Genomic DNA, 57,671 nt, shown 5'->3' with positions numbered 1-57,671 from the left:
ACACGGCAACGAGCGGGCTCTACTGGGTGGGGATGATCGTTCTCGCCGTCGTGCTCGGACTCGTATTCTTCCGTCGCTTCTTTCAAAAGAAGCAGGCGCCCCTTGTAGAGGAGTCGTCGCTCGGAGAGCGCATCCTTGCGCGCGAGCAGGGCGGGGCAGGGCATAACGTCGATCGTGCACCGCAGATGGGAGAGCACGACGATCTCCTCGCGGCGGCGGAGCGCACACGCCGTGCACGTAATACGCACGGCGAGATCCTGCCCGAGTTCACGGGGCTGACGGCGGGCGAGGCACTTGCGCGTCTGACGAAGGAGGACGCGAAGGCGTCTCCAACACCGCCGAGGAAACCTGCAGCAGAGCCCCCGCGCCCCGTGCATCCGCACGTGACGGCGACGGAGACACCGCCCCCGCCTCCTCCCGTACAGAAAACACCGGTGAAAAAACAGGAGAAGCAGGACGACGCAGAGGAGAAACCGCGCTTCGAGGTGCGTGTATAATAAATACCGCGCTCTCAAAGCCTTCACCGTCGGTACGGGGGAAGGGGACTGCGAAGCGCTGGAAGGGGCGTTTGTTGTGTTTTGCTCGTATACACGAACGAGCAGCTAAAACATATTGACAAATGCGCATGCGTGGGTGATAATAAAGGAGTTTTCCGTATTGAGAAATTCGCTTGTGACGCGGCGGGGAGGAGTTTTTTCATATGAAACATGTGCTGTCCGTCTTTGTTGAGAACCAGACGGGGGTTCTGGTGCGCGTTGTCAGCATGTTTTCTCGGAGGGAATTCAACATTGACAGCCTGTCTGTCGGTGTGACGGAGTCACCGGATTTCTCGCGCATCACGGTTGTGATGCAGGGGGACGGGAATCTCGTCGAGCAGATGATCAAGCAGCTGGAAAAGATGCCCGTTGTGCGGGCGGTTCAGCGGCTGGACGAAAAGAATGCGGCGTGCCGCGGCATGACGCTCATCAAGGTGCGGGCGGACGATGATAATCGCCTCGATGTGCTCAAGATGGGCGAGCTGTTCCGTGCACACGTTGTCGATGTGGAGTCCGCCTCGATCATCTTTGAGATCACGGGCAGCGATGACAAGGTGACGGCGTTTCTGAAGGTAATCAAACCCTACGGCATCGTCGAAGTCATCCGCACGGGGCTCATTGCGCTCGAGCGAGGGGAACACACAATTTATGAGCATTGTGAGGAGCGGGAGTACTATGGCAAAAACTTACTATGATCAGGATGTCGACTGGAGCGTGCTCGAGGGCAAGACGGTTGCCATCATCGGCTACGGTAGTCAGGGGCATGCACACGCGCTGAACCTCAAGGAGAGCGGCGTCAATGTCGTCGTCGGTCTCTATGTGGGATCGCAGTCCAAGGCAAAGGCAGAGGCACACGGACTGAAGGTTGCGACGGTTGCCGAGGCGGTCAAGCAGGCGGACATCACGATGGTGCTCATCCCCGACGAGAAGCAGGCGGATGTCTACAAAGAGGAGATCGGCCCGAACCTCAAGAAGGGCAGTGCTCTTGCCTTCGCTCATGGTTTTAACATTCACTTCAAGCAGATTATCCCGCCGGAGGGTGTCGATGTGTTCATGGTCGCGCCGAAGGGGCCCGGTCACCTCGTTCGCCGCACATTCACGGAGGGGTCGGGCGTTCCGGCCGTTTTTGCCGTCGAGAAGGATGAGACGGGCAAGTGTTTCGATATTGCTCTCGCCTATGCGCGCGGTGTCGGTTCAACGCGTTCCGGCGTTCTCCAGACGACCTTCCGCGATGAGACGGAGGAGGATCTCTTCGGTGAGCAGTGCGTGCTCATGGGCGGTGTATGCCAGCTGATGCAGACGGGCTTTGAGGTCCTTGTTGAGGCGGGCTATCCGCCTGAGATGGCATATTTTGAGTGCTTCCATGAGATGAAGCTCATTGTCGACCTCTGCTACGAGGGCGGTATGACGAAGATGCGCCAGTCCTGCTCCGATACGGCAGAGTATGGCGACTATATGATCGGACCGCGCATCATCACGGAAGAGACGAAGAAAGAAATGAAGAGGGTTCTGAAGGAGATTCAGGACGGCACGTTTGCCCGCAACTGGCTGCTGGAAAACCGCGCCGCCGGTCGCGCGAACTTCCTCGCACAGCGCCGCCTCCATCGCGAGCACCAGATCGAAAAGGTCGGCGCACAGCTGCGCAACATGATGCCGTGGCTGCGCGATAAGAAAGAACTCGAATTCTAATTTAGGCGGATACGCATACGAGTCTGTCAAGAAGTCTTTCCATGCGGGGAGACTTCTTTTTTCAAATGATTTTAGGAGGGCATATGGGCATGAATATGAGCGAGAAGATTCTCGCACGCCATGCGGGTCTGGATCACGTCGAGCCGGGGCAGCTCGTGACGTGTCAGCTCGACATGGTACTCGCAAACGATGTGACGGGACCGCCGTCGATCAAGGAATTTGAAAAGACGGGCCGCCCTGTCTTCGACCGTACGAAGATTGCACTGATTCCCGACCATTTCCAGCCGGCAAAGGATATCAAATCGTCCGAACTGGCGAAGATCATGCGCGACTTTGCACGCAAGCACAACATCCTGCACTACTATGAGCAGGGACGTGTCGGCATCGAGCATGTCATTCTGCCGGAGAAGGGCATCGTCGGCCCGGGGATGCTCACGATTGGCGCGGACTCGCATACCTGCACGTACGGCGCGGTGAACGGCTTCTCCACGGGCGTCGGCACGACCGATCTCGCGGTCGGCATGGCGACGGGTGAGGCGTGGTTCAAGGTACCCGAGGCGATCAATGTGCATCTCACGGGCAAAAAGCCCGCCGATATCAGCGGCAAGGATGTCATTCTGACACTCATCGGCATGATCGGCGTGGACGGCGCGCTCTATCAGAGCCTTGAGTTCACGGGCGAGGGCGTCGCGGATCTCACGATGACCGACCGTCTGACGATTGCCAACATGGCGATCGAGGCGGGCGGCAAGAACGGCATCTTCCCGTATGATGATGTCTGCAAAGAGTACGTCGAGGGACGCATGACGGGCGCGTTTGAGTCCGTGAATCCCGATCCCGATGCACAGTATGCGCGCACGGTGGAGATCAACCTCAGTGAGCTGCGTCCCGTCGTTTCGTTCCCGCATCTGCCGGAGAATACGAAGCGCGTCATGGACATCCCCGAACCGATCGAGATCGATCAGGTTGTGATCGGCTCGTGCACGAACGGGCGGCTTGAGGACATGGAGATTGCGGCGGAGATCCTCAAGGGGCATACGGTACATGAGCGCGTGCGCTGCATCATCATCCCGGGCTCGCCGTGGGTGTATCGGGAGTCGATGCGGCGCGGTTATCTCGAGATCTTCATGGATGCGGGCGCGGCGGTCTCGACGCCCACCTGCGGGCCGTGTCTCGGCGGCTATATGGGCATCCTCGCGGCGGGCGAGCGGTGCGTTTCGACGACGAACCGCAATTTCCGCGGGCGCATGGGGCACGTTGACAGCGAGGTCTATCTCGCAGGACCGCACGTCGCGGCGGCGAGCGCGATATTGGGGCGGATTGCGACCCCCGAGGAGGTGGCATGATGTTCGAGGGAAAAGTCTGGCGCTACGGCGATAACATCGACACGGATGTCATCATCCCTGCGCGCTATCTCAATACGTTTGAGCCGAAGGCGCTTGCAGAGCACTGCATGGAGGATATCGATACGACCTTTGCAAAGGAAGTTGTCGCGGGCGATATCATGGTCGGCGGGAAAAACTTTGGCTGCGGCTCCTCGCGCGAGCACGCACCGATTGCGATTGCCGCGTCAGGCGTGCCCGTGGTGATTGCGGCGAGCTTTGCGCGCATCTTCTACCGCAACGGCATCAACATCGGACTGCCGCTGCTCGAGATTGGCGATGATGTGGAGAAGATCAGCGCGGGCGATCGTCTGCGCGTCGATACGGCGACGGGAGCGATTGAGAACCTCACGACGGGCGATACATTCCATGCACATCCGCTGCCGGGCTTCGTGCAGGACATTGCACGCGCGGGAGGCCTCTTAAACTACATCCGTGAGAATGGAGGGTTCCGTCATGGCGTATAGGATCGCAGTTGTGCCCGGCGACGGCATCGGGCAGGAGATCACGAGCGAGGCTGTGCGCGTGCTGCGTGCTGTTGACGAAAAATTTTCGCTTGGACTTACATACGAGACGCGCGATGCGGGCGGCACGGCGTACGATAAGTTCGGCACGCCGCTGCCCGAGGACACGCTCAGCGTCTGTAAGGCATCCGACGGCGTGCTGTTCGGTGCCGTCGGCGGAACGAAGTGGGACAGTGTTGAGCCGTCCATGCGTCCCGAGCGTGCGATTTTGGGGCTCCGCAAGGGACTCGGTCTCTATGCGAATCTGCGCCCCGTGAAGGTCGCGGATGCGCTGATCGAACACTCACCGCTCAAACCCGCGCTCGTGCGCGGTGTCGATCTCGTCATCGTGCGCGAGCTGATCGGCGGCATCTACTTCGGCGAGAAATGCGAGTCAGAACAGGTGGACGGCGCGGAGCGCGCATGGGACATGGAGAACTACTCCGTGTCCGAGGTAGAACGTATCGCACGCCTTGCGTTCGAGACGGCACGTCTGCGCCGCGGCAAGGTCACGTCCGTGGACAAGGCGAATGTGCTCGCAACCTCGCGGCTCTGGCGGCGCACGGTGACGGCACTCGCGCCCGAATACGGCGATGTGGCGCTCGATCATCTCTACGTGGACAACTGCGCCATGCAGCTTGCCGTGCGCCCGACGCAGTTCGATGTGATTGTGACGGGCAACCTCTTCGGCGACATCCTCTCGGATGAGGCGGCGGTGATCGGTGGCTCGATCGGGCTGATGCCATCCGCATCGATCGGTACGGGCACGAGCCTCTTTGAGCCGATTCACGGCAGTGCGCCCGACATCGCGGGGCAGGGGATTGCAAATCCGCTCGGCACGATCCTTTCGGCGGCGATGCTCCTGCGCTACGCCCTCCATGAGGAGGCGGCGGCGGACGCGGTCGAGGCTGCGGTGGATGCGGCACTTGCGGACGGCAAGCGCACGGCAGACATCTACATCGAGGGAAGCGGCTGCACGAAGGTCGGCATAACGGAAATGACCGATGTTGTGCTTGCTCATTTGTAGAGACAAAATTTTCATTTGTTCTCAATGAAAAAGACGGCTTCTTTGCCGGCATGCGTACGCTTGACAATATCTTTTCCATTCCATAATATGATAGTATCAAAGAAAAAAGAGGTGAATCAATGAGTATGATTAAGCAAGAAGCGCGTGTCGAATATCTTGCGATGATCCAAAAGCTGCGTCTCATTGATGATACGTTTTTCAATGTCTGTTTCGACAACAATATCGAGGGGATGCAGCTCCTGCTGCGTATATTTCTGGCGCGTGATGACCTGACGGTAAAATGTGTCGTTACGCAGCAAAGTGCAGACAATCTCTATGGGCGTGGTGTGCGCTTTGATGTGTTGGCGGAGGACAGCGAAGGAAAGCTTTACGACTGTGAAGTTCAGCGTGCGAACGAAGGCGCGATTGCACGTCGGGCACGGTATAACAGCGCAATGCTGGACGCGCGTAAGCTGCCTAAAGGCGCGGAGTTTTCCGATCTGTCTGAGACGTGGGTTATCTTTATCACGGAGAATGATATTTACGGGGCAGGGCATCCGCTCTATCATGTGGAACGGATTGTTCAGGAGATGCGACGACCCTTTGAGGACGGGGCTCATATCCTCTATGTGAACGGGGCAAATCGTGCAGATACGCCGCTTGGACGATTGATGCAGGATTTCTTTTGTGAGATACCGGAGCGTATGAATTATAAGGAACTTGCCGATAGAGCGGACTATTTCAAGGCAAAAACAGAGGGGGTTAATGCCATGTGTGAACTGATGGAAAAATTCGGCGAGAAGAAAATGGAAGAAGGGCGTATGGAATCGGCACGTGCAACGGCAGCGGCTTTGATTGCTTTGGGCAAGCTGACAGTTGCACAGATTGCTGCGGCAACACGGCTCCCGGTGGAAGAGGTCAAGCGACTGGCGGGCGTGGGCGGCACGTAATAGTCCATGCTATGCGTACGTCTTGATTCCTCCATCGGATGATCGATACCTATTCGGTGGATTTTCTCGGCGTTTCTCTTGACAACGAAAATGCGGTACGGAGATGCTTTGTCTTCGTACCGCATTTTTACATTTCTGTGCCTCTTTTGTGTATATACCTCCACCACACAAAGAGCGCGAGGACGAGCAGGAGACCGCCCACTGTGGGGAAGAGATAGTGCATGCCGAGATAGGTCGCGACCGCGCCGCCGAGCAGCGGCCCTGTGAAGCCGCCGACTTGCTGTGCGGCGAAAAGCATGCCAAACACGCTGCCCTTCAGCCGTGCGGGGGTATGCTGCGCAATCACGGCGTTCAGCGAGGGCTGTACGCCGGCGAGGAAGAGTCCTACGCCGAACTGCATGACAGCGAACGGTACAAGTGTATCGGGAATCCCCTGCAGTGTAAGCATTATGCCGGCGCAGGACATCGCGAGACACATTGCCGTAAAGTAGCTGCGCCGCGTCCCGAGGATGCCCCAGAATGGTGCCGCGATCGCGCCCGCAATCCCGCCGAGCGAGAACACAAGTCCCGCAACAAACACGATGTTCTCCATATCGCCCGCGAGATACTTGATGTACGTCGTGATGACGGGCATCAGGACGAAGTTTACCATCTGCGCGAGCGTGCTCACGACCATCATCGTGCGCAGGATGGGAATGTGCCAGAGGTGCCATGGATTTTGCTCCTCCGCCGTGAGCGGCGTGGCATCTGTCGGCATCGGCGGCTCCTTGATGATGAAGGTGAACGCGAGGAAATTGATGAAGAGCGCGAGTCCACCGATGTAGAAGCTGGCGCGCATCCCGAACGCCTCCGCGAGCACGCCGCCGAGCAGAGGACCGACGACGCCGCCCGCCGTCAGTGTGCCCTGCAGTATGCCGAGGGAGAAGCCGAGGCGCTCGCGCGGCGCGTAGAGTGTCATGATCGCGAGATCCATCGGCCAGAGCCCCGAGGCAAAGCCTTGAAAGAGGCGGACAATCACAAGTTGCTCGGGCGAGGTGACGATGCCGCCGAGGAGATAGCTGATCGAGATCAGGAGACTTGCGCGCATCGCCATGAGCCGCTTTCCCTTACGGTCGGCGATGCGTCCCCAGATCGGCGCCATCACCGCTGAGATGAGGAAGGTCACGGAGAACGCCAGCCCCGCCCAGAGATTGACCGAGGAATCGTCCACGCCGAGTTCGATGGTCAGATACATCGGCAGGAACGGAATGATCATCGTATAGCTCGCTGACATGAAGAGTACATTGCACGTGAGCAGAGCGAGTATTACTTTCCAATTCATGCGCAGACCCCTTTCCCATATTCTGTATTCTATCACGTTTTTGAGAAAAGAAACAGAAAAAGATATGGGACAAAATACCTAGACGTTGATTTTCTGAAAATTTTATGCTATGATGTGTGCAACACAAGACGTTTCCTGTCCGAAACACGCGCCAATCGGCGGCGCCATAGAACACTGCAACACTGTCTGCCATGCGTCATTTACGGCAGATTTTTTCGAAAGTAAGGATTGCTCATGAAACACATCGTCGTAGACTTGGAGATGAACCCTGTCGCGAAGGAACACAGGGACATCCGCAGAAAACTCAACGGGGAGATCATTGAGATCGGTGCTGTGCGTCTGAATGAGGACTTTGAGCAGGAGGACGAATTTCAGTGTTACGTTTGTCCCGAGTACGGTATGGTCAAGAAGCACATCACCGAGCTCACGGGCATCACGCAGGAGAAAGTCGCGGGGCGTCCCGTGTTCTCTGAGAGTTTTCATGCGTTTGTCGATTGGATCGGCGCGGCAGAGACGAAGATCTACTCGTGGAGCATGTCCGACATCAAGCAGCTGCGCAAGGAGTGCCGTCTGAAACTCCCCGCGTTCGACGTGAGCTGGCTCGATACGCGCTGGGTCGACCTGCAGCAGGCGTTCGACGATCGCCTAGGTCTCCACAACAGCCTCGCGCTGAAGCACGCGCTCGGCGCGATGGGGCGCAGCTTCGAGGGCAGTCAGCACTCCGCACTCGCCGACGCCATCAACACGAGCGCCGTCCTCGCACTCATGCAGGACGATGCGAAGTTTCGCGAGACCATGCGCCCCGTCCTTGAGATCCTAGAGCCGAGCGAGAGGCTCTCCGACTCCATCGGTGAACTCTTCCCCGATCTTGAAAAGCTGAAAAAGAACCTGTAATCTATGTGTACTGCCAAGGGGGGGGAGTGTCTTGTCCCCTCCACTTAATTTTTTTATAAACTTTTCGATACATATATATGGAATAATCTTGGGTGGAGTGTGGTAGGCGTGATGACAAGGAACGAGCAGCGCAATCTTTTGGAGGTGCTTGCGAATCTTTCGGAGATTCTGCCGGGCATCGCACTGGCAGAAGAAGAACCTCGTCAGCTTTTCGTTGATTGTCTTGTATCTGCAGACACGCTCTGCAACAGTAAACTCTCCGTAGGTCGTGCCACATACTACCATGATGTTTTTGGCGGCATGATAGACGCTGTCTCTGTAGTGGGCTGGAATGAGATGACAGCGGATACGGAGCGGCAGATTCGGCAGCTCCTTACAGACATTTTGGCAGCAGCCATACGCGCCTTGCAGGAGGAACGGGAAGTCAAGAAGATCTTTGTCTTTCTTCCCTATAAGGCATCCATGTGGGACAGCCTTGAGAGCATATGGAAAGCTGCGGCGGAGGACAGCGAGCGTACCGAGTCGTACGTCGTCCCGATTCCCTATGCCGATCGCAATCCCGACGGCAGTCCTGCCGCGTGGCACTGCGAGGCTGAGGACTTCCCCTCCTACGTTCCCATACAGTCATGGACAACCTTTACCCTCGAAAAGCTCAAAGAACTGCGCCCGGATGCCATCTTTATCCACAATCCCTATGATGACTATAACCGCGTCACATCGGTTCATCCGCAGTATTACAGCAGATCTTTGAAGGAGTGTACGGACTGCCTAGTATACGTGCCATATTTTGTATCGGGCACGACGGTTACTGAAGTTCTTACGATAGCGCCCGGTGTGCAGAATGCAGACTATGTTATTGTGGAGAACGAGCGTATCCGGGCACAGTATGCAGCCTATGCGAAAAAGGCGGGGATCGACGAGCAAAAAATCCTTCCGCTGGGCTCTCCGAAGATCGATGCGGTACTTGCTGCACGCAGAGAAGATCATGCGCTGCCGGAAGAATGGGAGCGCATTGTGCGAGGGAAGAAGGTTGTGCTGTTTGGCACAACCCTTACGCCAATCCTTGAAAACACCGAACACTTTTGCGAGAAAACAAAGGAAATCCTCGCTTTTTTTGAGGCACAACCGGATATTGCCCTGTGGTGGCGTCCGCACCCGCTCCTGCGGTCCACCTTGAAAGCCATGCGTGAAAGCAGCGTATATGAAGCATATTGTCAGATCGAGGACGAATACCGGAAGGCGGCATGGGGAATCTTCGATACCAGTGCGAATGTGGAACGGGCAATCGCTTGGGCAGATGCCTATTATGGGGACGCCAGTTCGGTGTGTACCCTTTTTGAAGAAACGGGAAAACCCGTTGTCCTGCAGTGTTATGACCCCGCGTTTCCAAAGACGCATACGTGGGATATTGATGTGGAAAACGATGAGATGTTCTTTCTGGATTCCTTCCGTGGGATTTTCTATACGTTGGACATGGAGACTGGAAGACGGACATCTGCGATTCCGATCCCGCGTGCGTATTGGCAGGCGCTTTTCGAGTTCGGGACATTTGGGCGCAGCGGCGATCAGGTTGTGCTCTTTCCGTTTGCAGGGCAGCGTATCTGCACCTTTGATCTGCATACGCGCCAAATGCAGGAGATTGGCAGGGTCAATAATACCTATGTGGCAGACGGATCGGGGACTACGTTTCGCGTTGTTCGATATAGGAACTCTGTATACGGCTTTGGTATACGGAGCAATGAAATCTTGAAGTATGATTTCAGCACACGGACATTGACCCGTTTGACGGAGTGGTTTTCGCCTCTTCAAAAGTATCTTGGCGTAGCGCACAGTCATGATGCAGAATGGGACATGTTTGTTGCACTTACGGTTCATGACAACATCCTCATGGCTGTCATAGCGCGTTCGAATCTTGTCTTCGAACTTGATATGGAGACGGACACATGGCGCTTTCATGCGGTCGGAGGAGCGGATCAGTTATGGCAGGATATTGATTTTGACGGACGCTTTTACTATCTCATGGGACGAACGCATGCGCCTGTCATTCGTTGGGACAGGGAAACGGGGGAATTGCGTGAATATGATGCGCACCTGCCTCTGATGAGTGGATTGCCGGACTTTGTTCCTTTTTACTTTCTTGAATGTATCGGAGAAGAGCTTCGTCTGCTGGGTGCAAACACCGGCTCTTCGGTTTCCATTCACAAAGAAACCGGAGAAGCACATTTACTTACAGATGAACCCGGAATAACGTACTATAAGCAAAAGATTGGATCGAATCAATATCTGCGTCATGTTGTGGAAGATGATATAGATTCTATTGTATTGGACCTGCCGGAAGAGAGACGCGTCTATCCTTTGACAGATGAATTTCTGCATGACGAAGTTCCGGTGATGTGTGAGGGAACAGAAAATCATACGTTCGTGAATGTTCTTCCTCTTTCCATGATGCCGTCGCTTCTGGAAACAGTCTGTACCAACAGCGTTCATGTGGGGGGCGAGACAGCAGGAACACGTATTTATCGGTGGGCAAGGGATGGGCGGTTATGAAAGGAAAGGAATCCAACCAGATGAGGGAGCATTGCTGTAGATTTTGTAAGTCGCGCTTGGACGACACGATGATCGACTTAGGGATGTCGCCTCTTGCAAACTCCTATATCTCCAAAGAAAATGAAGATATGGGACAAATGACGTATCCGCTTCACGTTCGTGTATGCAAACAGTGTTTTCTCGTGCAGCTTGATGAATTCGAATCTCCACAGGATATCTTTGAGGAGTACGCCTATTTTAGTTCCTATTCGCAGGGTTGGCTTGCTCACGCCAAGAAATACACAGAACACATGATGGAGCACTATGGCATAGGGGCAGATACGCGTGTTATCGAAATCGCGAGCAATGATGGATACCTCCTGCAATACTTCAAGGAGAAGGGGGTCCCTGTACTGGGCATTGAGCCCGCTGCGAATGTAGCGAAAATTGCCGTTGGAAAAGGGATTGAGACCGTCGTCGATTTTTTCGGCACGCGCCTTGCGGAACAGCTCGTGAAAGAGGAAAAAAAGGCAGATCTGCTTCTGGGTAATAATGTGTTGGCACACGTTCCGGACATCAATGATTTTGTGGAAGGAATGCGTATTATTCTCGCGGATGATGGGATTCTTACAATGGAATTTCCGCATGTCCTTCATCTCATTGAAAAAGCCGAGTTCGACACCATTTACCACGAGCATTTTTCTTATCTCTCGCTGTACACGGTGCGACAGATTTTCGCGGCACATGGACTGCGTATTTTTCATGTCAAAACGCTTCCAACGCATGGAGGTTCGCTTCGTGTCTATGCTTGCCGCGAGACAAGCAGTCGGCATGCCTTATGTCCTTCGGTTGACGCGATCCTTGCGGAGGAAGAGGCACACGGATTGCAGAAGCTTGGAACGTATACTTCGTTTGATGAGAAGGCGAAGAAAATCAAATATGACCTTTTGGAGCTGCTGATAGAGTGCAAACGCGCAGGGAAGTGCATTGTCGGTTATGGTGCAGCGGCAAAGGGAAATACACTCCTGAACTTCTGTGGGATTGGGACAGAGTTCTTGGATTTTATTGTGGATAAAAATCCCTACAAGCAAAATACGCTGCTTCCCGGTTCCAGGATTCCCGTGCTTGCGCCAAGTGAGATAGAGAAAGTGAAAGCGGATTACGTTCTCATACTCCCGTGGAATCTTACCGATGAAATCGTAGAGGAAATGGCGTGCATCAGAGAGTGGGGGGGCAAGTTTATTGTTTCGATCCCCTCTGTGAAGGTTCTATAAGGAAAATGCGATGATCTTTCAGGAATTGGAAATCGCAGGAGTATATCTTATTACGCCTGTGAAAAACGAAGACGAGCGCGGTTTTTTTGCACGTACATTTTGCGAACGGGAATTCCGGGAGATTGGACTATGCACGTCCTTCGTACAGTGTAATCTTTCCTATAATGTGAAAAAAGGAACGCTTCGCGGCATGCATTATCAGGCAGAGCCGTATGAGGAAGTGAAGATTGTTTCCTGTCCGAAGGGCGCGATTTACGATGTCGCACTTGATATTCGGAGCAATTCACCAACGTTTGGCAGATGGATTTCTCGTGAGCTGAATGAAGACAATAACGAGATGCTTTATCTTCCCAAAGGCATTGCGCATGGATTTCAAACCCTTGAGGATGATACACTTGTGTATTATCAGATTGGAGCATATTACGAACCGAAGGCAGCGCGAGGCATTCGATACGACGACCCCCGCTATGCCATTCAATGGCCTTTCGAGGAGAAAATACTCTCGAATAGAGACAAAGAGCATCCGGTGGGAGTTTTGGTATGAAAAGCCTTCTTATCACAGGCGGAACCGGGTTTGTTGGGCGTCATGTCTTAAAATACCTTCCACACGATATACAGATCAGCATACTTACACGCAAGAAGCTGTTATCGGATGAACGCGTTACATATCTTTTTGGAGATATAGCAAATGCGAGAGATGTTGAACGCGCTATGAAAATGTCAAGACCGGATATGCTTTTACATCTTGCGTGGAACGTGAAGGAAGAGCGGTATGCCCATTCGGGGGAAAACCGCCTGTGGGTTGATTGGACAAGGCATCTTGCACAAACGTTCTTTCAGCAGGGCGGGCGTGTTTTTGTCGGAAGCGGCACCTGCTTTGAATACGATCTTGCATATCGTGAAGATCATGTGGAGGACGAAGTCTGTCATCCTTTGACCCCTTATGGGGAATGCAAACTCGAAACAATGCGAATTGTTTCGGAATTATCCGAGCGACATGATGCCCGTTTTGTCTGGGGAAGAATTTTTTACCCCTATGGACGCGGGGAGGAGTCGCGTAAACTTTTCTCATCAGCACTTACGACGTGGCGAAAAGGAGAAACATTTGTCTGTAAATCGCCGGACAGCGTCTTGGACTATATTCACGTCGAAGATGTAGCACGGTACTTTACGACTTTTTTGCAAAATGAGCAGATACAGGGCATTGTTAATGTATCTACCGGCAAAGGAGAGTCTGTCCGTACGATGCTGGAAATGCTTGCACAGGCATCCGGCTACGAGAAAATGCTCTCGTTCTCCGGTGGGGGCGGGGACATACGAATCGTTGGAAGTGCGAAAAAAGCAAGGCAATATGGGATTTTCTGCCAACATACGTTAGTTTCCGGAATATGTGATATGTTGGATGTGAAATGAGGTAAGACATTGTGAATTATATAGATAAGATAAAAGAGGAATTTGAGGGAAGAGAGATCTATATCTGTGATATATCCGGTACGGATGGAAAACGGATCAACTTCGATCTGGGAAATGTATCTCTTTGCCACGAATATGTTGCTTGGAAACCGCAAGAGGTAAAATCTCTTGCTTCATGGGATACGATTGGGTCGGAGACCTATTACGAGCGCATTTATGATTTGATGAAAAAGATGCAGTCCCCCGATTTCCCCTGCAGAAAATGCGAGGCATGCCGGAAGAAAATATTTCATTTTACACCAATACCACATGTCATACTCGGGCTTTCTATGTATTGTAACAGTCGCTGTATTTATTGTGCAGCACATACGGATGAGTATGGTGAAGATCACGATATCGTCCCCGTCTTGCAGCGGTGTGACAGGGAGGGGATGTTTGCGAAAGATGCTTGGTTTGACTGGGGGGGCGGAGAACCGACGCAGCATACTCATTATGAAGATGCCGTACGGTATTTGATGGAGAAGGGGTACCGGCAGCGTGTGAATACGAATGCCATTGTTTTATCGCAGGCAACGATGGAAATGCTGGAGAACGGCATGGGGACGGTTCGCGTTTCACCGGATTCCGGAACGCCTGCCGTTTTTCGGCGTATGAAGGGGAATGACAGCTTCCATGCGGTATGGGCGAATATCAAGAGCTATTGCGAAGCAAATCCCGAAGAGGTAGAAATCAAGTATAATATATGCAACTATAACTCTGACCAAGAAGAGATGGATGCATTTCTTGACATGTGTAAAAAATCCGGTGTACTTCGTGTCAGCGTAGAAGGCGAGGCAAATTCCTACCAAAAGGAAAAAAATGTGGGACCGTTTTATTTCAGAAAAAAAGAATTCGAGGCGGCACATTATTTGTACAATAAGGCAAGAGAACTTGGCTTTCACACAACGGTAAGCGAATACGCGTTTCTTTGGCATGCGGAGTATGACGAAAATCATGTATTACAACTACCGAGTGTATATCGCGACAACATAGATGCGGCATGCTTTTCTCATGGAATGTATGTGGAGGTATTCCCAACGACGGATATGCTGCTCGACGCCATCAGGGAACTCGCATATCCCGTTGTGATATGCGGCGCGGGCAAGAATGGGCAGAAAGCCATTAAGATGCTTCGCCATGAGAACATACCAAGTGTTTGCATTGATAACAATACATCTTTGCGCGGAACAATCATAGATGGTGTAGAAGTTCAATATGCCGTTGACTATCTTGCGGAATCTCATGCGCCGAGCATCTATCTTCTCACTCCCGATGATGTACAGCCGGATATGGTGAAGCAGCTCAATGATGCCGGCGTTGAGGGGAAACTATACTACGTTAACATTGCTGCATATAATCACTATATGAATACATTGGAAAAAATAGAGAGGAGGGAAGAGCAAGCTTTATGAGATGCCCTTTATGCAACGGCACAGAGATGCATTTGATTGCTGTGAGAGAGAATGTGCCGATTCTTCAAAATGTCATTTGTGAGACGGATGCAAAAGCAAAAGCCTTTCCCGTAGGAAAAATTCAGCTTTTCCAATGCGCATCCTGTAAATTCGTAACAAATGCAGTATTTGATCAAGTTGCCTACGGTGAGGATTACGAGAACTATCAGGGGTGCTCTCGCTCGTTCTCAGAATATATGGATACACGAGCCAAACGCATTGCGGATTGTGCTGATACGTTGTCGGGCAGCACCCTCATCGTAGAAATCGGCTGCGGACAGGGCACGTTTCTGCAGCGTATTCTGCATTACATGAAAAAAGAGTGCGATGGGCTGGGCTTTGACCCCGCATATCGTGGCACTGCGACGGATGGATGCGTACGATATGTTTCAGAATATTTTGCGGGGGGGGTAATAAGGTCCTATATCAATCATCCCTATCAACATATTCTGCTTGTTTCACGTCATACCATAGAACATATAGCGGATCCGCATATGCTCGTGCGGGAGTGCGCTGCTGTCGATGCCGAGGACGTCCGATTGTTTTTGGAGACGCCAAATGTCCACTGGATTCTTGAGAATGTCGCATTTGAGGATATCGTCTACGAACATTGCAGCTTTTTTTCGCCGGAAGCCATCGTTGAACTTTTGAAGGAACATGACTTTACACCGACCTATTTCACGAATACGTTTGGTGGTCAGTATATGTGTATCGAGGCGAAGAAAATACGCTCTGTCCAGGTCAGTACTGAGTGGTATGCACAGCAGGAAAATCGGTTCAGTGTGGAGTGGCAGGAGCGTCTGCGGGCGTGGAATCGACAGGAGCGATCCGTTTTTGTCTGGGGAGCCGGTGCAAAAGGAGTTGCTTTTTTGAATTTGCTTGACCCTTCGGCTCATCTTGTTAAGGCTGTTATTGACATCAATCCACAGAAACAAGGACACTTTCTTGTCGGAACCGGTCATCGGATTGTATCCCCGGAAGTTCTGCAAACATGTCCCGAAGAAGTTGTCGTTATTGTTATGAACGAACAATATCGACAAGAAATCGAGAGGCAATGCGAGAGTATTTGTACGAAAGGAACGATTGTATTTCACACGTTGCACGCGTAATGTATAAATTGGGAGACACGACTGATGAAACGTCCATTTTTTTCGATTGTCATACCGACGAAGGCAAGGCTGCGTCTGGTGTGGATGACGATTCACTCTCTGCTCGCGCAGAGCTTTCGCGATTTTGAAATTATTGTGAGCGATAATGATTCCGTGCTCGATTGCAAAAAGTGTGTGCAAGCATTTTCGGATGAGCGGATTCGATATTATCATACCCCCAAAGACTTGTCTATGGCTGATAATTGGCGGTATGGAATATCGTTTGCGCGGGGAGAATATGTTGGATTCATACAGGATAAGATGTATTATTACACAGACTCCCTGCAAATTTTTTATGACCAAATCAAAGCGCATCATTTTCCCGCGACGGTGTTTTCAGGCGCGGATTTTGCGTATTTGTGTCATCAATCAGATCAGTATGAGGGAAGCGGTTTTATTCTTCGGCGGAAGGAGAGAACCGGGCGGACGCGCATCTTTTCCTCGGACGAAATGGTTGATTTTATTTTACGCTGGGGTGCCTGCGGGAATGAGCTTCTTTGGACTGCCTATGCCTCTATTATGGGAGGTGTTGTACATCGTAACGTCATTGATTCCATTGAGGATAAATATGGCACGTTTTTTCTTTCCGATGTCCCCGATTTCGGTCAGAATCTCATCATAGCAGCAATCGGGGAGAAGCATGTTGCTCTTTATGACAACCTGTCTGTCATGCACGCGGTTTCTCCCGAAAAGTCAAACGGAGCAAACTGCGCGCAAAAATACTCCTGTATGCGTGACTTCACCTCAGTTATGGCGCATGACTGCTGGAAACATGCAGTTTTGCCGGGGTATCATGCGACCAATCTGAATTTGGTTACGGGGGAGCATGGGTATCTGATCGACCGATGCGAGGAACTCCGTGGAAAGCGTACCAATCGATTAAATGCCCTGATTGGAATCAGTTTGCAAAAAACATTGTATGATCTGAATGATGCCCCCACAGAGCAAGAAGAGCAGATTTTCAAGGACGCCATTGAGGCACTTTCTGTAGAAGAAAAAAGGATTTACGAATCAAAACGGAAAGAGTACGCATCTCCTTATATGGAAAAAGGGGAACCATCGCTCAATATATTTAAAGAGAAGGCGGTGTGTCAATGTCACTATTATACCGATATGAAAAAATCTGTTTCGTGGAAATGGATTGCGTCGGTGGACACTTCTGTCAAGGAGTTTTGTCACGGAAAAAAAGTTTACTGCTATGGTGCGGGGGAATATGGAGAGAAGGTCTTTTTGTATTTGCAGCATCTCGGCATAGAAATTGAGGGCTTCCTTGTGTCAACGACGCCGGAAATATCGTCCCTGCATGACCGGTCGGTGCTTCCTGTCTGCCGCATAGAGGATTGGAGCGATACGTCTGTCATTTTGGGATTGGACTACGTACATCATGAAAGTGTGCGACAGTTATTGGAAGAGCATGGCTGCCGTAGCATATTTGGAGATCTTTATTATCCTGAACTGTTCAGAAGCTAAAGACGATGAAGGATGCTTATTCGTCCTAGAGATTCGTGAATCATGACCATAAGGGAATAACAAAGAGTAGGAACGAATGTTTAGGAGGGATACCATGAAACAGATTTTTACGCATCTTGATCAGACGGAATACACACGGACAGGAGGCGAAGGTGCATCGTATGCTGCGCTTTTGGAGCAGTTCTTTCTGGTAAAACGTGAGCGACGCATGGTGTATTTTATTGGCAATGGCGGCAGTGCCGGCATTGCTACGCATATGTCCGCAGATTTTCTCAAAAATGGTGGGATGCGGACACATAGTATGCTCGAACCGACAACCCTTACCTGTCTTGGAAATGATTTCGGCTATGATTTCGTCTTTAGCAGACAGCTCGAAATTATTGCGGACGAAGGCGATCTGCTCGTTGCCATATCCAGCTCCGGCAACTCCCCCAATATCGTAAATGCAACGCAGGTGGCGCGGGAAAAGGGATGCCAGATTGTGACATTTACGGGGTTCAAGGGCGACAACAAACTACGCGGCATGGGCGATATCAACGTATACGTTCCGTGCATGGAGTATGGTCCGGTCGAATCCATCCACAACATGATACTGCAACAGCTTGTTGACGACATCGTGGCGCGGGATGGCATGGGAATGAAGTGAGAAATGCTATGAAATCAATCGTAACGGGAGGGTGCGGCTTTATCGGGTCGCACATGGTAGACAGGCTTCTTGCGGAGGGGCATGAGGTCGTTGTCATTGATAACTGTTCGACGGGGCGGCGTGAGAACCTTGCACATCACGAGGGAGATGCACGACTTACCGTGATTGAGGCGGATATTTGCGATTCTGCGCGAATCATGCCGCTTTTTTCCGGTGCGGACTGGGTCTTCCATTTTGCGGCACTCGCTGACATCGTTCCATCCATTCAGCGACCGGAGGACTATTTTCATGCCAATGTGGACGGCACATTTGCCGTCCTGCAGGCGGCGAAGGCGGCAAATGTCAAGCGGTTTCTCTATACGGCATCCTCTTCGTGCTATGGCATCCCCGACCATTTCCCCACGGATGAGCAGGCGGAGATCCGCCCCGAATATCCGTATGCACTGACGAAGCGTCTCGGCGAAGAACTTGCCCTTCATTGGGCAAAGGTGTATCAACTGCCCGTCGTTTCTCTTTGCCTCTTCAATGTCTATGGACCGCGCTCACGCACATCGGGTACATATGGCGCGGTGTTTGGCGTGTTCCTCGGGCAGAAACTTGCCGGAAAGCCTTACACGGTCGTTGGGACGGGGGAGCAGACGCGCGATTTTACCTACGTGACGGACATTGTCGATGCGTTCTACACGGCGGCGCAGTCCGATATTGTCGGAGAGCGGTTTAACGTCGGAAGTGAGCACACCTACTCTGTGAATCGGTTGGTGGAACTCCTCGGCGGAAAAGAGGCAGAGGTTGTCCATATCCCGAAACGTCCCGGAGAACCGGATTGTACATGGGCAGATACGACAAAGATCGCCAAGATGCTCGACTGGCATCCGAAGGTTGCGTTGGAAGAGGGCGTCAAGCACATTTTAGCGAATATTGACTATTGGCGAGAGGCGCCTGTTTGGACAACGGAAACGATCGAAACGGCGACGAAGGACTGGTTCCGCTATCTTGGCAAGACATGATGACTACAGCAAAGGAGGGAAGTATGACGGCGGGTAAGATCGTGACGAGTGAAACCTTTGCCAAAGTACGTGAGACGCTGCGCGCACAAGGAAAGACGGTTGTCCTCTGCCATGGTGTGTTCGATCTTCTTCACTATGGTCACGTTGAACATTTGGAAGATGCTAAGCGTCAGGGCGATGTCCTTGTGGTATCGGTAACTGCCGGACGTTTTGTCAACAAGGGACCCGGACGCCCATATTTCAGTGATGCACAGCGAATGGCGTTCCTTGCAAGTCTTGCGGTCGTGGACTATGTACTGCTCTCCGAGAGCGTGACGGTGCATGACATTGTTCACTGCGTTCAGCCGGATGTCTATGCCAAGGGACAGGAATATGCGACAGCTGCGAACGATGTTACCGGGAACATCGGCTCCGAGCAGGAAATTGTCGAGCGCTATGGCGGACGGATTTACTTTACACAGGGCGCTGTCTACAGTTCGACAAAGCTTTTGAATACCTTTTTTTCTACGATGCCGGAGGAGGCACGAGAGGCAGCACTTGCGATAAAGTCACGCTATGGGGAAGATGTTTATGGGCAGATGCGTCAAATCGTTGAATCTTTTCGCGATGTGCGCGTGCTTGTGGTTGGGGATGTAATACTGGACAATTATATTTTCTGCAATGTGCAAGGCGTGACGATGAAAGATGCGACGCTTTCCGCTTTTTGTGACGGCGAAGAGATGTATGCGGGCGGCAGCCTTGCCATTGCGCGTCACCTTGCAAACTTTTCCGACCGTGTTACACTTCTTTCCATGATGGGAGAAGAGGCGGGGTATCGTGACTTTATCGCGGAAAAAATGCAGGGAGTTCATTTGGAGCTTCTTGAGGATGCTCATTTTGTTACGCCTTTGAAGCGACGGTATTTGAAGCATAACGCCGTTCGACAGGAATTTACCAAACTTTTCGCTGTGAATTATTTGCTGAAGCGCGGTCAGAGGAAGCGTTTTGACTATAGGGCTTTTCATGCAAGACTGGAACAGGAAGCAGGCAAATATGATGTTGTCGTCGTCTGCGATTACGGTCATGGCCTTTTGGATGAAACGTCGATTCGGATTTTGGAACGCAACGCGAAATTCCTCACAGTCAACTGTCAGACGAACAGCTCGAATTATGGAACGAATATCATCACAAAATATCAGCGTGCGGATGCCTTTGTTGTCGATGAACGAGAATTGCGTCTCGCATTCGGTCAGGCACTTACCCCAAGACATCATCTCCTGAAAAAACTGAGGGAACGTCTGCATTCTGCGATGGCGTGGGGAACGATCGGTGCGGACGGTGCCATCGGGCAGAAGGACGAGGAGGAAGTGCGTATCCCTGCACTTGTGCATAAGGTTAAGGACACCATCGGCGCAGGCGATGCTTTTTACGCACTGGCCGCGCTTTCTGCGGTCAAAAATGTGCCGATTGATATGGCAACTTTGCTGGCAAATACGTCGGGAGCCCTAAAGACAAACGTTGTCGGAAACAAAGAAGCAGTGCAGAAGGTGGATTTGTTAAAGTTCTTAGGGACAGTGCTCAACGTGTGAGGTGTCTACAAAGAGGGGGATGCTTATGTGTCAGAAGTATTTACAGGCAACATATGCCTTTCCGTATCATTTGATTCCAAGGGGTGCTTCTGTTATCCTGTATGGTTTTGGTGAGGTTGGACAGTCATACTATTCGCAGATTCGATCGGAGAAGTATTGCACCCTACATCAAGTGGTCGATGCGGGGACTCCGTTGTCTACCTTCTATAATGGTATCGTGAAGATTGACAAGAGGGAGTCTATTGATTTTACAGGAAGTGAGTATGTCGTTGTTGCGGTGGTAAACGACGCAATCCGTCAAGAAATTGTCCTGTGGCTCGAAGAGAAAGGGATACCCTCTGCGCAGATTATACATGAAAAACCGGAGAAATCTTCCATCCTTGGTACGTACCACATCTATCATCAGTATAAAACAGGGGATGCGTTTGATGCACATGAAAAGGAACTCATCAAAACTCTGCATCGGGCGATGCATGTGACAAATACAGACGGATCTGATTTTATTCGTGTCGGCGCGGATGGTGATGGCGGATACATCATGAAGAATATCTTTCGAAATCCAATTGCATATTCTTTCGGCATATGCGATGATGTTTCGTGGGACGCGGCGATGGCAGATAAAGGCTTTCAGGTATTCCAGTACGACCATACGATTCAAGACCTGCCCTATTATCGCGATGAATTTCATTATTTCAAATTAGGTGTGGCTGACGGCGCGACAGATACGGAAGAATTAAAGACTCTTGCGACGCTTATCCATCAAAATGGACATGAAGAAGAACAGCATATGATTCTAAAGATGGATGTAGAAGGTGCTGAGTGGGGGGTACTAGAATATACCAATAGACACACGCTGGAACAGTTCGACCAAATCGTCCTCGAATTTCATGAGATGGTGGATTTTGCATCCATGCCTCGCTATATAGCTTGCTTGAAGAGATTGCAGGAAACACACGCACTTGTTCATCTGCATGGTAATAATTTTGGTAATGTACTGTTCATCAACCAAAAGCCGTTCCCGGAAACGATGGAAGCACTTTTTATAAAGAAAGATTTGGTGAAAGAATCAGAAAAGGTGTTGCACCTCCCGCTGTTGGCAGATATGCCGAATGACCTGTCTTTAACCGAAATCGTATTGGGAGATTGGAATGAACCGAATTACTATGGGTTGTAGTATGGCGATGGGCTGCGGAGTGCGGGAAAGAGACGATAAATAGTACACATAGAATATCCATGGAGGGAATCGACATTGGGGAGTAATCCGTACAGTTCGCTGAAGATTTTTCACCACATGAAGGAGTTGGAGGCGATTGGTCGGGGCGAGCACATTGCCCCTTTTTATATACGATTAAAGCCAACCAATATCTGTAATCAGCACTGCGCCTATTGTACGTATGGTTCCGGTGATACAGAAGAGAAGACGGAAAATCGCGACGACATCAACCATCTGGATGTCATTCCTTGGGAGAAGATGCAGGAAATTATACAGGATATGGGGCAGATGGGTGTACGCGCAGTTACGTTCTCAGGCGGCGGAGAACCGCTTTTCTATCCGTATATTGCAGAAGCGGCGCAGATGATTCTGGATCAAGGCATGGATTTGTCCCTGATATCGAATGGCAGCCTTTTGCGGGGCGATACCGCAAAAGTGTTTTCTCATGCGAAGTGGGTACGTATCTCTTTCGATTCGCCGTATGAGGAGACCTACTGCAAGCTGCGCGGCGTCAACCCCGCCATGTTCCGGCGCGTCATCGAGAACATTCGGGACTTTGCGCGTATGAAGGATGCGGATTGCGTATTGGGCGTGAATTTTGTCATCAGCAAGACGAACGCTACACAGGTGTACGATGCTGCAAAACTTTTGAAAGAGCTTGGCGCAGACAATATCAAGTTTGCGGCGGTCATCGGAGTCGAGGGGGAGGATCATATTGCGATCAAGGACGATGTGATTGCACAGATTCACCGTGCGAAGACCGATTTTGAAGACGAGGGATTTCGGATCATCAACAATTATGAACAGGATTGGAGCAAAAAGAACAATGAGGGGCAATCATTCCCCGTTTGCTACACCTGCCGTCTGGTGACTGTCATCGCTGCGGATCAAAGAGTATATCTCTGCCACACAAGAGCGTATGATTCGAACGCCGTTGTCGGCAGTCTGAAGGAGCAGAGCTTCCGTACGATGTGGTTTTCCAAGGAGACTGCGGCACGATTGGTTGCACTGCGACCACAGGTGGATTGCAGGAACAGCTGTGTATATCAGGACCGCAACGAGGCAATTCGGTCGTATTTCGATGTCGATATGCGGCATGTGAACTTTATTTGACGAGGGGGGCATCATGGCATCTGTAAAGGAACTGGAGCGTATCGCGCATGAGATACGGATTGACATTCTAAAGATGTACTATCGTGCCGGCTGGGGTCATATGACGCCGGCGCTGTCCTGTGTCGAGATTTTCACGGCGCTTTATTTCGGCGGCGTCATGCGTATGGAACGGCGCTTTGAACATGATCATGACTGGGTCATTATGAGTAAGGGGCATGGGTGTGCGACGTGGTATTCCTGTCTTTCGCGGACAGGCTATTTCCCCCATGAAGATCTCAATGGGTTTTATCAGGCAGGGTCAAAGCTGGTTGGACTCGCAAGCTCCGGCGTGAATGGCGTTCCTTTGCCGACGGGCTCTTTGGGACACGGTATATGTTTTGCCACAGGAACGGCACTGGCAGCAAAACGCAAGGAGAATGCAGCGCGCACCTATGTCCTGCTCGGCGATGGGGAGTCGCAGGAGGGCTCTGTATGGGAGGCTGCCATGTTTGCCGGAGCGCATGGGCTGGATAACCTCTGCGTCATATTGGATCGCAACGGTCTGCAGGCGAGTGACCGGGTAGAAAACATCACACAGGATACGCCCATAAGAGAACGCTGGGAGGCGTTCGGATGGCATGTAGAGGAGTGTGAAGGTCATGATTTCCCTGCGCTTTTGCGATCCTTTTCTGCTGCAAAAGAGTATGCGGGAAGGCCGTCGCTTATCATTGCGCATACGACAAAGGGAAAGGGGATTTCCTTTGCCGAGGCGAAGGAGGACTGGCACAGCCGCGCGCCAAGGGGCGAGGAGTGGACACGTGCCTGTGAGGAACTGGGCATACGTGTAGAGGAGCTGGAGCGGATATGAGAGAGGCGAGTACGAATCTTGTCTATGAATTTGTCAAGAACGACGCGCGCGTCATGGCGCTCACCGCAGACGGCAGAAATGGTGTTTATGAGCGAATCCGGGCTGAGTTTCCTGCGCAATACATGGATTATGGCATTGCGGAGGCAAATATGGTTTCTTCTGCCGCGGGGCTTGCTGCCGGCGGCATGATTCCCTTTCTGTTTGGTACAACGAATTTCATTGCCATGCGTGCATTCGAATTCATCCGCAATGATGTGGCAATTCCGAATTACAACGTGAAGTTCCTCGGCATTTTCTCAGGACTTTCTCGTGGCGGCTGGGGGGCGACGCATCAGGGAACGGAAGAGGTCGCTCTTTTGCGCTGTCTGCCCAATCTCGTCGTCATCACACCCGCGACCCCCATCGAGGCGCGTGAGGCGACACGGTTCGCCTATGAGCACGACGGCCCCGTATACATCCGACTGGAAGCATCGGGAGAGCCGGAGTACCTGCCGGAGAACTATATGTTTGCAGTGGGCAAGGGACAGGAGATTCGTGCGGGGCATGATGTTACGCTGATCACGATGGGCGCGATTCTCGATGCGGCAATACAGGCGGCAGAGGAAGCAAAGCAAAGAGGGCTGTCGGTTCGTGTCCTCAATATGCCCACGCTGAAGCCGATCGATGCAAAACTCATCAAATCTGCTGCCAAAGAGACAAAAGGGGTATTGACGATGGAAGAACATGCCGTCGAAGGCGGACTTGGGAGTGCGGTTGCCGAAGTCTTGGCGGAAGCGGGGATAGCAACGCGGTTTTGCCGCTTGGGACTGCACGGCTGCGCGACGGGGTGCGGCAATCGGGATGAAATACGGGCGCTCAATCATATCAGCAAGGAAGATGTGATGCGCCGGATATGGAACATGATGGAGCAGTAGGAATGAAGCATTTACTGGTCGTCGGCGCATCGAGTTTTATCGGTGGAGAGATCTATCGTCAGGCAGAGGAGCAGGGGATTCACGTCATTGGCACGGCGACCAGACCGCAGAATCCCGCATGGTTTCCCTTTGATCTGGCAGAAGATGATATCACCGATGTCATTGCCGTCAGTGGACTGATGGATGCGCTGAGGCGCGGGGAAGAGGTACAGGCTGTCGTTACCGCATTCTACTGCGGCAATGAACGGACGGTGACGAACCTCCCGCTGGCGGAACGCATCAATCTTTGGGGCACACAGCGCATGCTGGATCGTTTTCATGCGCTTGGCATCCATACGCTGTGGTTTTCGACGGAGCACATCTTCAGCGGAAGAGACGGGCTCGCCCCCTATACGGAGGAAGCCTTATCGTGCCCCGTCTTCGCCTATGGCAGACACAAGGCGGAAATCGAGTGCTACATCAGGGAAAATATGCCGGAGATGCTCATCTATCGCCTCAGTCAGAACATAGATGTTCACCCTGTCGGCATCCAGATTCTCTCCGAGGTATATGAACGGCAGAAGACGGAGCGTCATTTCCGTTCCATCAAGGGACAGATCATCTCGCCAACGTATATCGGGGATACCGCAAAATGGGCGTTGGAAGGGCTGCGACGTCATCTCTCCGGCATCTATCACTGTGCAAATCCCGAGTATATGGAGCGCGCGGACTTTGTTCGTCGGTTCCTGAAGGCACTCGGCTCAGAGGCAACGGTCGAAGCAGTACCTGTGGAATACTTCAACTTCAAGGAAGGCAGACCGCTCGACACGCGCATGTCGATCGCGAAACTGCAAAAAGCGATTCCGGAGCTGTCCTTTCATTCGGTAGACTGGGTATTCGAAGAATTTATCAAGAGAGAGCAAAAAGTCGTATGATGGAATGTATGGAGAAAGAGGGATGAGGAAGAGCTTCTTTGAGATACCTTGCTCGTAGGATACGATTGTTCGGGAAGGGGGATGGATTATTTGGAACGGTTGAAGTCTATCGCGGCGTTTTGTATGCAGCATGATCGGATCTTTATCTATGGAGCCGGTGAATATGCACAGTGGCTGGCATGGTACCTTGGAGAAGAAAAACAATCCATCGCAGGCTATATTGTTTCTGACGGGGAATACATAGGGAAGCCGTCTATTGATGGTGTGGCTGTCTGTCATCTATCGGAGGTAGAGTTTTCTGATGGAGATGGAATATTCGTAGCTCTTTCCGAAAAATGGCAGAGGAAGGTTTGCGATTCCCTTTTGGCAAAAGGCATACATTCAACCGACTTATATTGCATTGGTGATCCGCTTTTTGTTGTACTTCAGACTTGGTGTGCTGTGGTTTGCAATCGTAGAGAAGAAAGGTTTTCTGAGTCGGAAACCTCCTGTTATGAAGCAAAATTTCATGCGATTTTGGGTGGACATCAGCATATCGAAGTCAAAAGAGGGTTCGGCTACAGTATCGGTGGAGCACTCTTGGAGCTGTTTTGTCAAAAAAAATATGATATGGCGGAGCATGCGTATACCTTATATGTTATTGCTACTAAAGAAGATCCGAGGAAAAACTATTTTTTACAGCCGAACGCATACTTTTATAACGTCTTTGATGATAAAAACTTCTGTTGTGTGCGGGAAGATAATCTGAAATTTTGGAAGTACATTTTTTTACACCATCCGGAAAAGCTCGCAGTCCATACGGACTATGGCTATGTTACGGATGTTATGGAGAAATCCATTGAGCGGATGCATCAAGGGGAGTTTCGCAATACGGAAGATGGTCTTATCCGCCTTGATAAGGATGAAAAAAGCGGTCGTGCAGCATTAGAAAAAATGGGTGTACATGGTGATTTTATCGCAATTTATGCGCGCGATGACGGGTATTATAAAAAGACTTGGTGTGCGCCGATGGACGAACCTCTCAGGATTATGGATCTTTATCGGAATTCGGATATTCGCACGTTTCTCTCTGCAGCAGAGTTCCTAAAAGACAGGGGCATTGCCTCTGTCCGTGTCGGTTCTTTTCCCGCATCTACCTTGCAGGTAGATGCTATTGTCGATTATGCGAAGGATTTTCATAGTGACTTTATGGATTTTTATCTGGCGAAGCATTGTAAATTCTTCCTCGGTGACCACAGCGGTGTAATATTCTTTCAGGTATTCTGGTCGAAACCTATGGTGATGATTAATTTGCCGAATATTACCGGCTATGCAGATGGCAGTTTTCCCTTTGTTCGGGAAAGAGATTTGGCGATTTATCATAAATTCTGGTCAAAAGAAAAGAACCGATTGCTGAACCTCAGTGAAATTCTTGAAATTGAGGATCTATCCGATCAGCCCTATGCTTATAGCGGAAATGTGCGTGTTATGGAGGAATACGATAAGTGTGGTATTGTTCCTATTCCCAATACGCCGGAGGAAATTCGAGCCGTCACGCAGGAAATGCTGGAGCGTCTTGACGGAAAACTCTCCTATACGGAGGAGGACGAGATGCTTCAGAGCAAATTCTGGGCAATATTGGAGCCGTATCTGAAGACCCGCCCGCGTGTGCTTTGGTATGATGCCAGAGTGGGGCGCGATTTTTTACGGGAAAATCCATGGATGACCTGTTGATCAGAAGATGGAAAGGGACGTGCCGATATGGATGCCTTTTGGGATCATTATACATGCATAGCAGTCTACGGCACGGGGACCTACGCAAAAGATTTTTTTCAGAATTACAGTGGAAACTCTCTTGCAGCGGTCTTTGATCGCGTGCGGAAGAATGGAGAATTTTGCGGATATCCGATTCGGGATATCAAGGATATCTCATCCATCGGCGTGGAGCTTGTCATCATTGCGGCGCCTCAGACCGTTGAAGAGATTATTTTTCGACGGATTGAGAGGCTTTGCGCACAAAATAATGTAGATGTTTTTGATGTCATGGGAAGAAATCTGAGGCAAACTACATTTGGTGTTGAATACAATGACAAGGCCTCGGCAACCTTTAATGATATTATCGCAGCAATTGACGCACATGATGTGATCAGCTTTGACATCTTTGATACGCTTATCATGCGGAAAACGTTATATCCGGAAGATGTATTCGAACTTGTGGCGTCACGAGGGGGGCGGAGTGGCATCAGCGTGGAGGAGTTTAAGGCAAATCGTGTCATGGCAGAGCTTTCCGTGCTGGATGAGGGCTGTCACACGCTGGATGCGATCTATGACAAGCTGCAGAAAACATATGGATTTACCGATGAGACACGAGCGTATTTGTTGAATACCGAGCTGGAAGCAGAGCGGGATGTCATTGTTGCGCGCAGCGCGGTGGTACGTGCATTTCGATATGCGATTCAGAAAAAGAAACTTGTATATTTGACGACAGATATGTATTTGCCGGAAGAATTTCTAAGAGCACTGCTATGCCATCATGGGATCGAAGGCTATGAAAAAATTATTATATCGGGATATGAAGGAACGACAAAGAGTCAAAATCTATTCGGAGTCTTACAAAACATTGCGTCGAGCGGAAAGATTCTACATGTTGGCGATAATAAACAAGTTGACTGTTTGACTGCACATCTTTATGGTATCGATACGTTCTGGGTGCCGTCAGCACTTGAGATATGGAGGATGAGAGACCCTTCTATAGGGCTTGAGATGTTCTTGACGGTCAATGACAGAACACTTCTTGGGACATATCTATCAAGATGTTTTCAAAATCCGTTTGCAAACGCAATGGAGGAAGCGGAAGAGGAATGGGGGATATATGACTTTGCATTTTCGTTTGCGGGACCGCTGTTGACGTGCTATATCCTTTGGCTGGTGCAAAAAGTACGCAATAAAGATTATGAGAAGTTGCTTTTTGTTGCAAGGGATGGATACCTTCCTATGAAGCTGTATCAGTGGTTCTGCAACAATACCGATAGGACGGAGGACTTACCTCCGGGGTGCTATTTCTATACCTCTCGAAGGGCGGCAATACGAGCGGGACTTTGCAAGCAGGATATCAAAAAGATAGCAAAACAGATGCCGGAAGGAGCTATCTTCTTTGAGGATGGGTGCATAGACAGCAATCGCTCTTTACAGGAATCCGAGGAACAATATCAAAATTTTGCTCTCTACCTAAAGCGGGAAGATATTAAGCAGAATGGGAAATACGCACTTGTTGATATTCTCTCATCAGGAACAAGCCAGTATTTTTTGCAAAATATCTTTGCGTGGAATATAGAGGGGTTAAATATGATATACTACATAGGTGAGATAGGAAAGATCAGAGAACCGCTTCGTATTTCTGCAATGTATCTTTTCCCTAAAAATCAATTAACAGCATTGCTTACCCCTGATAATAATAAGATTATGGAAACCATTTGTACCTCTTATGACGCAAGTGTTTCCGGCTATGGGGGGAATGGCGAGGTTGTGTTCACTGCGCTTGAAAAAGAAGATAGTGAAAAAATATGGCTAAAAAAAGCACAACAAGGGGTAATGGATTATTTTTCTGAGTTTATCGGAAAATACTATGTTCCGGAGCAGGGCTTTAATGTAAATATAGGAGCAGTTCTCTTTTTTCAACATGAAAGATTAAGCCAAGATGCTAAAAATCGCATCTTTGAAGGAAGCCGTTTCTATAATGATATTCTTTTGACGTCCTCTGCCGTGTTCTCGCATGATAGAGAAGAAGGAGTTCAAGCAAAGTGAAAAGCAGCAAAGAGATTTTTGAAATCATATATCCCGTTCGGCAGGAATTACTCGATTTTTGTCACGCACATAAGCGAATCTTTCTTTATGGTGCGGGAGAATGGGCAGAGCGTGTGTATGCGTACTTGGAGCATGAGGGAATTACACTGTCCGGTGTGGTCGCAACAGTTGCACAGGAAAGCAAATTCCATGGGTTTTCTATTATGCCGATTGCAAAGATGTCATTCGAAGAGGGAGATGGCGTACTGCTTGCCATGAAAGACTCTTATTGTCGTGAAGTGCTGCCTGTTTTGGAAAAAATGGGGATGGGGCAGGATGTCTTTTGTGCCGGCACGACGCGAAGTGTACCAAACGCCGCAGACTATCTTGACGGAACCACTGGAATGACGTTGAAATCCGGAAAATATTTCGCGTCGTTTGATGAGTTGGAAAAAATTGGTGCGGAAACGAAGACGGATAAAGCGGAAGTGCATCACGATTATCTGCGAAAATATGAGTTTTTCCTCCAGACATTCCGTGAACGCAAGATGATTTTGGTGGAGATGGGTGTTCTAAAAGGTAGCAGTCTGTCCATGTGGGGGAAGTATTTTCCTCAAGCTGAGGTTTATGGTATAGACATCGACCCCGCTTGCAAACAATATCAAGGCGAGAATCGTACGGTATGGATTCGAGATTTATCACTGGATACGACATTGCAGGAGATTGCGGAATTGCACCCGACGATTATCGTGGATGATGCGTCGCATTACTGGAGTCATCAGATACTGGCACTCTTTCGTCTGTTTCCTGCGCTTACTGCAGGTGGGGTGTATATTGTGGAGGATATTGAAACAAGCTTTTCTGCGTATGCGGGGATGGGATGCGATGATGCCGCCGTGTCTGCGTACGATGTGTTGAAGGTTGTTGCAGAGGTTGTCACAAGTCGGGAGCATTTGCGAGAGACAGACCTTTCTCCACAGCTAAAGAAGCTTTGTAATGACATTGAAGAGCTGGCTGCTGAAGTGGATTTGATCAGCTTTATTCATGGAAGCTGTATATTGGTGAAACGGTAATCGATAGGAGCAATGGTTATGAAGAAGCCGTCCTTAATCGCATTTTATTTGCCGCAGTTCCATGCCACTCCTGAAAATGACAGGTGGTGGGGGAAGGGGTTTACGGAATGGACGGCTGCTCGTGGGGCTAAGTCTCTTTTTGAAGGGCATAAGCAGCCGATCGTGCCGCTCGGCAAACGGTATTACAATTTGCTCGAAAAAGAAACGATGCAGTGGCAGGCGGATTTGGCAAAGAAGTACGGCATCGACGGGTTTTCCTTTTATCATTACTGGTTCAAGGACGGACGGCAGGTCTTGGAAAAGCCGGCAGAAAATCTGCTGCGGTGGAAAGAGATTGATATGCCGTTTTGCTTCAACTGGGCAAATGAATCATGGGCGCGTACGTGGAGTGCTATTGCACACGCATCTCCTTGGGCAGATCAATATGAGACGGATGAGCAAGATGACGATTCAGGGATGCTCATGGAGCAAAAGTACGGAAACGAATCTGCATGGCAAGAGCATATTCGGTATCTCTTTCCGTTTTTTCAGGACGCCCGATATATTCGCATGGATGGACGCCCCGTGTTCATGATTTATCATCCGGAGACCGTCTATTGCCTCTCGGATATGATTTGCTGCTGGAATGCATATTTGCGGGATCATGGTGATAAGGAGATTTACCTGATTACAGGGGTACATGATAGCGCAGTTCCGTTTGCAGGCTTAAAGAGTGCTTGCGATGCCTATTACATGGCTGACCCTGCGCCGCTTTGGCAATATCTTCCGTCAAAGCTTCTGGCAGGGGGGATACGCTATCATGATGCGGCGGTATACTGGGATGCGTTTTTCCGATTGGAGGCACCCAAAGATAGAAACGGGAAGCATATCTATGCCTCTGTCATGAATGGATATGATGATACGCCGCGCAGAGGGGAGGCCGGGGTCGTTGTGCCAAAGCTCTCGCCAAACGATTTTCAAGAGCAGATGCGAAAGACGGTCCGCATGGCAGCCAATCAAGGGCATCCGTTCCTCTTTTACAACGCTTGGAATGAGTGGGGCGAAGGAATGATCCTGGAACCGGATGAAGAATATGCGTATGCGTACCTTGAGGCGATACGCCAAGTCATGCGTGAGGAAGAAATGTTCGAAGGAGAAGCATCCGATGCTGCGGAGGAAGATCCGCGCCTCTCAACCGTTTCCTATGAGGCTGTAAGGAGCACGGAAGAAGCGCGTACGCTCTGTCGCTGGCTGGAGATCCGAGACGCCGGCAAGCGTGTGGCAGATTACCTCATAGCACAGAACGTAAGGAACATTGCCATTTACGGCTATGGCGACTTGGGCATACGTTTGAAAAAGGAACTGCAGGGTTCTGCTGTGACGGTCGACTACATCATCGACCGCTCCGTTTCCGCTCGCGATGTGGATTGCCCCACGTACCAGCTTTCTGAGCAGCTTCCGTCCGTGGATCTGATTGTTGTGACCGTGCACGGGTTGTATGCGGAGATATGGGAGGATATACGGAGGTATGTTGGGTATCCGATTTCCTCATTGGCACATATACTGTTTGAAATCGACGGATAGAAGATTGCAAGGTTAGATATCTGATTTTCTGGAGGATACCGCAGTGCTTGTTTCCATCATCATCCCTGTGTACAATGTGGAACAATATATAGAAAAGTGCTTGGACAGTGTGCTGGGACAGACGTATCGGGAACTTGATGTCATCTGTATCAACGACGGTTCGACAGACAACAGTCTTGCCGTGCTTCTCCGATATGAAGCACAGGATTCGCGCGTTCGTATCATCGACAAGGAAAATGGCGGCGTTGTCAGCGCACGTGAAGCGGGACTGCGTATCGCCAAGGGGGAATATACGACGTTTGTCGATGCGGACGACTGGATTGAGGCAGATGCCATTATGGAAATGGTTGCGGCAAATCGCGTGTATCAAGCGGATGTGGTGGCGTGTGGCTTTTGGAAGGAGCAGGGAGATGCTTCAAACGCAATTTTTAATGGAGTAGAGGCAGGGTATTACGCCCCCGCTTATTTACAGGAGCATCCGGAGGATTGGTTTTTTTCCTATACGACGTTTCGGGAACCGATCATCGGCAGTCTGTGTACAAAGCTGATTCGTACGAAGCTTATCCAAGCAGTACATAGGAAGCTTCCGCTTTCTATGGTGTACGGAGAGGATGTCGTTGCGGTGCTTTTGGTCTGCGCTTCGTGCAACGGCCTCTTGTCGATTCCGGGAGCATGGTATCATTATATTCACCGTGATGGTTCTGCGGCAAGGCAGCAGAGAGGCTTTCCAAAAGGAATGTATCGATCCATCTATCAGCTTTTAGAAACAGTGGTGGATGGATCCGTAGAGAGGAAGAAGTGCCTAGATGCGTATATGAAGATGCTTCTCTTGGAGCAGGAGTATGAAGCCTTTTCCTCCTATGGCATATTGTTTCCGTTTTCAAAGGTGTCGAAGGGCTGTCGTGTTTTCCTTTATGGCGCTGGTCTTTTTGGACGTATGGTGCATCGAGCGATTATGAGACATGCAGATTTGTCCCTCGCAGGGTGGACGGATCGGGCATGGCAGTCAGAAGCACTGCAGCAGCTTACACTTAATCCCTTGTCTGACCTTTACAAGGCTGAGTTTGATGTGCTTGTCCTTGCGCTTTTGAATGAATCCTTGTGCAGAGAGATCGCCTTTGATATGATTCAGAAGGGAATACCGGAGGAAAAAATTTGTTTTGTGGAGAATAAAATCATGCAGGAAGTGCCTCTTCCCGCATGGGTTACGTCGACATAAATTGTTGCTTTTATGAGACATATCGATTTGAGAAGAGGGGAGAAAGGCCCTATGAGGAAAAAGGGGATACCTCCGGAAATGTTGAAAAAGTTACAGCAGGAACTCCTGGATATTCTGTTGGAATTTGATCGCATTTGTAAGAAGTACAATATTCGCTATTATCTTTCCGATGGGACGCTGTTGGGGGCTGTGCGTCATCAAGGGTTTATCCCCTGGGATGACGATGTGGATATTGAAATCTTCCGTCCTGAATATGAACGTTTTCGTGAGGTGGCGAAAAAAGAGTGGGACGAACATGGGAGATACTATTTCCAAGATAGTACCACTGATCCGGACTATAACTGGCCGTATGGGAAGTTTCGGAAGGCAGGGACACGTGGGGTTCGTCCCAATCAAAAAGGTATGTTGAAGCGTGACGGCATCTTTATGGATGTATTCGCTATGGATGTGATGCCCTCTACACGTCCGGTGCAAAGCATCATGTATTTTCTTACGGCAGTGGCGAGGAAAATTCTATGGGCACCAATTGGGTGGCATATACTTCAAAATCCTTTTGAAAAAGCGGGATTCTTCCTGTTGCATCTGCTTCCTCGTAATGCGGCATTGGCGCTCCATCACTGGGTGTCGGGCTGGTATCGAGGAAAGGAAACGGAATGGATAGGAATCTTCAATACAGCGAGCACATCAAAGCACGGGTATGCCTATCGTAGGGAGTGGTATAAGGATGTGCGAGAGGTAAGCTTTGAGGGGCACATGCTTCCGATTCCTGTTGGTGCGGATGGAATTTTAAAGACAAAGTATTATGATTATTGGGTCTTGCCACCGGAAGAGAAGCGCTATGGCAATGCGGATTTTGTCTATATTGAATTTTCGGATGGCACGATATGGCAGCGGGACGAATAGTCCCGTGGGAAGATATAAAGGTGAAAACGATGTATGTAAATGAATTTATCAAGGACACGGAGCGTGTATTTCCACAAGAGGGAAGACGAGCATATCTTCGTTACGATATGAATGAGAATCCGGAAGGATTGCCGGCGTCTTTTGTGGAAATGGTGAAAAAAGAAATTACGCCGGAATTTTTATCTGTGTATCCGGAGCCTAGTGCATTTACGAAAAAGTATGCTTCCTACGTTGGGGTGAAAGAGGATCAGATTCTGGCGACCAATGGATCGGATATGGCGATACGGTATCTGTTAGAGACGTTTGGCGAGCGAGGCAAAGAGGTGGTAACGGTTGCACCGTCTTTTGAGATGTACTGGGTCAACTGTAAGATCTTGGGTTATCGTCACGTTCCCGTTGCTTATGAAAACGACCTGACGATGAAAGTGGAAAATATTCTTCATGCAATCAGTGAAAATACGCGGATTGTTGTTCTTTTAAATCCCAACAATCCGGTTGGCAATACCTATACACGAGAAGAAGCGGAATCCGTGATCCAAAAAGCAAAGGCGGTGGGTGCGCTCGTTATCATCGACGAGGCATATCATTATTTTTACGAGGGGACGTTCCTCGATCTTTTGCAAAAATATGATAATCTTGCTATTTTACGAACCTTCTCCAAGCTCTTTTCCATTGCCGCTTGCAGATTGGGCGTGATTATCGGTTCAAAAGAGATTATACACTACACGAAAAACGCAAAGCTGACGTTTGATGTCAACTCGATCGCACTTCTTTTTGGAGAACGGCTTCTCGATCATCCAGAGGTGGAAGTAGAGCTTATACGGCAGGAAAAAGAAGGCAAGGCGTTTGCTATGGAAGAACTCAAAAAGCAGGGATATTTCGTGCGGGATTGCAAGGGGAATTATATCTTTGTAGAACCGCGCAAGGATACGCACGATCTTGCCAAAGCTTTGGAAGACAGGCATAAGATCCTTGTCAAAACCTATGGAAATGGTCTTTTGCGCAAGTTCTTGCGAATTAGTGTAGGATCAAAGGAGGCGATGCAACGCTTTTTGGAAGCGTTTTTACCACTCGATGCATGAAAGGATAGAAGAAAGGAAACGCTGGACTACTTCTTTGTGTATCGGTATAATGGATAAAAGCCGGGCAGATGATTGTGACATTTTCGCATGGAAAGCATTGTCGATGAAGACGATGCGTCACGATGGAGAAGCCGGTGAAGAGATGAGAGCGGCAAACTGCCGCCGGAATAAGGGGGATGCATATGCCAGCGATTATCATGGCAGCCGGAGTCGGCAGCCGTATCAGCCGTCATGTCGATAAGCCGAAGTGCCTGCTTGAGATTGAGGGAAAGTCGATTCTGCGGAGAACAGTCGAGATGCTTGCGCACAATGGCGTGCAGTCGATCGTTGTGACGGGGTATCAGCATGCGCTGATTGAGGAGAACCTGAAAGGCGTTGATGTGACGCTGCTCAACAATCCATTCTTCCGTGTAACGAACAGTCTTGGCTCTCTTTGGTTTGCGCGGGACTACATTCGCGACGATGAGGAACTCTATCTGATGAATGCTGATGTGTTCTGGCAGCAGGATATTTTTGACATTCTAAAAGAGGAGGAGAGGGATGTTCTTCTCCTCGCGGATTCCTCCATTGCGCGGCTCGAGGGCGGCGATTATTTCTTCGGTGTCGCTGACAATAAGATTGTGAAATACGGCAAGGAGCTTGCACGGGAAATCCGTACCCATGAGTATGTGGGCGTCGGTCGTATCCGGTCCGCCTTTCTCCCACACTTCCGCAAGATGCTTCATACATTGATGGAGGCGGAACAGTACACTTCATGGTGGGAGGATGTACTTTATCAGCTGAGCACAGATTACGATGTCTTTGTGCGCGATGTGGCGGGGCATTTCTGGGCAGAGGTCGATTACATCGAGGACTATGAGCGGATTATGGCGTATATTTACGAGCGGAATGCAAAGGCGGCAGCGAAGTGAAGCTATTTACCGTCGGACCGGTTTCTATGACGGAGGAAGTGCGTGTGGAACGGGAAGGGGCGGTCGCGTACTGCTTCCCTAATCTATAAATCTATTGTAATAGGAAGCAAACCGGACGTAGAGTGGTGCTCTTTTGTACCACCAACGCAAAGAACCGTCGCACGTATAAGCGTGCGACGGTTCTTTGCGTTGGTGGCCAAACGGACATGGTAAATCCATCGGTTCAACTGTGGGCAGATAAAATATTTGTTACGAATCGTGTAGAAGAGCACGATATTTCTGTCGCTTTGAGGCAGAAATCTGAAGGGCATCCATTGCTTTTTCGGCAGAGAGATTCATGTTTTTCATGAGGGTTTTGAGGTTTTGCAGGGTCGCGAGCTCCATACCCTCATCGCGTGATGCGTGCATTGCACTGATATAGTCGCGTACAGCTTTCTCGCGCTGCTCGTACTGCCACCGCTCAATGTCGTCCTGCATGAAGATATGTTCTGCGTCCAATGCTTCACGGATTGCCGTTTCGCTCATTGCCAGTTCCTCCATTTCTTCATCGTTTAATTTGTTGGAAAAATATGCCATCCATTTTTCGAGCCGTTTTAATTCCTTGATGGATTTTACTTCGAACTTCGGAACTTCGATAAAGTGAATTTCGATGTCCTCTGTGAGGCGGTGTCCACTTTGGAGATCGTACAGTCCGTACATCGTATGTGGTTTCGGCTGTGGCAAGAGTATAAAATTGAGCAGATTGATGGTAATAGCACGGTTCAACCTCACATAATCTTCGCCCCTGTGAATCGACTGGTACATCTTTGCCCAATAATATAATGTGCGCTTTTCCATGTTGCGCCAGTTGACCAGCTGGACCTCGATATTGATGCGGCTTCCATCATTTGCAACTCCATAGAGGTCGAGCCGTGACAACTTGTCTTCTTCGAACTCCGGCTCCAAGTCGCGATCAATGAAGGTGATGTCCCTAAGTTCCTCCATATCGTTAAGGTCAAGTACTGCATTGAGAAAATTCAGCGTGATGCGTTTGCGCTCCTCACGTCCAAAGATGAATTTGAACAGATAGTCGTTTAGTGGATTGCAGTTTCGTCGCTTCATATGCGTACACTCCTTTTCATCATTATATGATAGTAGATGCAAAAAGGGAAGGGCTTGTCCTGCTTACATGCAAAAAGCCGCCCACATGGGCGGCTCATATTTCAAATTGGTGGAGATGAGGAGAATCGAACTCCTGTCCGAAGATAATACTACATGGATTTCTCCGAGCGCAGTCTGTGTTTTTGTTTAGGTGCAGCGTCGCCCGCAGACAAGCTACGACGCACCGATCACGATGAAGTTCCCGTGTGAGTTATCGTGCAGTGGCTCTCAGGTATCCCGCGTTTGACCCCTGACTCCATCCGTGCGGGAAACAGACGGAAAGGGGCTGGCTTAAGCCGCCAGAGCGTAGTCTTCGTTTGCTTTTATGTTTAGATAAAAGTTTCACCTTACTAACGGGGTGATGACCCCCCGGCTCGCTGTCCACATACTACCCATCCCCGTCGAGACCATTACATCCCCGATAATGGAAGCATATGTGCTTGTGCATATAATAGCAGATGCTGCGCGCTCTGTCAAATCGCGTTTTGTTTTTTCTTGCAAGATGGGAAAAATTTTAGTATCATGTAAACAGATTATTCAGTATCCGAGGAGGATAATACTTGCAAAGAGAGAGAACACTGGCTTCGCGTGTGGTCTACGATGGCATCGGGTTGCACTCGGGGAAGCCGGTACATATGGAACTCGCTCCGGCGGCGTCGGGGACGGGGATACAGTTTGCGCGCATAGATCTGCCGGAGGCGCTGCCCGTTGCCGCGACGGCGGCAAATGTGACGGCGACGCTCCGTGCGACGACAATCGCTGCGGGGACGCTGAAGTTCTTCACGATCGAGCATCTGATGAGTGCCCTGCACGTGCACGGCGTGGACAACTGCCTCGTGCTTCTCGATGCAGAGGAGCCGCCGGTGGTGGACGGCAGTGCGCGTACGTTCTTCCGTCTGATTGCGCAGGCAGGCACGGTGGAGCAGGATGCAGAGCGTCATGTGACGGTGATCGACCGCGTCTACCGTGTGGATGACGGCAGTCATTTCGTCATGGCATTGCCGTATGATGGGCTGCGTGTTTCGTTCACGTCGCTGAACGAGCATCCCCTGATCGGGGTGCAGTACTACGATATCGAGGTCACGCCCGAGGCGTATGAGAGGGAGATCGCACCCGCGCGCACGATCGCCTACGAAAAGGAGGTCGCAGCGCTGCAGGCGAACGGTCTCGGACTCGGCGGTTCGCTTGAGACGGTGATTGTCTACAACGATGAGGGGTGGATGAACCCGCTCAACTTCCCGAACGAGCTCGTGCGGCACAAGATTCTCGATGTGCTTGGGGACATCCGGCTTGCCGGGATCATTCGCGGTCATATCATTGCGGTTGCGTCGGGGCACGCGCTCAACACAGCGCTGGCGAAACAGATTGCAGAGGAGAGGAAATAAGCATGACTTTGGACATCAATGAGATTCAGAAGATTCTTCCGCATCGTCCACCGATGCTGCTCGTGGATCGGATTACGGAACTCGTGCCGTTCAAATCGGCGACGGGGATTAAGTGCGTGACGATGAACGAGCTGTTCTTCCTCGGACACTTCCCGGGGCATCCGATCATGCCCGGCGTTCTCCTTCTTGAGGGGATGGCGCAGGTCGGTGGTGTGACGATGCTCTATCCGGAGGAACATCGCGGAAAGCTCGCGCTTTTTGGCGGGATGGAGAATGTGAAGTTCAAGCGTCCCGTCGTGCCCGGCGATGTTGTCATGACGAAGGCGGAAATCGTGCGCGTGCGCGGCGTGTTCGGCGTACTGCATGCGGACGCCTATGTCGAGGGGGAACTCGTGGCATCCGCAGATTTCAAATTTGCATTGAAAGATGGAAACGAGCTCTAAAGATAGTGATAAATAGAGAGAAACCGGACATAATCCACCGTAAAAGAGGATTATTTGGCGATAATGGCTGATTTTCCGAGGTGAGAAACCAGCTCTTTTGTCGGATAGTAAGAGAGAGTGGAAAATGTCTGCCCTGAATCCGTTTGGGGCTGAAGGAGTTGAAATAGATGACAGGCAGCAGCAAGGTACTTGCCTACATCCATGAAACGGCGGTGATTGCGCCGACGGCGCGGATCGCAAAGAACGTGGAGATCGGTCCCTATGCGGTCATCTCGGATCATGTCCAAATCGGCGAGGGGACGAAGATCGGCCCGCACGTCGTGATTAAGGAGTGGACTCAGATCGGTCGGGATTGCCATATATTCCAAGGTGCATCCATCGGTGAGGTGCCGCAGGATCTGAAGTTCAAGGGTGAGAGGAGCTATACGTTCATCGGCGACCGCACGACGATCCGCGAGTGCGCGACGGTGCACCGCGCGACGGGCGAGGGCGAGGAGACACGCATCGGCGACGACTGCCTGCTCATGGCGTATACACACATCGCACATAACTGTGTTCTCGGCAACCGCATCATCATGAGCAATGCGGCGATGCTCGCGGGACACGCGATCGTTGAGGATGGCGTTGTCATCGGCGGCATGGCGGGTGTGCACCAGTTCGTGAAGATCGGACGCAATGCGATGATCGGAGGTACGTCGAAGCTCGTGCAGGATGTTGTGCCGTTCACGATGGTGGACGGGCATCCCGCGCGTGCGGTCGGGCTCAACAGCGTCGGCATTTCGCGTGCGGGCATTCCGATCGACGTGCGCCGCCGCATTAAACAGGCGTATAAGATTCTCTATCGTTCGGGGCTGAACCTTACGCAGGCGATTGCGGTCATCGAGCAAGAGGTGGACGCCTGCGAGGAGATCGATCATCTCCTGCGTTTCCTCCGCAACGCGGAGCGCGGAATCTGTCGCGAACGTCATGAGGATGAGTGAGGGATAATGATGGAAAAACTGGGTCTGCTCGCGGGTGTCGGACATCTGCCTGCTGCCTGTGCGCGTGCGGCGCGTGCGCTCGGGTATGAAGTACATGCAATCGCACTGCTGCCGGACTGCGATCCGGAGCTCAAGGACGCGGCATCGGTCTATCGTGAGATCAGCATCGGTTCGATCTCTGCGATCCTTGCCTATCTCCAGCAGGAGCAAATCGGTAAGGTGACGATGATCGGAAAGGTCACGAAGGAACTGCTCTTCACGGGGCAGATTCAGCCGGATGAGATGCTGCGCGGGATGCTGATGCAGCTGCCGAACCAGAATGACGATACGATCATGATGATGTTCGTCGGCGCGCTGATGAAGGTGGGCGTGACGCCGCTCGATCAGACGGCGCTGATCAAGCCGCTGATGCCGGAGGCGGGTGTGCTGACGAGCCGTCCTCCGACCGACGCCGAGCGCGCGGATATGGAGTACGGTCTCCGGATGGCACGCGAGATCGGACGGCTTGATGTCGGGCAGACCGCCGTTGTAAAGGACTGCGCGGTCATGGCGCTTGAGGCAATCGAGGGAACGGATGCGTGCATTCGGCGCGGCGGTCAGCTTGCGGGCGGCGGTGCAGTTGTTGCAAAGGCGGCAAAGCCGCAGCAGGATCTCCGCTTCGATGTGCCCGCAGTCGGACTTGATACGATCGAGTCGCTGGTCGCGGCAAAGGCATCGGCTCTCGTCATTGAGGCGGAGAGGACACTCTTCATCGACAAGGAGCGCGCGGTCGCGCTCGCTGAGGCAAACGGCATTACGATTGCTGCGATGTGAGAGACTTTTGAACGCCCCTCCGTTTCGACGGGGGAGGCTTTGAGGCAACGGCATTTTATTTGTCATGTTTGAGGAGGTCTTGCCCACTTGAAAATCATGCTTTCGGCGGGGGAGACCTCGGGCGATCTCCACGGCGCGGCACTCGCACGAGAGCTGCGGGCGCTTGATGCCTCTGTTTCTCTTATCGGTTTCGGCGGTGCGGAGATGGCGGCAGCGGGCGTTGTACTCCGTCAAAATTATGCAGATTACAACGTCATGGGGATCTCGGCGGTGCTGCTCAATTTGCGCCGCATCTTTGCCCTTCTCGATGATCTCACGCAGCTCATGGAGGAGGAGCGTCCGGACGTACTCGTCATCATCGACTATCCGGACTTCAACTGGCGGCTCGCGGCGCGGGCGAAAGAGCGGGGGATCCCCGTTTTTTCTTATATTCCGCCCTCTGCATGGGCGTGGCGCAAGGGGCGTGCGAAGTCCTGCGCCGCGCTCGCGGATGAGATCGTCGCGATCTTTCCGCACGAACTCCCACCGTATGAGGCGGCGGGTGCAAACATCTCCTTTGTCGGCAATCCGCTCATCGATACGGTGCATGCCGAGATGGAGCCGGAGGAGGCGCGCATACATTTTGACATCCGTGCGGAGGATGTGCCGATTCTCCTGATGCCGGGCAGCCGACGCGAGGAGATCGAGCGCCTCCTCCCGCCGATGCTCGATGCGGCAGAGATCCTTGCGGCAGAGGATCCTGCGCGGCGCTTCTTCCTGCCTGTGGCGGGCGGTGTGGATGTCACGCAGATTGAGGGACACCTTGCCGTTTCGTCCGTCACGGTCACGCTCACACACGACGCGCGTTATGCGCTTATGGGCATCGCACGTGCGGCAATTGCCGCGTCGGGGACGGTCGTCATGGAGGCGGCGATTATGGGGCTGCCTGCCGTCATCCTTTACCGCATGTCCGCGCTTTCCTATTTCGTCGGACGTCTGCTTGTCGACGTGCCGCGTTTCTCGCTGCCGAACATCCTTGTCGGCGAGACATTCGAAACAGAACTCCTTCAGGACGAGGTGCAGCCGGAGCGCATTGCCGAGGCGATGGATCGGATCATCGCCGACAGCGCGGATCGCGCATACGTGATGGATTGCCTTGCGCGAGCCGTCGCCAAACTCGGCGAACCAAATGCAGCGCGCCGCGTGGCGGAGAAGATTCTTGCGCTTGCGAGAACTTCTGAAACGTGAATTTGATTAGTGTGCGGAAAGGAGCTGCGCTCTGAGTGCCCCTATCGGCTCACTTCGTTCGCCACTTCCCCCGTTGCGACGGGGGAAGCTAATATGCCGTAACGCAAAGCCTCCCCCGTTGCTGACCTGTCCAAGAAGCAAGTCCGAAAGGACGCAGCTGATTGGGCAACAGGTCGTATGGGAAAACGTCCCAAGAACACAAGCGATAGCGAAGTGTGATTGGATGACGTTGACCGCTCGACACGGGGGAGGGGGACCGCGTAAGCGGTGGAAGGGGCGCTTTGAGCGTCTGTTGACAACTTCCTTTCATTTATCCTTCCAGTAGGAGAACTATGAAGAACTATACGAGACTGCTTGCCTACATGCGCCCGTACGTGAACAAATTTGCGCTCGCGATCGTGTGCATCATCCTCGCCTCTGCGGCGAATCTCTACGTCCCGTGGATCATCAAGGACATGATCGACGACGTGCTTGCCGACAAGAACATGGCACTCCTCAACGCCATCTGCATCGGCATTGTCGTCATCTTTTTCCTGCGCGGGATTTTTTACTTTGGGCAGTCCTATCTCGTTTCCTACATCGGGCAGAAGGTCATCATCGATGTGCGCGAAGTCATGTTCCGCAAATTCCAGCGGATGCCGCTCGCGTACTACGATCGCCATCAGACCGGCGAGATCATGAGCTATGTCACGAACGACGTGGCGGCGATCCAGTCGGCGCTCGTGGATAATTTGATCGATATGGTGACGGAGGGCTGCATCCTCATCGGTTCGCTTGTCCTTATGTTCTACCTCGATTGGAAGCTCTCGCTCCTGACACTCGTCGTGATTCCCATGGTGGGGCAGGCGATGAAGATCTTTGGGCGCAAGATCAAGCAGTCGAGCTCGGTCATTCAGCAGCGTCTCGCAGAGATCACGGCTCTCTTGCAGGAGAGCTTTTCGGCGACGCGCGTTGTGAAGTCCTTTGTGCGCGAGGATTATGAGATCGATCGATTCGTGCAGAGCAATCAGCGTAATTTCGATGCGGTGATGAAGAACGTCCAGCAGACGAGCATGCTCACGCCGACCGTCGAATTTCTGGCAGCGATTGCCGTCACCTTCATCGTATGGTTCGGCGGCTACGAGGTCGTCAACGGCGACATTACCGCAGGTGCGTTCGTCGCGTTCCTCACCTACGCCGTCAACCTCGCGAATCCCGTCAAGCGCCTCTCACGCATCTATGGCAATCTTCAAAAGGCGATGGCGGCAGTCGACCGCGTATTCTCGATCGTTGACCTCGAAGAAAGCATCACGGACAGCCCCCATGCGAAGCCGCTTCCCCCGGTGGAGGGGCGCGTGCGCTTCGACCATGTGGTTTTTTCCTATAAGGAGGGGCGTCCTGCGCTCGACGGTGTGACACTCGAAGCGGCACCGGGGGAAATGATCGCCTTTGTCGGTCCCTCGGGTGCAGGAAAATCGACGATTGCGAACCTTATTCCGCGCTTCTACGAGGTGGACAGCGGCGCGATTACGGTGGATGACCATGATGTCCGCGATGTGACGCTCGCTTCCCTGCGCGGTCAGATCGGACTGGTACCGCAGGAGACGATGCTGTTCTCCACGACCATCCGCGAGAACATTCGTTACGGGCGCCTCGATGCGACGGATGCGGAGATCGAGGAGGCGGCGCGTGCGGCGAATGCACACAACTTCATCATGGAGCTTGAGCATGGATATGATACCCAGATCGGTGAGCGCGGCGTCAGCATCTCGGGCGGGCAGCGTCAGCGCATCGCGATTGCGCGCGCGATCCTCAAGGATCCGCGCATTCTCATCCTCGATGAGGCGACCTCTGCGCTCGATACGGAGAGCGAGAAGATCGTGCAGGCGGCACTCGACGATCTCATGGTCGGGCGCACGAGCTTTGTCATTGCGCACCGCCTCTCGACGGTATTTAACGCCGACCGCATCTATGTGATCGACGGCGGGCATATCGTGGAACAGGGAACGCATGAGGAGCTGCTCAGAGAGGGCGGACTCTATCAGCATCTCTATGACATTCAGTTTCGGGGAGAGTGATTATGAGATTTCTCTATAATTTAGCGGCAATCCTCATCGTCACCATCATCATACCGATCTTCATGCTGCGCGCGACACGCGAGCGCGGCTTTGTCGAGCGCATCAAACAGAGCTTCGGTTTCTACCCGCAGGAGACCATCGACAAGGTGGCGGGGAAGAATGCGATCTGGGTGCATGCGGCATCCGTCGGCGAGATCGTTGCGACCAGCCCGCTCGTCCGCGAGTTCCGCAAGGTGTTCCCGGACAGCCCCATCCTCGTTTCGGTCGTCACGACGGGCGGTTATGAGATGGCGCACCGCATCATCAAGGATGCGGACGCGATCATCTACTTCCCCCTCGATCTCCCCTTCCTCGCCTCACGCGTCGTGGGACGCATCCGTCCGCGCGTATTTCTTCCCGTGGAAACAGAGCTGTGGCCGAACTTCCTCAAGAAGGCAAAGGAGCTCGACGTGCCCGTCATGATGGTCAACGGCCGCATCAGTGACCGCAGTGTCAAGCAGTACAAATACCTGCTCGGCATGCTGCGCGAGATGATCGGGACGGTGAAGTGCTTCGCCATGCAGTCGAGCATCGATGCGGACTACATCATGCGGCTCGGTGCACCGCGCGAGCTGGTTACGGTCACGGGCAATACGAAATTCGATCAGGCATATACGAGCGTCAGCCCCGAGGAACGGGCGACGCTCATTCAGGAATTAGGTCTCACGGGTGCGAGCCATATCATGATTGCAGGCTCGACACATCGCGGCGAGGAGGAGCTTGTGCTTGCGGCATTTGCCGCCGTGCGTGCCGTAGAGCCAAATGTGAGGCTGATCATCGCGCCGCGCGAGGTGCTGCGCACGATGGAGGTCGAACATCTCTGCCGTAAGGCGGGATTCACCGTCAATACGCGCAAGAATCTGCAAAAGGGCGCCGAGGGCGGCGAGGATATCGTCATCCTCGATACGGTGGGCGAGCTCGGCCGCGTCTATGGACTTGGCGATGTGATCTACATCGGCGGCAGCCTCATCCCGCACGGCGGGCACAACATCCTCGAACCGGCAGCGCACGGCAAGGCGATCATCGTCGGCGATCAGATGTTCAACTTCAAGGACATCCATGCGCTCTTCCGCAACCGCAACGCTGTTGTGACGGTTACGAACGGGAGGGAACTGACGCGCGAGACGCTGCGCCTCTTCGGGGACGCTGCGGAGCGCGAACGCCTTGAGCACGAGACACTTGCCATCATCAACGAGAACAAGGGCGCGTCCGCGAAGTCGGCGCAGATCCTCGTGGATATGCTTGCAACCTATGAGGCACGCCGCGCCCTGCGCGCGCAGCAGCGCATCCGTTCCCATCGGGTACGCGCAACGCAGAAGGTCGCGAATTTCCAGACGTACTTCATCGACCTCGTTCATGACAAGGATGTGCGTGGTGTCTCGCGCAGACTCATCATGGGCGTGTTCTATGTATTCTCGCTGATCTATGAACAGCTGGTCAATCTCAAATTGACCATGTATCGTTTGGGCTGGGTGAAAAAGGAGCAGCTGCCCTGTTTCGTCATCAGTCTCGGCAACGTCACGGTCGGCGGTACGGGAAAGACACCCACGGCACAGCATCTCGCGCGCGCGATTCACGGGATGGGCTACCGCGTCGCGATTCTCAACCGCGGCTACCGCGCGAAGTGGCGCGGCGAGGTCGGCATTGTCTCCGACGGGCACACGCTCAAGATGGATGCAGAGACGGCGGGCGATGAGGCGTTTATGCTGGCAAAGCATCTGCCGGACGTACCCGTGCTGATCGGTCCGAAGCGCGCCGTCACAGGACGCTACGCGATCGAGCATTTTGGTGCCGAGGTGGCCATCCTCGACGACGGTTATCAGCATTGGCAGCTTGAGCGCGATATGGACATCCTGCTCGTGGATGCCGTGAACGTCTTTGGCAACGGCTACCTCCTGCCACGCGGAACGCTGCGCGAGCCGCTCTCGCATATCGACCGCGCGGATGTCTGTCTCATGACGAAGGTCGATCAGGCGGCACCGGGCGCGATCCAGCACATCTGGGAGACGTTCCGCAGCTACAATCAGGACGGGCTGATCCTCGAGAGCATCCATCAGCCGCGCCAGTTTGTGCGCCTCTCCGACTGGTACGAGGACATCGGCGCGGGCGGCATTCCCGTCACGGAGATGGAGGGCAAGAAGGTGCTCGCGCTCTCGGCGATCGGAAACCCCGCATCGTTCGAGCAGACGCTTGCCGATCTCGGCGTTGAGATTGTGGAGAGCATGCGCTACCCCGATCATCACGACTACGACGAGCGCGATATGGCAGAGGTGCTGTATCGTGCGGAGACGCTCGGCGTCGAGGCGATTGTGAGCACGGAGAAGGACGCGGTAAAGGTGCCGGGCGACGTGGTGCGCGCAAAGTGGCGCATCCCGATATACGTCATCGCGGTCGAGGTGACGTTCCAGAAGGGCGGCGATGCGTTCTTCCGCACGCTTGAGCAGCAGCTCGCGGCGAAGCTGAGACCGGAGGTAATCACATGAAAGTTCTCTGTATCATCCCGGCGCGTTACGCATCGACGCGTCTGCCGGGGAAGCCCCTGCGCGAGATTGCGGGGAAACCCATGATTGTGCGCGTTTACGAGCGTGCTGTAAAGGCTCGGCTCGTGCAGGATGTCGTCGTTGCAACGGACGACGAGCGCATCCGTGCCGCTGTCGAAGAATACGGCGGGCGCGCCGTCATGACGCGCGCCGATCACGCGACGGGGACGGATCGCCTTGCCGAGGTTGCGGAGAAGATGACGGACTACGATCTCATCATCAACGTGCAGGGGGATGAGCCGCTCATTGATCCCGCGGTGATCGACGCGCTCGTCGAGCCGTTCCTTGCGGATGCGACTCTGCCGATGGCAACGGCAAAGACACTGCTCACAGACGAGGTGGAGATGGCGAACCCGAACAATGTCAAGGTCATCACAGACCTCACGGGCGATGCCCTCTACTTCTCTCGCGCATGCATCCCGTACGCGCGAAATACGGGAGCGAAAGTATACAAGCATATTGGCATCTATGCTTATCGCCGCGACTTTCTACTTGATTATGCACGCATGGCGCAGACACCGCTTGAGCTCTCCGAGTCCCTGGAGCAGCTGCGTGCGCTCGAGAACGGGCACCGCATTCGCGTCATCGAAACGGATGCCGTCTTTATCGGTGTCGATACGGAGGAGGATCTTGCGGCAGTCAATGAGGAATACAGAAAACGCGGGATTCATTGACCTTTTCGCGTGAAAATTCTATAATAATGAGTGTAAATAGCATGATTGTTGAAAGGAGCCATGAAGATGAACAAAGTGAAGCTGGCGAATTTTGAGATCGGCGGCGGCGAGCCGCTGGTGCTCCTCGCGGGACCCTGCGTCCTCGAAGGATTCGAGCACTCGCTCATGATCGGACGCGGCATCAAGGAGATCACGGATCGTCTCGGCATTCCCTATGTATTCAAGGCGTCCTTTGACAAGGCGAATCGCTCTGCCTTCCATAGCTTTCGAGGACCGGGGCTTGAGGAGGGCGTGAAGATTCTGGGCAAGATTCGCGATGAGCTCGGTGTGCCCGTCGTGACGGACATCCACGAGACCTGTCAGGCGGACACCGTCGCAAAGGTCGCGGATGTCCTTCAGATCCCTGCATTTCTCTCACGCCAGACCGACCTGCTGCACGCGGCGGCGCAGACGGGCGCCGTTGTGAACGTGAAGAAGGGACAGTTCCTCTCGCCGAGCGATATGCGCAACGTTGTCGATAAGATTCACGAGAGCGGCAGCGACCGCATCCTCCTCACGGAGCGCGGCGAGAGCTTCGGTTATAACAACCTCGTCGTGGACATGCGCGCCTTCCCCATCATGCGCGGCTTCGGCTATCCCGTGATCTTCGACGGGACGCACAGCGTTCAGCTGCCGGGCGGTGCGGGGACAAGCTCGGGCGGGCAGCGCGAGTACGTTGAGTACCTTGTGCGCGCGGCGGTCGGTGCGGGCGTTGACGGACTCTTCCTCGAGGTGCATGACAATCCGCCCGAGGCGCTCTCGGACGGTGCGAACATGGTCTATCTCGACAAACTCGAGGAACTCTTGAAGGATGCCCTCGCCATCTACGAAGTTGTGCGCAAGAAGCTGAACTAGGAGAACTACATGGCACAGAGCACAATCCGAGAAAAAGCAATCGAGACATTGGAACTTGAGGCAAAGGCAGTCGCGCAGCTCACAGAGCGCATCGATGCGGACTTTGAGGCGGCGGTACGCGCCATTTTAGACTGCAAGGCGCGTGTTGTTGTCACGGGCATGGGCAAATCCGGTCACGTCGGGCGCAAGATCGCGGCGACGCTTGCGAGCACGGGGACGCCCTCGTTCTTTATGCACCCTGCGGAGGCGTTTCACGGGGATCTCGGCATGGTCACGGCGGACGACATCGTCATCGCCATCTCAAACAGCGGCGAGTCGAACGAGGTCGTGAATATTCTCTCGATCATCCACCGCATCGGCGCGCGCATCATCGCCATGTGCGGACGGCGCAAATCCCAGCTCGGCCGCAGTGCAGACTTCTACATCGACATTGCTGTCGAGCGCGAGGCATGTCCGCTGGGGCTTGCACCGACAAGCTCGACAACCGCGACACTCGCGATGGGCGATGCGATCGCGATGGCGCTCATGGCGGCACGCGACTTCAAGAAGGAGGACTATGCCCTCTTCCATCCGGGCGGCGCGCTTGGCCGTAAGCTGCTGCTCACGGTCGCCAACGTGATGCACACGGGCGACGAAAATCCTGTCGTCGCCTACAATACGACGGCAAAGGATGCCCTCTTTGTTATGACGGACAAGGGGCTCGGCGCCGTCTCCGTCGTGGATGCGGACGGCAAATTTATCGGACTCGTGACGGACGGCATCATTCGTCGTGCCCTTGCGAAGGACTATAACTTCCTCGATAAGGACGTGGAGAGCATTATGTTCGCCACGCCGCTCACGATCGCGCCGGATAAAATGGCGGCAACGGCGCTCTCCGTCATGGAGAAGCATCAGCCGCGTCCGGTCACCGTTTTGCCTGTTGTCGATACGGCGGGCGTGCCCGTCGGCATTGTCCATCTGACAGATCTCTTGCGGCAGGGGGTCGTGTGATGCCGATTCGGGAAGGTGCGATTGACCGCGCGAAGAAAATCAAATGTGTCATCCTCGATGTGGATGGCGTACTTACGAATGGGTGCGTCTACGCTGCGCCTGACGGGAGTGAGCTCTATAAGCCGTTCTTTGTGCGGGATGGACTTGCGATTTCACTTGCACGGAAGGTCGGAATTGCGACCGCAATTATTACGGGACGCTCGTCCACGATCGTTGCGAACCGTGCAAAGGAACTGCATATTGACCTCGTCTATCAGGGCAATCTTGACAAACGCTCTGCCTATGCAGATATCAAGGCGAAGACGGGACTCCGCGATGAGGAGATCGCCTACATCGGCGACGATATCGTCGACCTCCCCATTATGCGTATGGTCGGGCTGCCGTGTGCGGTGGGCGATGCTGTGGCAGAGGTAAAGGAGATTGCGCAGATCATCGCGGGGGAGCGCGGCGGATGCGGTGCCGTGCGTGAAATATACGAGATCATCTTTAAGACACAGGGACTGTGGGAGCGTGTTCTCACGAGCTTTCAAACGGATGTTGACGGCGCTGCCCAGTAGCAAGGCAGCAAAAAGGAGGTGCGGCAGTGCTCTATCATACGCTCATGTTTCTTAGCTTTCTCGCGTGCCACGTGCCGCGCCCCGTTCTGCTCGGAGCGGGTTGGGTGCTCGGCAATCTCTACTATCTGCTCATTCCGAAGATGCGAAATCGTGCTGTGGAGCACATGATGCCCGCACTCGGCATTGACGAGGCGGAGGCAAAGAAGCTCGTGCGTGCGTCCTTTATCAATATGGCACGCAATGTTCTCGACATCCTTGCCATGCCCATGCTGAACGAAAAGAATCTCAGTGAATACATCGAGATCGACCATCTTGAGCGCATGCAGGAGGCGCTTGCCGAGGGGCGCGGCGTCGTCGTGCTCACGGGTCATGTCGGCTGTTGGGAGTGGCTGTCGGCGGCGTTCACACTGAACGGTATCCCCGTCAGCGCGATTGCAAAGCCGCAGCCGAACATCGAGTACACGCGCGCACTCGACGATCTGCGCGCGACCATCCACGTCGAGATCTTCTCGCGTGGGACGAGTGAGCTGATCGCGGCAGCACGGGCTCTCAAACGCGGGCGTCTCCTCGGATTTCTCGCCGATCAGGACGGCGGTCCCGGCGGTGCCTTCATCGAGTTCCTCGGACGTACGGCATCGACGCCGCTCGGTCCCGCCGTCTTCTCGCGTAAGTTCAAGTCACCCGTCGTACCCGCATTTATTCTGCGTCAGCCCAACGGCAAGCACAAGGTCCTCGTCGGTGAGATTATGCGCTGCCCGGATACGGGCGACAGTGACCGCGATCTCTACGAGTTCACCGTGCAGATGACCGCGATCGTTGAGAAGATCATCCGCGAAAATCCGACGCAGTGGATCTGGTTTCAGAAGCGCTGGAACACCCCGCCTGAGGAGCAAAAGACGGGCAAGCATCACATGTCGGCGGCGAAGGAGGGGGATTGATGGCTCAGAGCAAGTGGCTTTACGGCGGCGGTGCCGTCCTCCTCACGGGACTCGTTATTTGGGCGGTCACAACGGTGCCCGAAATTCCACAACAGACGGATACCCCATCCGGTCCGCGTGTCATGTCCTATGTGGACAATAGCCTCAGCGAGGAGCGCGACGGACGCACGATCTGGAAGATGACGGCGGAAAAAGTAAACGTCGATATTGACACGAACGATACGAGCATGCTGAAAATCGACGGAACCTTTTACACGGAGGATGGTCGCACACTCACGCTGCATGCAGATGAGGGGCGTATGGACGGCAAGACGCGCGATGTCGTGCTCACGGGTACGATCGAGGCAACGACGAGCGACGGGGCGAGCCTGCGTGCGAAGAAGATCACATGGACAGCGGAAGAGGGCAGCCTCAGTGCCGAGGGGGACGCCGAGCTCATTCGCGATGATATCCGTGCGACGGGAGATCGCATTGTGAGCACAGATGGATTTCAGCGGTTCAGCATCATAGGCAATGCACATATAGAGAAAGGTGGGGCGAAATGACGAAAAAGAAATTGTATCGAGGGCTTCTCGTACTGCTCGCGGCGGGAGCGATCGGCACGGCGGCAGGTGCTGCCGAGCAAGGCACACAGCCGACCAGCGTCACGGCAGACAGCCTCACCTACGATACACGCACGGGACTCATTACGGCAGAGACGAACGTCCGCATGGAACAGGGGCCGAGCCGGGTCGAGGGCGCGCGTGCCACGTATAATACGCACACCGAGGAGGGCACTGTCGAGGGCGGTGTCCGTGCCGTGCGTGACGACATGAATCTGTCCTGTGACCGTCTCTTTGGGATCGGGCAGGAGCACTGGCAGGCGACGGGCAGTGTTCATATGGTCAAAGCGGGGCGCACGTTTACGGGTGCGCAGCTTGACTACTACCCTTCGCAGAACGATTACATCCTCGCGGACAGCGGCGGAACGATCACGAGTGCCGACGGGACACTCAGTGCCGATCGGCTTGAGGGATGGATGAAGGAAAACCGCTTTGTCGGCACGGGCAACGCGCACATCGTCAGCCCGCCGCGCGATCTTGAGGGCGGCGGCGACCGCATGGAGTATTTCGGCAGTGCGGAACGACCGTATGTCGTGCTCGATGGCAGTGCATGGGTGTTTCAGGGAAACAACATGGCGCGCAGCAATCATATGACCGTCTACCTCGCGGATGACGGCACGGCTGTGAGCGAGTGAGGGGGCGCCATTTTGTATCTCGAATCCCGCAACCTTATCAAGAAATTCGGCAGCCGCACCGTCGTTGACCACATCTCCGTCCGCATCGACAAGGGGGAGATCGTCGGACTCCTAGGGCCCAACGGTGCAGGAAAGACGACGACATTCTACATGATCGTCGGGCTTGAGAAGCCGACGCACGGCGATGTCTATCTCTCTGACATCTGCATCACGGACTACCCCATGTATCGGCGTGCGGAGCTCGGCATCAGTTATCTTACGCAGGAGCCGTCGATCTTTCGCAAGCTCACCGTTACGGAGAACATTGCTGCAATCCTCGAGACGACGAAACTATCGAAGGCAGAGCAGAAGCACAAGCTCGACGGACTCCTTGAGGAGTTCCACATTGGACACGTCCGCGGCCGGCGCGGTACGGAGCTCTCGGGCGGTGAGCGCCGCCGCGTCGAGATCGCGCGCTGCCTCGCACTTGAGCCGCAGTTCATTCTGCTTGACGAGCCGTTTGCGGGCGTTGATCCGCTCGCCGTCGCCGACATCCAGGAGATCATCGAATATCTGCGGCAACGTGGTATGGGCATTCTCATTACCGATCACAACGTCCGTGAGACGCTCCACATCGTCGATCGCGTCTACCTCCTCAGCGAGGGCAAACTCCTCCTTGAGGGCGACAGCAAGACCATCGCCGAGAGTCCAATCGCACGGAAGTTCTACCTTGGAGAGAATTTCAGCTTGTAAAGAACATACGAAAACGCGGCTCATTTCTCAAGGGAGATGAGCCGCGTTTTTGTGTCTGTACGATTTTTGTTTCAGTAGTAAACGTGCACATGGGGGTTGTGGTGTTGCCCGATATCCTTGAAGAACATATATATTATCATACCACCAAAACGACTTAGTTCGGGCATAGATACACCCCCATATTTCTATGCAAAGAAGCGTCGGTAGGCGTCGAAGAGGAAGAGGGCACCCGCCATGCCGATGGTGACGAAGCTGGCGCGCGTGACAATCATCATTTGAAACTCGGAAAGCCGATCCGTCGCGTGTCGCCGCGTGTAGGTAAGCCCAAGCGAGAGCGTCAGCAGAATATACATTGTGAGTGTGAGGCTGTCCAGATCCTGCCATGCTGCGATCATGACGATGACGGTGAACGCCATGAGGATGAGGAGCAGATAATCCTTTCCGGGCGGGCGTACCGGTCGCGGTTTTTCCGGCGGAGTTATCTTTTGTTGGAGCTTTTTCAACATTTTTGCCATAGCTGTCCGTCCTTTTGTATATTTTTGTAAGAATAAAGTTAGTATAGCATAGAAAAAACTTTGCCGCTATATGGTTTTTTGCAAGCGACAGTGCTATAATCAAAAATAGTCTGGGAAAGTTTTACATTCTGAGATGGAGGGAACTCCTGCAAGTTTATGGAGGGAATTGAGAAATGTCGGTAGCAAAGAAAATTGTGCTGAGCATCGGATTTCTGGTCGTCATGTTTGCCGGCTACGGATTCTATGCAAATCATGCGAGCGGCGTGCTCAACAACAACACGGTCAGTGTGTTCAGCTGGGCCCACGTCCTCAACGTGGGCGGTCAGGTGCAGTCGCTCTCGGCAGAGGGACGCGAATACGAACTCATGCGCATCACAGCGCCGAACGAGGCGGAGCGTTCCCGTGCAGCGGGACTGCTCTCCCAGCTTACGCAGAAGCTGAACAAGGCATACGATGAGTATGAGCAGGCGATTAAGGAGGCTCCGTTCCAGAACGAGGCGGATCGCACGCAGAAACTCGAGCGCCTCGAAAAACTCAAGCAGGAGCGTAAAAATTATGCAGTAGCGCGTCAGCACGCGACGGATCTCATCAATGCGGGAAATCAGGCGGGCGCCGTCCTCCTCGGATTTAACGAACAGGCGGATGTCTACAAACGCATGACGGATATCCTTGAGGAGGATAAGGCGGACAGCGTGCGCCTCGCGCGTGCGGAGATGGCACACAGTGAGGATGTATTCTCTGGGGTATGGATGACGACGATCGTCGCGCTTACCATTGTGGTCATTCTCTCGATCGTGATCCTCGTGCTCCTCCTCAAGAATATCAAGAACTCCGTGGATACGATTCTCGACGGCGCGCGTCACATTGCAGGCGGCGATCTGCGCTCGAAGATCATGCTGGACGGCGATGACGAGTTCGCACATATCGCGCACCAGTTCAACACAATGGTCGAGAGCATGCAGAAGATGATCCGCAAGATCAAGACGACGGCGACGGATGTGGCGGGCTCATCGGAGGAGCTGACGGCGAACGCGAACCAGTCGGCACAGGCGACGCAGAACGTCGCCCAGTCCATCACCGAGGTCGCGGAGGCGGCAGAGAAGCAGCTCCAGATCATCGACGAGAGCCGCATAACAGTGCAGGAGTTCCAACGCGGTCTCGAGGAGGCAATCACGAACCAGCGCCGTGCGCGTGAGCAGACGCAGGCGACGGCGGAGAAGGCGGCGGAGGGCAATGCCTTCGTCCAGACGACGGTCGAGCAGATGAACTCGATTGCGGCGACGGTGCAGCAGACGGGCGAGATCGTCAGCAAGCTTGGCGAGCGCTCGCAGGAGATCGGCAACATCGTCGAGATCATCTCGAGCATCTCGGGACAGACGAACCTTCTCGCACTCAATGCGGCAATCGAAGCAGCGCGTGCGGGCGAGCATGGTCGCGGCTTTGCCGTGGTCGCCGAGGAGGTCCGAAAGCTCGCGGAGGAGTCACAGAACGCCTCCCAGCAGATCTCCGAACTCATCCGCAGCATTCAGGACGAGACGAACCACGCCGTTTCCTCGATGGAGGAAGGACGCCGCGAGGCGGAGAAGGGCAAGGAGAACGTCACCGCGACGGGCGAAACCTTCTCACTCATCCTGAGCATGGTCGAGGATGTCAAGACGGCATCGCTCGCGGTCAGCAAGCGCGTCCTTGAGCTGCGTGAGAATATGAATTCGATTATCGAGGGCATGGGCGCCGTAGACAGCTCGGCAAAGGGGATCGGCAGCGAGTCGCAGAACGTCTCTGCCGCGACCGAGGAGCAGGCAGCGGGCATGGAGGAGATCGCTTCTTCGAGCCGCAGCCTTGCCGATATGGCGACGGATCTGCAGTCCGAGACGAACAAATTTAAGGTATAAAATCGGATGGGCAGCTCCGGCAATGCCCTGCTCGACATAAAGGAAGCGGCTGTTGCACGAAGCTAGAAAACTTCGTGCAACAGCCTTTTTGTATGGGAGAGTTTCGGAGGAGAGCAAATATACCATCACAAAAATCCGCAAGCTACATGGTATGAAATGAACTCGTATGAAAAATTTGTGGCAGATGTTAAGTCGTGCATATATTTCATCGATATAATTTTCAGGACGGAGTAACTGCGTCTGTTTATGCAATTATTTCGGTACAAAACCATAGATAAGAGTCAGGGAGGCAGTCTTTATGGCGATGGTGGTCAAAAATAATATGGCGGCGGTGAATACGCTCAATACGCTCAACAAGAATCAGAGTGAGCTGTCGAAGAGCCTGCAAAAGGTTTCCTCGGGTATGAAAATCAACAGCGCCGGCGATGATGCTTCGGGGATGGCGATCTCCGAGCGGATGCGCGTGCAGGTGCGTGCACTCGATCAGGATGACAACAACACAAAGAATGGCTCTGCTCTGTTGCGGACGGCAGAGGGCGCGGTGCAGTCCACGATCGAGATCCTGAAGACGCTCAAGGACAAGGCGATCAATGCTGCGAACGATACGAACACGGATGAGGATCGCGCGTTGATTCAGAAGGAAGTCGACCGCATGATCGACCAGATCGACGACAATGCACTGACGACGTACAACGGGAAGTATCTGATTGACGGGTCGCAGAATGGAATTGTGGTCGGGCAGACCGGAATGGGAACGCGCGCGACGTATGCAAATATGAGCCTTGCAAAAGATACGACGGATGTGACAAAGCTCATCAATCTCAAGCGGCGCGACGGCAGTTCCCTCTCCATCGATCCGTACGACAGCGTTACGGCAACGTGGACAAAGAACGGTGTCACCTACTCGGGTACGATCAACCCCATCCTCAATACCAACATCAATGACATGATCGGGCTCATTACGGCAACGGATGCCGGTATATTTGAGACATCTGCGCATGTCGGCTTTGATGAATACGGCAAACCGGTTTATACGCCGGACAATCAGCCCGCCGTTTCTATTACTTCGACAATTCCGGGCGTTGAGGGGCAGGTTTCGGGCATCACATTCCGTGTGATGGGACGCGACGGGCATATGCGCAACGATGTCAATGCCGTGCTCGACGACTTCCGCGAGACGGTGCGTGCACAGAATCCTTCTCCTGACAACTCCTTGGTTCTTCAGACAGGAACGAGAGCAAACCAAGCAGTCAAGGTTGGCCTTACCGATATGCGCTCTGCGGCGCTCGGGCTTCAGTCCGGCGACGGACAGGGCTGGGATCATACACCGATACCGACGCCTACCCCGCCGCTTTCCTCACCGCACTCGAAGGTGTGGAACGGCGTTGTCGGTGCGGGTCCGAAGATCCAGGTGACGACGCAGGAGGCGGCAAATGCCGCGATCAATGTCTTCCAGAATGCACTGATCCGTGCGACGGATCAGGCGGTCGCCATCGGTGCGGCGCAGAACCGGCTCGGCTATACGAGCAACAACCTTGTTGTTGCATCCGAGAATGTGCAGGCGTCAGAGTCCACGATTCGTGATGCGGATATGGCGAAGGAAATGACGGCGTATACGAAGCACAACGTGCTCACGCAGTCGGCACAGGCAATGCTTGCACAGGCGAACCAGAACTCGAGTGCGGTACTGAGTCTGTTGCAGTAAGTTCAGGGGCTGACGTTCAAAGCGCCCCTTCCACCGCTTACGCGGTTCCCCTCCCCCGTTGCGACGGGGGAGGCTTTTTATTGGCGGTATTGCACTCCTATCACGAATACGCTAACATGAGAGCAGAGGAGGGGGATGACAATGGATACGAGGAAGGAGTGAGCAGCATGAGCGCAAGGTGGGAGCAACTGCTGAAAGAAGAGTATGAACATGGGCGGGAGCAAGGTATAGAACAGGGAAGAGAACAGGGGGAAGAGCGTGCATATCTGGCGTCCATCCGAGGCGTAATGAGGAAGCTGTCACTCACAGCAGAAAAAGCGATGGATTTGCTTGCGATTCCGCAGTCGGAGTGGGCGCGGTACAAGGCAATGCTGTAAGGATCTGCGGTGTTAGGGAAGCACTGATAAATTCAGCACAGTCATCTTGACGCATCTTTTTTGCCCGAACTGTGTCGGAAAGGGGTTGTTGCACGAAGCTAAAACTTCGTACAACGCCCCTTTTTGTGCCCCTTCCACCGCTTGCGCGGTCCCCCTTCCCCGTCAAACGGGGAAGGCTAGAATTATGGCATCTTAGCTT

The 57,671-nt window shown here is 52.9% G+C and carries 52 protein-coding genes and 1 other RNA gene (1 of these 53 running past the window's edge); 49 read left to right on the top strand and 4 right to left on the bottom strand.

Annotated features, from left to right (window positions below; genetic code table 11):
- The 7 genes from HMPREF9081_RS11925 to HMPREF9081_RS11895 form a co-directional block, all read left to right on the top strand.
- Nucleotides 1-497: the 3' portion of a hypothetical protein gene (locus HMPREF9081_RS11925; RefSeq protein ID WP_006307659.1), read on the top strand. 409 nt of this gene lie to the left of the window's left edge; only the last 497 of its 906 coding nucleotides appear in the window; its start codon lies off the left edge, out of view; it ends in the stop codon at nt 495-497.
- Nucleotides 498-700: 203 nt separating this feature from the next.
- Nucleotides 701-1,231 carry an acetolactate synthase small subunit gene (gene ilvN, locus HMPREF9081_RS11920; protein ID WP_006307658.1) on the top strand — a complete coding sequence of 177 codons (531 nt, stop codon included), beginning with the start codon at nt 701-703 and terminating at the stop codon, nt 1,229-1,231.
- Nucleotides 1,212-2,225 (top strand): ketol-acid reductoisomerase, encoded by a 1,014-nt coding sequence (gene ilvC / locus HMPREF9081_RS11915; RefSeq protein ID WP_006307657.1) that lies wholly within the window; start codon nt 1,212-1,214, stop codon nt 2,223-2,225. Before ilvN ends, ilvC begins: the two co-directional genes overlap by 20 nt.
- Before the next feature lie 83 nt (nt 2,226-2,308).
- Nucleotides 2,309-3,571, top strand: coding sequence for a 3-isopropylmalate dehydratase large subunit (gene leuC / locus HMPREF9081_RS11910; protein ID WP_006307656.1), 1,263 nt, complete (start codon nt 2,309-2,311; stop codon nt 3,569-3,571).
- On the top strand, nt 3,571-4,074 hold the full coding sequence (locus HMPREF9081_RS11905) for a 3-isopropylmalate dehydratase small subunit (RefSeq protein ID WP_040395211.1): 504 nt from the start codon (nt 3,571-3,573) through the stop codon (nt 4,072-4,074). The genes leuC and HMPREF9081_RS11905 overlap by 1 nt, the downstream gene beginning before the upstream one ends.
- Nucleotides 4,064-5,137 carry a 3-isopropylmalate dehydrogenase gene (gene leuB / locus HMPREF9081_RS11900; RefSeq protein WP_040395209.1) on the top strand — a complete coding sequence of 358 codons (1,074 nt, stop codon included), beginning with the start codon at nt 4,064-4,066 and terminating at the stop codon, nt 5,135-5,137. Before HMPREF9081_RS11905 ends, leuB begins: the two co-directional genes overlap by 11 nt.
- A gap of 119 nt (nt 5,138-5,256) precedes the next feature.
- Nucleotides 5,257-6,066, top strand: coding sequence for a PD-(D/E)XK nuclease family transposase (locus HMPREF9081_RS11895; protein ID WP_006307653.1), 810 nt, complete (start codon nt 5,257-5,259; stop codon nt 6,064-6,066).
- Nucleotides 6,067-6,193: 127 nt separating this feature from the next.
- Here the strand turns inward: HMPREF9081_RS11895 and HMPREF9081_RS11890 are convergent, their stop codons facing one another.
- Nucleotides 6,194-7,387 (bottom strand): MFS transporter, encoded by a 1,194-nt coding sequence (locus HMPREF9081_RS11890; RefSeq protein ID WP_006307652.1) that lies wholly within the window; start codon nt 7,385-7,387, stop codon nt 6,194-6,196.
- A gap of 234 nt (nt 7,388-7,621) precedes the next feature.
- Between HMPREF9081_RS11890 and HMPREF9081_RS11885 the strand changes: the two genes are divergently transcribed.
- The 24 genes from HMPREF9081_RS11885 (at nt 7,622) to HMPREF9081_RS11770 (ending at nt 36,337) form a co-directional block, all read left to right on the top strand.
- Complete coding sequence (locus HMPREF9081_RS11885; protein WP_006307651.1) at nt 7,622-8,281, top strand: 3'-5' exonuclease; 660 nt, start codon at nt 7,622-7,624, stop codon at nt 8,279-8,281.
- A 111-nt stretch (nt 8,282-8,392) separates the two neighbouring features.
- Nucleotides 8,393-10,828: a CDP-glycerol glycerophosphotransferase family protein gene (locus HMPREF9081_RS12835; protein ID WP_006307650.1), complete on the top strand. Its 2,436-nt coding sequence runs from the start codon at nt 8,393-8,395 to the stop codon at nt 10,826-10,828.
- Entirely contained in the window at nt 10,825-12,081 is a 1,257-nt protein-coding gene (locus tag HMPREF9081_RS11875) for a class I SAM-dependent methyltransferase (RefSeq protein ID WP_006307649.1), read from the top strand. Before HMPREF9081_RS12835 ends, HMPREF9081_RS11875 begins: the two co-directional genes overlap by 4 nt.
- Before the next feature lie 10 nt (nt 12,082-12,091).
- Nucleotides 12,092-12,625, top strand: a complete 534-nt coding sequence (gene rfbC, locus HMPREF9081_RS11870) for a dTDP-4-dehydrorhamnose 3,5-epimerase (protein WP_006307648.1) — start codon at nt 12,092-12,094, stop codon at nt 12,623-12,625.
- Nucleotides 12,622-13,494, top strand: a complete 873-nt coding sequence (locus HMPREF9081_RS11865) for an NAD-dependent epimerase/dehydratase family protein (RefSeq protein ID WP_006307647.1) — start codon at nt 12,622-12,624, stop codon at nt 13,492-13,494. The genes rfbC and HMPREF9081_RS11865 overlap by 4 nt, the downstream gene beginning before the upstream one ends.
- Nucleotides 13,495-13,505: 11 nt before the next feature.
- The gene (locus HMPREF9081_RS11860) at nt 13,506-14,945 is read left to right on the top strand and encodes a radical SAM protein (RefSeq protein ID WP_006307646.1); all 1,440 of its coding nucleotides are present in this window, start codon (nt 13,506-13,508) and stop codon (nt 14,943-14,945) included.
- Between the two features lie 41 nt (nt 14,946-14,986).
- The gene (locus HMPREF9081_RS11855; protein ID WP_167535623.1) at nt 14,987-16,093 is read left to right on the top strand and encodes a class I SAM-dependent methyltransferase; all 1,107 of its coding nucleotides are present in this window, start codon (nt 14,987-14,989) and stop codon (nt 16,091-16,093) included.
- A gap of 24 nt (nt 16,094-16,117) precedes the next feature.
- Nucleotides 16,118-17,602: a glycosyltransferase family 2 protein gene (locus tag HMPREF9081_RS11850; protein ID WP_006307644.1), complete on the top strand. Its 1,485-nt coding sequence runs from the start codon at nt 16,118-16,120 to the stop codon at nt 17,600-17,602.
- Between the two features lie 94 nt (nt 17,603-17,696).
- On the top strand, nt 17,697-18,248 hold the full coding sequence (locus HMPREF9081_RS11845; RefSeq protein ID WP_245529900.1) for a D-sedoheptulose-7-phosphate isomerase: 552 nt from the start codon (nt 17,697-17,699) through the stop codon (nt 18,246-18,248).
- 8 nt (nt 18,249-18,256) lie between these two features.
- The gene (locus HMPREF9081_RS11840; RefSeq protein WP_006307642.1) at nt 18,257-19,255 is read left to right on the top strand and encodes an SDR family oxidoreductase; all 999 of its coding nucleotides are present in this window, start codon (nt 18,257-18,259) and stop codon (nt 19,253-19,255) included.
- 23 nt (nt 19,256-19,278) lie between these two features.
- On the top strand, nt 19,279-20,823 hold the full coding sequence (locus tag HMPREF9081_RS11835; RefSeq protein WP_040395206.1) for a PfkB family carbohydrate kinase: 1,545 nt from the start codon (nt 19,279-19,281) through the stop codon (nt 20,821-20,823).
- 25 nt (nt 20,824-20,848) lie between these two features.
- Nucleotides 20,849-21,997: an FkbM family methyltransferase gene (locus tag HMPREF9081_RS11830; RefSeq protein WP_040395205.1), complete on the top strand. Its 1,149-nt coding sequence runs from the start codon at nt 20,849-20,851 to the stop codon at nt 21,995-21,997.
- Nucleotides 21,998-22,072: 75 nt separating this feature from the next.
- Entirely contained in the window at nt 22,073-23,149 is a 1,077-nt protein-coding gene (locus HMPREF9081_RS11825; RefSeq protein ID WP_006307639.1) for a radical SAM/SPASM domain-containing protein, read from the top strand.
- A 13-nt stretch (nt 23,150-23,162) separates the two neighbouring features.
- Nucleotides 23,163-23,996, top strand: coding sequence for a transketolase (locus HMPREF9081_RS11820; RefSeq protein ID WP_006307638.1), 834 nt, complete (start codon nt 23,163-23,165; stop codon nt 23,994-23,996).
- Nucleotides 23,993-24,910, top strand: coding sequence for a transketolase family protein (locus tag HMPREF9081_RS11815; RefSeq protein ID WP_006307637.1), 918 nt, complete (start codon nt 23,993-23,995; stop codon nt 24,908-24,910). Before HMPREF9081_RS11820 ends, HMPREF9081_RS11815 begins: the two co-directional genes overlap by 4 nt.
- Before the next feature lie 2 nt (nt 24,911-24,912).
- On the top strand, nt 24,913-25,824 hold the full coding sequence (locus HMPREF9081_RS11810; RefSeq protein WP_006307636.1) for a sugar nucleotide-binding protein: 912 nt from the start codon (nt 24,913-24,915) through the stop codon (nt 25,822-25,824).
- 90 nt (nt 25,825-25,914) lie between these two features.
- Nucleotides 25,915-27,537, top strand: a complete 1,623-nt coding sequence (locus HMPREF9081_RS11805; RefSeq protein ID WP_167535622.1) for a TIGR04372 family glycosyltransferase — start codon at nt 25,915-25,917, stop codon at nt 27,535-27,537.
- 27 nt (nt 27,538-27,564) lie between these two features.
- Entirely contained in the window at nt 27,565-29,607 is a 2,043-nt protein-coding gene (locus tag HMPREF9081_RS11800) for a hypothetical protein (protein ID WP_006307634.1), read from the top strand.
- Nucleotides 29,604-30,659: a class I SAM-dependent methyltransferase gene (locus HMPREF9081_RS12830; protein ID WP_006307633.1), complete on the top strand. Its 1,056-nt coding sequence runs from the start codon at nt 29,604-29,606 to the stop codon at nt 30,657-30,659. The genes HMPREF9081_RS11800 and HMPREF9081_RS12830 overlap by 4 nt, the downstream gene beginning before the upstream one ends.
- An 18-nt stretch (nt 30,660-30,677) precedes the next feature.
- Nucleotides 30,678-32,222: a glycosyltransferase WbsX family protein gene (locus HMPREF9081_RS11790; protein ID WP_006307632.1), complete on the top strand. Its 1,545-nt coding sequence runs from the start codon at nt 30,678-30,680 to the stop codon at nt 32,220-32,222.
- A 43-nt stretch (nt 32,223-32,265) separates the two neighbouring features.
- On the top strand, nt 32,266-33,441 hold the full coding sequence (locus HMPREF9081_RS12825; protein ID WP_006307631.1) for a glycosyltransferase family 2 protein: 1,176 nt from the start codon (nt 32,266-32,268) through the stop codon (nt 33,439-33,441).
- 51 nt (nt 33,442-33,492) lie between these two features.
- Complete coding sequence (locus tag HMPREF9081_RS11780; RefSeq protein ID WP_040395202.1) at nt 33,493-34,344, top strand: LicD family protein; 852 nt, start codon at nt 33,493-33,495, stop codon at nt 34,342-34,344.
- Nucleotides 34,326-35,426, top strand: a complete 1,101-nt coding sequence (locus HMPREF9081_RS11775; RefSeq protein WP_006307629.1) for a pyridoxal phosphate-dependent aminotransferase — start codon at nt 34,326-34,328, stop codon at nt 35,424-35,426. The genes HMPREF9081_RS11780 and HMPREF9081_RS11775 overlap by 19 nt, the downstream gene beginning before the upstream one ends.
- A 182-nt stretch (nt 35,427-35,608) precedes the next feature.
- Nucleotides 35,609-36,337, top strand: coding sequence for a phosphocholine cytidylyltransferase family protein (locus HMPREF9081_RS11770; RefSeq protein WP_040395200.1), 729 nt, complete (start codon nt 35,609-35,611; stop codon nt 36,335-36,337).
- Nucleotides 36,338-36,586: 249 nt separating this feature from the next.
- Here HMPREF9081_RS11770 and HMPREF9081_RS11765 read toward each other — a convergent pair whose 3' ends face one another.
- Nucleotides 36,587-37,438: an Rpn family recombination-promoting nuclease/putative transposase gene (locus HMPREF9081_RS11765; protein ID WP_006307626.1), complete on the bottom strand. Its 852-nt coding sequence runs from the start codon at nt 37,436-37,438 to the stop codon at nt 36,587-36,589.
- Nucleotides 37,439-37,545: 107 nt separating this feature from the next.
- Nucleotides 37,546-37,897: a transfer-messenger RNA gene (gene ssrA / locus HMPREF9081_RS13480) on the bottom strand.
- A gap of 140 nt (nt 37,898-38,037) precedes the next feature.
- On the opposite strand from ssrA, the gene lpxC reads away from it, so the two are divergent.
- From lpxC to lptB, 15 genes are all read left to right on the top strand, one after another.
- Nucleotides 38,038-38,862, top strand: a complete 825-nt coding sequence (lpxC, locus tag HMPREF9081_RS11760) for a UDP-3-O-acyl-N-acetylglucosamine deacetylase (protein ID WP_040395199.1) — start codon at nt 38,038-38,040, stop codon at nt 38,860-38,862.
- A gap of 2 nt (nt 38,863-38,864) precedes the next feature.
- Entirely contained in the window at nt 38,865-39,305 is a 441-nt protein-coding gene (fabZ, locus tag HMPREF9081_RS11755; RefSeq protein ID WP_006307623.1) for a 3-hydroxyacyl-ACP dehydratase FabZ, read from the top strand.
- A 167-nt stretch (nt 39,306-39,472) separates the two neighbouring features.
- A complete protein-coding gene (gene lpxA, locus HMPREF9081_RS11750; protein WP_006307619.1) occupies nt 39,473-40,285 on the top strand; it encodes an acyl-ACP--UDP-N-acetylglucosamine O-acyltransferase in 813 nt (270 codons plus the stop codon).
- Nucleotides 40,286-40,294: 9 nt separating this feature from the next.
- Complete coding sequence (locus HMPREF9081_RS11745) at nt 40,295-41,098, top strand: LpxI family protein (RefSeq protein WP_040395652.1); 804 nt, start codon at nt 40,295-40,297, stop codon at nt 41,096-41,098.
- Nucleotides 41,099-41,185: 87 nt separating this feature from the next.
- Entirely contained in the window at nt 41,186-42,325 is a 1,140-nt protein-coding gene (gene lpxB / locus HMPREF9081_RS11740; RefSeq protein ID WP_006307615.1) for a lipid-A-disaccharide synthase, read from the top strand.
- Between the two features lie 332 nt (nt 42,326-42,657).
- Nucleotides 42,658-44,382: a lipid A export permease/ATP-binding protein MsbA gene (msbA, locus tag HMPREF9081_RS11735; RefSeq protein ID WP_006307611.1), complete on the top strand. Its 1,725-nt coding sequence runs from the start codon at nt 42,658-42,660 to the stop codon at nt 44,380-44,382.
- Between the two features lie 2 nt (nt 44,383-44,384).
- Nucleotides 44,385-46,904 (top strand): tetraacyldisaccharide 4'-kinase, encoded by a 2,520-nt coding sequence (gene lpxK / locus HMPREF9081_RS11730; RefSeq protein WP_040395198.1) that lies wholly within the window; start codon nt 44,385-44,387, stop codon nt 46,902-46,904.
- Nucleotides 46,901-47,635, top strand: coding sequence for a 3-deoxy-manno-octulosonate cytidylyltransferase (gene kdsB, locus HMPREF9081_RS11725; protein WP_006307606.1), 735 nt, complete (start codon nt 46,901-46,903; stop codon nt 47,633-47,635). Before lpxK ends, kdsB begins: the two co-directional genes overlap by 4 nt.
- Nucleotides 47,636-47,701: 66 nt before the next feature.
- Entirely contained in the window at nt 47,702-48,529 is an 828-nt protein-coding gene (gene kdsA / locus HMPREF9081_RS11720) for a 3-deoxy-8-phosphooctulonate synthase (protein WP_040395197.1), read from the top strand.
- Nucleotides 48,530-48,538: 9 nt separating this feature from the next.
- Nucleotides 48,539-49,519: a KpsF/GutQ family sugar-phosphate isomerase gene (locus HMPREF9081_RS11715; protein WP_006307604.1), complete on the top strand. Its 981-nt coding sequence runs from the start codon at nt 48,539-48,541 to the stop codon at nt 49,517-49,519.
- Complete coding sequence (locus tag HMPREF9081_RS11710) at nt 49,519-50,076, top strand: KdsC family phosphatase (protein ID WP_006307603.1); 558 nt, start codon at nt 49,519-49,521, stop codon at nt 50,074-50,076. Before HMPREF9081_RS11715 ends, HMPREF9081_RS11710 begins: the two co-directional genes overlap by 1 nt.
- Before the next feature lie 26 nt (nt 50,077-50,102).
- Nucleotides 50,103-51,014 (top strand): lysophospholipid acyltransferase family protein, encoded by a 912-nt coding sequence (locus HMPREF9081_RS11705; protein ID WP_006307602.1) that lies wholly within the window; start codon nt 50,103-50,105, stop codon nt 51,012-51,014.
- Nucleotides 51,014-51,559, top strand: a complete 546-nt coding sequence (lptC, locus tag HMPREF9081_RS11700; RefSeq protein ID WP_006307601.1) for an LPS export ABC transporter periplasmic protein LptC — start codon at nt 51,014-51,016, stop codon at nt 51,557-51,559. Before HMPREF9081_RS11705 ends, lptC begins: the two co-directional genes overlap by 1 nt.
- Nucleotides 51,556-52,251, top strand: a complete 696-nt coding sequence (locus HMPREF9081_RS11695; RefSeq protein ID WP_006307600.1) for an LptA/OstA family protein — start codon at nt 51,556-51,558, stop codon at nt 52,249-52,251. The genes lptC and HMPREF9081_RS11695 overlap by 4 nt, the downstream gene beginning before the upstream one ends.
- A 12-nt stretch (nt 52,252-52,263) precedes the next feature.
- A complete protein-coding gene (lptB, locus tag HMPREF9081_RS11690) occupies nt 52,264-52,983 on the top strand; it encodes an LPS export ABC transporter ATP-binding protein (RefSeq protein WP_006307598.1) in 720 nt (239 codons plus the stop codon).
- A gap of 185 nt (nt 52,984-53,168) precedes the next feature.
- Here lptB and HMPREF9081_RS11685 read toward each other — a convergent pair whose 3' ends face one another.
- The gene (locus tag HMPREF9081_RS11685; RefSeq protein ID WP_006307597.1) at nt 53,169-53,498 is read right to left on the bottom strand and encodes a hypothetical protein; all 330 of its coding nucleotides are present in this window, start codon (nt 53,496-53,498) and stop codon (nt 53,169-53,171) included.
- 173 nt (nt 53,499-53,671) lie between these two features.
- On the opposite strand from HMPREF9081_RS11685, the gene HMPREF9081_RS11680 reads away from it, so the two are divergent.
- The 3 genes from HMPREF9081_RS11680 (at nt 53,672) to HMPREF9081_RS11670 (ending at nt 57,472) form a co-directional block, all read left to right on the top strand.
- A complete protein-coding gene (locus tag HMPREF9081_RS11680; protein ID WP_006307596.1) occupies nt 53,672-55,390 on the top strand; it encodes a methyl-accepting chemotaxis protein in 1,719 nt (572 codons plus the stop codon).
- 298 nt (nt 55,391-55,688) lie between these two features.
- Nucleotides 55,689-57,095: a flagellin N-terminal helical domain-containing protein gene (locus HMPREF9081_RS11675; protein ID WP_006307595.1), complete on the top strand. Its 1,407-nt coding sequence runs from the start codon at nt 55,689-55,691 to the stop codon at nt 57,093-57,095.
- A gap of 167 nt (nt 57,096-57,262) precedes the next feature.
- Nucleotides 57,263-57,472 carry a hypothetical protein gene (locus tag HMPREF9081_RS11670; protein ID WP_174262952.1) on the top strand — a complete coding sequence of 70 codons (210 nt, stop codon included), beginning with the start codon at nt 57,263-57,265 and terminating at the stop codon, nt 57,470-57,472.
- Nucleotides 57,473-57,671 lie beyond the last annotated feature (199 nt).

The sequence above is a fragment of the Centipeda periodontii DSM 2778 genome (genome assembly GCF_000213975.1).
GTDB classification, from domain to species: domain Bacteria; phylum Bacillota; class Negativicutes; order Selenomonadales; family Selenomonadaceae; genus Centipeda; species Centipeda periodontii.
Note: the sequence above shows the minus strand (reverse complement) of the source record. Positions and strands in the feature narration are given on the sequence as shown.

Bases quoted from the DNA above. Each gene is read 5' to 3' on its own strand.
- ilvN (WP_006307658.1), top strand. From the start codon at position 701: ATGAAACATGTGCTGTCCGTCTTTGTTGAGAACCAGACGGGGGTTCTG.
- ilvC (WP_006307657.1), top strand. From the start codon at position 1,212: ATGGCAAAAACTTACTATGATCAGGATGTCGACTGGAGCGTGCTCGAG.
- leuC (WP_006307656.1), top strand. From the start codon at position 2,309: ATGGGCATGAATATGAGCGAGAAGATTCTCGCACGCCATGCGGGTCTG.
- HMPREF9081_RS11905 (WP_040395211.1), top strand. From the start codon at position 3,571: ATGTTCGAGGGAAAAGTCTGGCGCTACGGCGATAACATCGACACGGAT.
- leuB (WP_040395209.1), top strand. From the start codon at position 4,064: ATGGCGTATAGGATCGCAGTTGTGCCCGGCGACGGCATCGGGCAGGAG.
- HMPREF9081_RS11895 (WP_006307653.1), top strand. From the start codon at position 5,257: ATGAGTATGATTAAGCAAGAAGCGCGTGTCGAATATCTTGCGATGATC.
- HMPREF9081_RS11890 (WP_006307652.1), bottom strand. From the start codon at position 7,387: ATGAATTGGAAAGTAATACTCGCTCTGCTCACGTGCAATGTACTCTTC.
- HMPREF9081_RS11885 (WP_006307651.1), top strand. From the start codon at position 7,622: ATGAAACACATCGTCGTAGACTTGGAGATGAACCCTGTCGCGAAGGAA.
- HMPREF9081_RS12835 (WP_006307650.1), top strand. From the start codon at position 8,393: ATGACAAGGAACGAGCAGCGCAATCTTTTGGAGGTGCTTGCGAATCTT.
- HMPREF9081_RS11875 (WP_006307649.1), top strand. From the start codon at position 10,825: ATGAAAGGAAAGGAATCCAACCAGATGAGGGAGCATTGCTGTAGATTT.
- rfbC (WP_006307648.1), top strand. From the start codon at position 12,092: ATGATCTTTCAGGAATTGGAAATCGCAGGAGTATATCTTATTACGCCT.
- HMPREF9081_RS11865 (WP_006307647.1), top strand. From the start codon at position 12,622: ATGAAAAGCCTTCTTATCACAGGCGGAACCGGGTTTGTTGGGCGTCAT.
- HMPREF9081_RS11850 (WP_006307644.1), top strand. From the start codon at position 16,118: ATGAAACGTCCATTTTTTTCGATTGTCATACCGACGAAGGCAAGGCTG.
- HMPREF9081_RS11845 (WP_245529900.1), top strand. From the start codon at position 17,697: ATGAAACAGATTTTTACGCATCTTGATCAGACGGAATACACACGGACA.
- HMPREF9081_RS11840 (WP_006307642.1), top strand. From the start codon at position 18,257: ATGAAATCAATCGTAACGGGAGGGTGCGGCTTTATCGGGTCGCACATG.
- HMPREF9081_RS11835 (WP_040395206.1), top strand. From the start codon at position 19,279: ATGACGGCGGGTAAGATCGTGACGAGTGAAACCTTTGCCAAAGTACGT.
- HMPREF9081_RS11830 (WP_040395205.1), top strand. From the start codon at position 20,849: ATGTGTCAGAAGTATTTACAGGCAACATATGCCTTTCCGTATCATTTG.
- HMPREF9081_RS11820 (WP_006307638.1), top strand. From the start codon at position 23,163: ATGGCATCTGTAAAGGAACTGGAGCGTATCGCGCATGAGATACGGATT.
- HMPREF9081_RS11815 (WP_006307637.1), top strand. From the start codon at position 23,993: ATGAGAGAGGCGAGTACGAATCTTGTCTATGAATTTGTCAAGAACGAC.
- HMPREF9081_RS11810 (WP_006307636.1), top strand. From the start codon at position 24,913: ATGAAGCATTTACTGGTCGTCGGCGCATCGAGTTTTATCGGTGGAGAG.
- HMPREF9081_RS11800 (WP_006307634.1), top strand. From the start codon at position 27,565: ATGGATGCCTTTTGGGATCATTATACATGCATAGCAGTCTACGGCACG.
- HMPREF9081_RS11790 (WP_006307632.1), top strand. From the start codon at position 30,678: ATGAAGAAGCCGTCCTTAATCGCATTTTATTTGCCGCAGTTCCATGCC.
- HMPREF9081_RS11780 (WP_040395202.1), top strand. From the start codon at position 33,493: ATGAGGAAAAAGGGGATACCTCCGGAAATGTTGAAAAAGTTACAGCAG.
- HMPREF9081_RS11775 (WP_006307629.1), top strand. From the start codon at position 34,326: ATGGCAGCGGGACGAATAGTCCCGTGGGAAGATATAAAGGTGAAAACG.
- HMPREF9081_RS11770 (WP_040395200.1), top strand. From the start codon at position 35,609: ATGCCAGCGATTATCATGGCAGCCGGAGTCGGCAGCCGTATCAGCCGT.
- HMPREF9081_RS11765 (WP_006307626.1), bottom strand. From the start codon at position 37,438: ATGAAGCGACGAAACTGCAATCCACTAAACGACTATCTGTTCAAATTC.
- fabZ (WP_006307623.1), top strand. From the start codon at position 38,865: ATGACTTTGGACATCAATGAGATTCAGAAGATTCTTCCGCATCGTCCA.
- lpxA (WP_006307619.1), top strand. From the start codon at position 39,473: ATGACAGGCAGCAGCAAGGTACTTGCCTACATCCATGAAACGGCGGTG.
- HMPREF9081_RS11745 (WP_040395652.1), top strand. From the start codon at position 40,295: ATGGAAAAACTGGGTCTGCTCGCGGGTGTCGGACATCTGCCTGCTGCC.
- msbA (WP_006307611.1), top strand. From the start codon at position 42,658: ATGAAGAACTATACGAGACTGCTTGCCTACATGCGCCCGTACGTGAAC.
- lpxK (WP_040395198.1), top strand. From the start codon at position 44,385: ATGAGATTTCTCTATAATTTAGCGGCAATCCTCATCGTCACCATCATC.
- kdsB (WP_006307606.1), top strand. From the start codon at position 46,901: ATGAAAGTTCTCTGTATCATCCCGGCGCGTTACGCATCGACGCGTCTG.
- kdsA (WP_040395197.1), top strand. From the start codon at position 47,702: ATGAACAAAGTGAAGCTGGCGAATTTTGAGATCGGCGGCGGCGAGCCG.
- HMPREF9081_RS11715 (WP_006307604.1), top strand. From the start codon at position 48,539: ATGGCACAGAGCACAATCCGAGAAAAAGCAATCGAGACATTGGAACTT.
- HMPREF9081_RS11710 (WP_006307603.1), top strand. From the start codon at position 49,519: ATGCCGATTCGGGAAGGTGCGATTGACCGCGCGAAGAAAATCAAATGT.
- lptC (WP_006307601.1), top strand. From the start codon at position 51,014: ATGGCTCAGAGCAAGTGGCTTTACGGCGGCGGTGCCGTCCTCCTCACG.
- HMPREF9081_RS11695 (WP_006307600.1), top strand. From the start codon at position 51,556: ATGACGAAAAAGAAATTGTATCGAGGGCTTCTCGTACTGCTCGCGGCG.
- HMPREF9081_RS11685 (WP_006307597.1), bottom strand. From the start codon at position 53,498: ATGGCAAAAATGTTGAAAAAGCTCCAACAAAAGATAACTCCGCCGGAA.
- HMPREF9081_RS11680 (WP_006307596.1), top strand. From the start codon at position 53,672: ATGTCGGTAGCAAAGAAAATTGTGCTGAGCATCGGATTTCTGGTCGTC.
- HMPREF9081_RS11675 (WP_006307595.1), top strand. From the start codon at position 55,689: ATGGCGATGGTGGTCAAAAATAATATGGCGGCGGTGAATACGCTCAAT.
- HMPREF9081_RS11670 (WP_174262952.1), top strand. From the start codon at position 57,263: ATGAGCGCAAGGTGGGAGCAACTGCTGAAAGAAGAGTATGAACATGGG.